Genomic DNA, 56061 nt, shown 5'->3' with positions numbered 1-56061 from the left:
GGCTCTGCCACGCGGTTTCGCCCTGATGTTCTGACGGTTCGGCCCCCTTTGAGGCGGGCGCCGGCGGCGGGTCGGTGCGGGCACCGGCCGCGTGCTGGTGAGCACGGACGATGGTGGAGTCGACCGAGATGTCCCAGTCGATCTCCCCAGCGGCATCGGCGGCGGCCTGGACCTGCTGGAGCAGACGCTCCCACGTCCCGTCGGCCGACCACAGCCGGTGGCGTTCATAGACGGTCTTCCACGGTCCGAACCGCTCGGGCAGATCACGCCACTGAACGCCGGTGCGCACCCGGTGCAGAATCCCGTCGATCACCTGCCGGTGATCCCGCCACCTGCCACAACGCCTGTTGCTCACCGGCAGGAACGGCCGCAGCCGTTCCCACTCCGCGTCAGTCAGGTCCCCGCGAACGGTCATGCTGCAGAAAACGAGTTCTGTTGTCCAATCGGCACGGCCTACGCTCGCTGCGCATGTCCAACATAACGGGAGGCCTTGGTATGGGCGTGAACAGCGGCAGCGGCCTTGGGTCGCTGGGACGATTGCCCAGCTATTTCTTCCGGCCGTATCGCGGCAACGAAGACCACGGCGCGATGGCCGCCGTGCGGCTGGCCTGTGCAGGGCGGGATGGGATCGACGCTCGCTCGGTTGTGGAGGGAGTTCCGACGGCAGCCGAGATCGCCGAAGCCTCCGCCAAGCTGGACGACCCGTCCGAGAACCAGGTCTTGGTGGAGAACAACGGTGACATCGTCGGCTACGTGACGATCAGGTGGTGGCAGGAGCGGGACGGGACTTGGCTGTACCTGCACCGTGGCTACCTGCTGCCTGAGCACCGCGGCGCGGGCATCGGCTCAGACATGCTCAACTGGGCCGAGAACCGTATCCGCCGGCTCGTGCAGCAACATGGAACCGCACGGACGGCCGTGTTCGGCGCGAACGCCATGGCCTCCGAAGGGGATTCAACGGAGCTGCTGCTCGAAACCGGGTACCGGCGTGTCTTCAGCCTGGTAGAGCTGGAACTGGCCGATCTCCGACGGCTACCCGCGCACAACGGTCAGTTGCCGGCCGGCATCAGAGTGGGTGCCGTCGAGCCGACCAGTTACCACGCGGCCTGGAAGACGGTCGTTGATTCGTATGCGAATGCTGCCTTCACCGAGAAGTGGACGTTCGAGAGCTTCCTCGCCACGGCCGACCCGACCTGCTGGCGGGCCGCTTGGGATGGGGATCAGATGGCCGGCGTCGCCCTGTGCTCCATCCGCCGGCATGACCACACCGTGGGCGAAGTCGAAGAATTGAGCGTCCGGGGAGAGTCGAGGCGTCTGGGACTGGGGCGGGCCCTGCTGCTGGACGGATTGCGATCTCTCCGCGAGCACGGCGCGGAGACTGCCCGGTTGTACACCGGCACTGCCAATCCGCACCGCTCCTACGACCTCTACGAGAGCGTAGGGTTCCGGCGCCAGAACGAGTACGTCCGCTACCGCAAGCCGATCCACATCTGATCTGACGGATCCATGCACTTTGGCAATGCGATCCCCAGGGGCCAAACCCATCTTGATCGCCCGGACAGGTCCTAGTGCTCGGACCGGCAACGTCCACCGGTTCGGTGGCAGCGCGGGCCCGGATGGGCAGAGCCGACCCGCGCAAGCGCGTCAGGCCCTCGCGCCGGCGACTCCTGAGCGGCCGTCGGGGACGCCGGCGATCGTCACCACGATCCGCTCGCGGATGTCCCCGCCGAGCATGGCGACCAGCGCGTCGAGTGGGACGTGGGGGGATACGAAAGTCGGGGGTCGGGTTCCTCGTTCAGGGCGACGATCGGCGCGGAGCGCCGGAACAGACTGCTTGGGCGACGTCGAACGACGTCGGCACCCCCCATAACCAAGGAGTTCTGTCATGAGCGTTGTCGGAAAGGTCCTGCTCGGAATCTGGGAGTCGCCGTGCTCGCCGGAGTCGGTATCTGGTCCGGGATCAGGCACGTCGCGGGCGACATCGGCTCGCACATGATCACCGCGGCCCAGTTCAAGGGCGTTCACGACGGCGAGAACCGGGACGCCGTGCGCGACCGACTCGGTGAGCCCGGTGGTCTCCAGCCGCAGGACAAGCCCAAGCCGCCGGCCGGCACCACCTGTGACTACTACCTGCAGAAGGACGTCTCCCTGGAGAAGAAGCAGACTTTTCAGATCTGCTACCGGGACGGGAAGGTCGCCGCGACCAAGGCCCTGCCGTCCGCCGAGGACGAGGCCGCCCAGGACAAAGGCAAGAGCACGGAGAGCGCCAAGCCCTGAGCCGTCCGTTCTCCCCACGGGTGGCCGCCCCGTCCCGGCGGGGCGCGGCCACCGTGCGCCGGTCGGCGGCGCCTCCCGAAACGATCACCCGAAAGGTCCTTTACCGTGGCACGCGTGTCCGTTTCCTCTGCACCGGCCTCGGTGGCGGCCCGCCCTGCCCGGATCCAGTGGCCCTCCGAGCCGATCGCCTGGGTGCTCGCGGCGCTGATCGCCTCCGGAGGACTCCTGCAGGCCGCCGCACCGCGGTCCCTGCTGCCGCTGCCGCTCGCGGTCTCCGCCGTCCTGGAGTGCGCCACCGGGCTCCTGCTGGCCTGGCGGCGCGACCGGCCCACCCTGGTGGCGGCCGTGGTCGCCGGAGCGAGCCTGCTGACCGTTCAGCCCGCCCTTCCGTTCGCGATGTACTCGCTGGCCAGACGGCGGGCGACGAGCCCCCTGCGGTACGGCGTCTACGCCACCGCGGTGCTCGGCCCGTTCACCACGGGCGTCCCGGTGGTGGGCGTCATCGGGGCCGTCCTGCTGGTGGGCGCGCCCGCCTGGCGCGGCACGGTGCTCCGGTACCGGCACACCAGGCTGGAGCAGTTGGCCGAGCGCGCCGAGCAGGCCGAGCGGGAGGCGCTGCTGATCGCCCGCCGGGTCCGTGCGGAGGAGCGGGCCGCGCTGGCGCGTGAGATGCACGACGTGGTGGCTCACGAGGTGAGCCTGATCACGCTGCACGCGGGCGCGCTGAGTGTGGACCCGCAGGAGTCGGAGCGCGCCCGCGAGACCGGCGAACTGGTCAGAGTCACCGGCAGGCGCGCGCTGGCTCAGCTGCGCCAGATCCTCGATGTGCTGCGCGATCCGGAGACCGTCGAGAGTTCCTTCCAGCCCGGCCCGGCACTGCGGGATCTGCCCCGGTTGCTGGCCGACTCGGCGGCGGCGGGCGTCCCCGTGGACTGGGCGCCGTGGTCCGCGACGGTGACGGAAGTCCGGGCCGGAGCACGGCCGTTGCCGCCGGCGGCGGAACACACGGTTTACCGCATCGTCCAGGAGGCGCTGACCAACATCCGCAAACACGCCCACGGCGCCCGCGCCACGCTGGGGCTGCGGGTGGACGGGGAGATGCTGGAGTGCGAGGTGACCAATCCGGTGACCGGTCTGTCCGGCGAGGCGGCCGGCGAGGGAGCGGGGCTGGGCCTGCGCGGTCTGCGGGAGCGGGCCGCGCTCCTCGGCGGAACCCTGGACGTCGAGGACCGGGACGGCGTGTTCCGGGTCCGGGTCAGGCTGCCCGTCGCGTCACCCGCGCCGAACCGGGAGCCGGAGACGAAGAGGGCTGAACCCGCCGGGGAGGCGCAGTGATCCGGGTCCTGCTCGCCGACGACGAGGCCCTGGTCCGCACCGGGTTGCGCCTGCTGCTGCAGACCGCCCCCGACATCACGGTGGTCGCCGAGGCCGACGACGGGCGGGCGGCGGTCGAGGCCTGTGCCCGGCTGACCCCTGACGTGGTGCTGCTGGACGTGCAGATGCCCGGGTTGGACGGGGTGGGCGCCGCCAGGGAACTGTCCGCGTTGCCCGCACCGCCGCGGATCCTGATGCTGACCACGTTCGACGCCGAAACCTATCTGCTGCCGGCGCTCCAGGCCGGGGCCCATGGCTTCCTGCTCAAGGATGCCCAGCCGGACCAGGTCCTCGACGCGGTACGGAACACCGCGGCCGGCCTCCACGCCCTCGCCCCCGAGGCGGTGAACCACCTGGTGGCCCGGGCGGCCGCCGAGCCACCGCCGGCCGTGTCGCCCCGGCTGCCCTCGCTCACACCGCGGGAGCGGGAGGTGCTGGCTGCGATAGCGGACGGGCTGAGCAACGCCCAGATCGGCCGGCGGCTGGGCCTGCGCGTGCCGACCGTGAAGGCCCATGTCTCGCGGATCATGGAGAAACTGCACTGCGAGAGCCGGGTACAGGCCGGGCTCCTCGCCATGCGCGCCGGGCTGAGCGGTGAGGCGAGCCCCACGGACAGGGTGTGACCTCGCAGCCGGGCAGGCCCGTCGGGGCTCTGCCCGGGATGCGCGCGGCCGCCGCCGGACAGTATCCGCTCGCAGCCCTACCAGTTCGCGGCTCCGTTTCTCCCAGGTGCGGTCCGCGTGACCGCCGGCGAGTTCGGCGAGGATCCGGCTGGCCTTGGCGAAACGGACGTGGGCGCCCTCCGGTATGTCCGTGGAGCTCCGGGATGCCTCGCCCGCAACCGGGGCTTGCGCACGCAGCAGGCCAACCACCCAGGCGGCGAGAGGTTCGCGGCCCATGCGCGCGCCTCCTCGGGTCGGTGGCGGACGAGTGGCCCAGGGCCGGTCAGCCGTATTGCCGCAGCAGTCCGTCCACGTATGCCTCCAGCCGTTCTCCCAGCACCTCGGACGTCAGATCGTCCCGCCCCAGGTCACGCCACGGTCCGGCCAGCTTCGCCGCGTCGGGGCAGTAGTGCAGGGCGTCGAGCAGCCGCCAGTACAGGTGGTCAGGGTCGTCGGCGAGGTCACGGCCGCCGTGTGCCTCGTACCGCTCACGGAAGTCCAGCCCGTACTGCGGCCCATGCAGCAGCGCCAGCGCGGTCGAGCAGTGCGCCACGTCCAGGTCGGCAGGTCCCCACGAGGTCTCGACCCAGTCCACGACACCGGTGATCCGCAGCCCCTGCCCGGCTCCCGTGAACAGCACGTTCCCGGGGTGGAAGTCGCGGTGCAGAAAGCACCCTTCGTACGGCGGCGGGTCGCGGCGGATCACGTCCACGGCCCGCTCCCACAGGGGACCGTCCGGGGTGCGGACGCGCTCCGGGGACGTCCACGCCTGGTACGTGCGCGGTCTTTCGTCCGGTACGACGCCGTGGATGCGGACGAGCTGGGCCGCGAGCAGGTCCAGGCGCCGGTCGAGGTCCTCCTCGTCCACGCGGACACGGCCCGGGAGCGCGGACATCAACAGGGTCGGGTGGTCGCAGTGTTCGGCCGTGGCGTCCACAGCGACGAACCCGGGCGCCGGGATGCCCTCCTGCCCGGCGAGCAGCGCCAGGACGGACGCCTCGCGGGCCAGCAGCCCGGGCCCCACGCGACGGAAGAAAGGCTTCACGAAGGTGCGTTGCACCAGGTCCGTGCCGTCGTCGAGCGTGAGCCGGCGCATCTGGGAGCTCCAACCCCCCGACAGCAGGCGCACGTCGGCGACCGACCGACCGATGCCGACCTGCTTGGCCACCCATGCACGCGTGGCCGTCCAGCCACGGTCGTCGAGGCCGGTCAGCACCGCCTCCACGAACTCCCGCCGGTCGTCGCCGTGATCACGAAACCAGATTCCCAGCTGGTGCCGCGCGTCCGGAAGGTCGAACCGCGTGTACTGGGCGCGCGTGGTCAGCGCGTCCTGTACGGCCTCGGTCACGGCGGCCGGGATCACCGCGTCCGTGCCCGGCACGGCGAGCACCGCCCGGCCCGCGTACGCCCGCAGCACCTCAAGCGCGGGCGCCTGCCGCCAGCCGTCCTGCCGCCGAATGATCCTGCTGAACCGGCCGTTCCCGTCCCCGAAAGGCACGTCCCACGCCTCGGCGGTGTACACGGCGGGCGCGCACAACCCCAGCGCCGCCACCCGATCCCCGTAGTGCCGGACGAGATCGGCCACCGTCTGCCCGCTCATGCTGAACCCCACCAGGACCAGCGGCCCGTCCGCCCCCGCGTACGCGTCGATCACCGCGACGGCCTGCTCGAACCGTCGCCGCAGGCTCAACTCGCTCAGTTCGCCGGTGCTTTCGCCGTGCCCGGAGAAGTCGAAGGCGACCCCTCGACAGCCGTGGGCCACGAACTCCCGCACCAGCGGAAGCAGTCGCTCCGTGCTGCTGGTGCCTGCGCCATGCAGCACCACGGCGGTGCCCCCGACAGGATCACCTCCGTACACGCCGCCGAGTCGTTCACCGTCGTGGTCGTGCGTGAAGTCGAAGAGCATGGCCCTTATTCACTCACGCCGTGGCCTCCGTTCTTCGAGAGCGTCACCGCAGGCAGCCGCCCCGGGCGGCTGGGGCGGCGCCACTTGGGCTCTGGCGCAGATTTCGTAGAGCGGTCGCGGAGGGGTACCTCGGTGTTCGCTTGCATGGGGCCGCTCTCTCATGACACCGCTCGCGCCGTACCGCCGCCGGCCGGCCGTCAGGCCGACCGGACGCGTGCCCATCACGCTCTGGTCCACGGCCTGTTGACGGCCCCGTACGGGCCTTCGCGCTCGCCGACCGAACCGGCACCGACCTACCGGACTGGATCGACACCGCCCGCGTCGCACAGCTCCCCGGGACCACCGGCTTCGCCTACGGGCTCGCCACCGGGCAACTCCGACGGGGCGTATCGGATCATGGAGCTGCTGCGGCTTCGCCGCCGATGAGTGCCGTGCCGGTTCCGGGCTGTTCGGCCTGCTGTCAGGCGGCGTCCCAGTCGATGCCGCAGTGCTCGTACAGGCGGTGTTCTTCGTCCTCGGACAGATGGCACCCGGCGTCGACGTCAACGGTGGGGCGCGTCCTTGGCCTTGTCCTTGGCGTAGCGGACGACCTCTACGGCCGGGGCCGGGGCCGGGCTCGGGCGATGAGTATGGCGACGTCGTCGTGGTCGTCCGGATCGCGCAGTGATTCCAGGAGCCGGTCGCAGGTTTCTTCCGAGGATCGGTCGGGTCTGTGGAGCAGTTGGAGGAGGAGGTCCAGGCGCTCGTCGATGGCATGGTGGCGGGTCTCGACCAAGCCGTCGGTGTAGAGGACCAGTTGGTCGCCGGGGGCCAGGCCGAAGGCGGTGACTTCGAAGGCGACACCGCCGACCCCGAGGGGTGCGCCGGTGGGCAGATCGAGCAGTTCGGGGGGCTCGCCTGTGCGCATCAGCACGGGGGGCAGGTGTCCGGCGACAGCGATGTGGCACAGGGCGCGGTGCGGGTCGTAGATGGCGTAGGCGCAGGTGGCGTACTGCTCCAGGCCGGCGGTGATCTTGTCGAGGTGGTGGAGCACTTCGGTGGGTGGGAGGTCGAGGTCGGCCAGGGTGGAGGTGGCGGTGCGCAGGCGTCCCATGGTGGTGGCGGCGCTTATGCCGCTGCCCATCACGTCGCCGACGACCAGCGCGGTCTTGTCTTCCGTGAGGGGGATGACATCGAACCAGTCGCCACCGACTTCGATGGTCGTTCCGGCGGGCCGGTATCGGGAGGCGATCTCCAGGCCCGTCTGTTGCGGTGGGAGGTCGGGCAGCAGGCTGCGCTGGAGGGTGACGGCGGTGTTGCGTGCGCCTTGGTACAGACGGGCGTTGTCGATGCACACCGCGGCTCGGTCGGCCAGTTCACCGGCCAGGGTGAGGTCGTCGCTGTCGAAAGGCAGCGGGTTGCGGGCGCGGGTGAGGCCCAGGGTGCCGAGCACCTCGCCGCGGGCGATCAGGGGCGTCAGGAGATAGCTGTGGACGCCGGCGCGGGCCAGGATGGCGGCGGCCTCGGTGTCACGGGCGATACGCGCCAGGTCCCGCTCGCCGACGTCGGGTATCAGGATGGGGCGGCCGGTCCGCACACATTGAGTGGCCAGGCGCTCCGCGCCGTAACTGGCGAGGTGGCCGGCAGGGTCGGCAGCGCGGACGGCCTCGGTGGGGTACGCGGCTTTCACGGCGAGGGCACGGAAGAGTGCCCGGGCTGCGCCGGGTGCCGTCGGCTGGCGATCGTCCAGGACGGAGTCCAGGACGTCAACGGCCGCGATGTCGGCGAGCTCAGGGACGGCGACGTCGGCCAGCTCGCGGGCGGTCTGCTCCACATCCAAAGTGGTGCCGATACGGGCAGAGCCGTCGGCGATCAGGGCCAATCGCTGCCGGGCACGGTGGCGATCGGTGACATCCACCAACACGATGGCTATCCCCAGCACCCGCCCGCCGGGACCATCGAGCCGGTAGTAGGAGACGGACCAGGCATGATCGCTGTCGGGGTCGGCGGGAGTGCGCCCCACACTGTGCTGGTCGATCACGGGCTCTCCGGACGTGAGGACCTGCCGCAGTGCGGCCTCGATCGCATCGATCTCCAGGAAGGGCAGGACCTCGCGGACTCGTCTCCCGAGGTGGTCTTCGGCAGGGATGCCGTTGATCTGCGCCAGCGCCGGGTTGACGGCCACGTACCGCAGGTCGGTGTCCAGGACGGCCAGCCCGATCGGGGACTGCGAGACCAGCCGCGTGGACAGGGCCACGTCCCGTTCCACCTGGCGCAGGGCCGCCTCGTCGGTGGCGATGCCCAGGGCATAGAAGTCACCCTGGTCGTCCGACAGCCGCATGTTGCGGAACTCCACCAACCGGGTTCTGCCGTCTTTGTGCCGGACGGAGAAGGCGCCGGCCCATCCCTGACCCGTCCTCATGACCTCGGCGAACAGCCTGATCATCAGCTCCACGTGCTGCTCATGGACCAGCAGCCGCGCCGCGTACTGGCCCAGCGCCTCCTGCGCGGTGTAGCCGAACAGCTCCTCGGCCTGGGGGCTCCACAGCACGATCCGTCCCTCGGCATCCAGCAGCACAGCTGCGACACTGAGCAGATCCAGCAGCTCACGCGGCTGTCTCGGCCCGGAATCCGGCTGGTCACCCTCAGCACCGAAGGGATCGGCTGTCCTCATCGAACGCTCCCTCCGCCTGTCGGCGCGCCACGCCGCCCTGCGCCGGCGTCAGGCTGTGGCCTGCGTACCCTGCACCTCGCAGTGCTTCCATGGTCCCCCGGATCTGGGCTGCCGCACGGTTACCCGATACAGCTCGCCGCGCCCCAGGCCCCAGGCGCTGGGCACCGACGAAAAGCTCCGACCTCCCGGGTGCAGGGGTGGGCGGCGCGGGCGGCGGCGAACAGGCCGCCCCCGATCCGGGTCTCGTCCTCCGTTTCGGTCGGAGTGAGGAGGCGTCGCTGCGGGGTAGCTGCCGAGTGGCCGAGGTGATTTCGGTGTTCGGCGTGGTGGAGTCCCTGCGCGGTGGTCGGGTTCCCCAGGATCCTTCGGGTCGTGGCGGGCAGGGGTCTGCTGTTTCTCGCGGTGTTTCATCCGTGAATGGGTGTGGAGGCGGAATCCGTCGGCGCTTCCACCGCCCAGCGTCTCGGGACCGCAGTGACTGCCCTCGGGCGCCCCGGTTGAGCTGGTTCTCGGCGGGGGCTTCGGCGTCCCACCGGCTTACTGCCCGGCGTCGACCAGTTCCTTGTTCCTGACTGCGGCGTCGAACAGTGCCGCGGCTGCCGCGCGGGCGGTCGTCGCCGCGGACGGGTCGCGGTCCATCCGCGCCGACACCCCGGCGCCGTCGTACAGAAGGTGCAGCTGCCGCGCCAGGCCCTCGGCGTCGGCGACGCCGGCCTCCCGCGCCAGATCCGTGAACATGGTCCGCACCCACAGCCGGTACCGGTCCGCGGCGCCCTCGACGGGGCTGCCGTGCCGCGCCTCCGCGCTGGCCGTCATGTGCGCGCAGCCGTTGAAGTCGGGTTCGGTGAACAGCTGGCCTTGCGCGTCGAAAACTCCGAGGAGGCGCTCGCGTGGCGTCCGGAACCGGGTCAGGGCGCGTTCGACCTGGTCGCGGGTGTTGGCGTGGCGGGCGTCGAGGTAGGCCTGGACCAGTTCTTCCTTGCTGCCGAACAGGTTGTAGAGGGATGCCTTGGCCACGCCGGCCTTCTGCACGATGCGGTCGATGCCGACGCTCTGCACGCCCTCGCTGTAGAACAGCTCGTCGGCGGCGGCCAGCAGACGTTCACGCACGGACGGCTTCGAGACATTGGCGTTGGCGGGCATGGTGGCTTCCTTCTTTCAGACTGGCGGTCCAGTTTACCGCTCCGCGCGGGCACTCATTCGGCTCCTACCCGGTCCAACAGAGCCAGACAGACCTGTCTTCCCTCGCTGACGAGCAGAGGCGGTCACCGTGCTGCGGTGACCGCCTCTGCTTCGTGGGGCCTGCTACTTGGCCGTCGTGTCCTAGCGGTCGAGGAAGAGCTTGGTGTGGGTGACGAAACGCTCGGGGTACTGGAAGTGGGCGCCATGGTTGGCGTCCGGGTAGATGATCAGCTCGGCGTCCGGGAGGAACTGCTGGAGGATGTACGAGTTGATCGTGGGGATGATGATGTCGTCGGTGCCGTTGACCACCAGGACCGGGATCCTGATGTTCTTCAGGACCGAGTACGCGGGGTCCTTCGTGGCGCCGTAGGTGTGGATGGCGGTGCCCTGGCCGGCGTAGACCTGCTCGCCGAACGGGGAGGCGTCGCGGTCCTTGCGGGCCACGATCCGATCGACGTATGCGCGGCCCAGCTTCTGGCTGGTCTCGGTCGGCGCGAAGAGGACCGGGAGCCACATGTCTTCCTGCCGGGGCAGCTTGACGGTGAACAGCGCGGCGGTCTCCGCCGGCGTCTCGCCGATACCCACGCCGCCGCGCGGGCCGGTGCCGACCAGCACGAGCTTGCGGGCCAGGTCGGGGCGCTGGATGGCGACCTGCTGGGCGACCAGGCCGCCCATGGAGTGGCCGACCAGGTCCACGCTCGTCAGCCCGAGGGCCTCGACGAAGCTGCCCGCGTCGGTGGCCATCTGCTCGATGGTGTCCGGGACGTCGCCGCTCGTGGAGGCCACTCCGGTGTTGTTGAACAGGATGACCTCGCGGTCGGCGGCGAATCCGTCGCTGATCGCCGGGTCGTGGTCGTCCAGGTTGCCGATGAAGTGCTGGAAGAACACGACCGGTGTCCGGCCGGCGGCCGTGTTGCCGAAGCGCCGATAGGCGAAACGGATGCCGTCGGCCTCGACGAACTGGGTCGGGGCGGTGTCGTGGGTGTGATCGGGCATGCTGGCGCTTCTCCTTGGATCAGCGTCTGGAGGTGGGGTGGTGGGCCGGGCGGCGGTTTCCGGCAGCCGCATGTGGGGGCGTCCGGGCGCACAGGGAAGCTCTGCACCCGGAGCGGATCAGTTGGCGCTGTGGCCGCCGTCGGCGTTGAGGATGTGGCCGGTGATGAACGACGCCTCGTCCGACGCGATGAACACGATGGCGTTGGCGACTTCCTCCGAGAGCCCGAGGCGGGCCAGCGGGACCTCGCTCACCAGGGCTTCCTTGTTCTGGGGTGTGCCGGTGAAGCGGGTCAGCATGCCGGTGTCCGTGGGGCCGGGGGCCACGCCGTTGACGCGGATTCCCGAGGCTGCGACCTCCAGGGCCACCGACTTGGTGATGCCTTCGACGGCGTGCTTGCTGCCGACGTAGACGGAGGCCCCGGCCGCGCCCTCGTGCCCGTAGGTCGAGGAGATGTTCACGATGCTGCCGCTGCCCTGTTCCTGCATGACGCGGACCTGGTGCTTCATGCTCAGGAGCACGCCTAGGACGTTGGTGTCGAACGTCGCGTTGTACGTTTCCGCGCTCTGGTCGGTGATCGGGCTGGGCCGGCCTTCGGTGCCGGCGTTGTTCACCGCGACATCCAGACGGCCGAACCGTGCGACGGTCTCGTCGACCATGGCGCGTACGTCGTCCTCGTTGCGGACGTCGGCGTTGATGAACTCGGCCCACGAGCCGGCCGCACGCAGTTCCTCGACCAGGGCCTTGCCCGCCTCATCGCGGCGTCCGGTGACGACCACGTTCGCGCCCTGCTTGGCGAAGGCGACGGCGGCGGCACGGCCGATGCCGGTGAGGGCACCGGTGATCAGTACGACGGGGTTGTCCATTGCTTTGCTCGGTTTCTGTAGCGGTGGGGGTCAGACGGCGGTGCGTCCGCCGTCGACGGGGATGACAACGCCGGTGATGTAACCGGCGGCCGGCGAGGCCAGGAACGCGATGACGTCTCCGATCTCCTCGGCCTCCGCCGTGCGGGCCAGGAGCGTGGTCTCACCCAGGGCCGTGAGGCGCTCCCTGGACGAACCGCCGGTGTAGACCGGCCCGGGGGCGACGGTGACGACCCGCACACCCCGCGGGCTGTACTCGGCGGCCCAGGAACGGGTCAGCGAGGTGAGCGCGGCCTTGGTGGCGCTGTAGGCGGCGCCGCCCGCCAGGCCGACCTGCCCGGCCATGCTGCCCAGGTTGATCACGACGCCCTCGCCGCGCTCGGCCATCACCGGCGCGATGACAGCCGTGAGGTAGTAGGCGCTGCGCACGTTGGCGTCGAACAGCGCGTCGAACGTGTCGGGCTCCAGGTCGGCGGTGGGGCCGAACCAGGAGAACCCGGCGTTGTTGACCAGGACGTCGACGTCCTTGGCCACCTCTGCCAGTTGCTTGACGGCGGTGACATCGGTGAGGTCGGCGGCGATGAACTCGGCCCGGCCACCGAGGCCCTCGATCCCCTTGACCACTGCGGCTCCGCGGCCGGCGTCGCGTCCGTGCACCAGGACCTTGAACCCGTCCCGGGCGAGCTTCTCCGCAGCCGCCCGGCCGATACCGGACGTCGCGCCTGTCACCAGGGCTGTGCGCACCTCGGACATGGCACGCCTCCTTCCGATTGACCAGACCAGTCTGTCTGGTCTCGCTATCCAGCTAAACACTACGATCCGGTCTCGTCAAACGGTGGCCTGCATAAGGCGTTCTACCTGTTGTTTGACAGCCCTAGGCATGGAATCTACGGTTGAAGGACCGATTAGACAGACTGGTCTGGCCAGTGATTGCGACAGGAGACAGCGCATGAGCATCACCTTCTTCGGCGCCTCGTTCGACGCCACCGACGCCGCACATGCCGCGGCGTTCTGGGCCGCCGTCCTTGGCCGCCGGGTCGCCGACGGGGCCGACGAGCATGACGCCGTGGTGGAGGCCGGGGATCCCGGCAGCGGGCCACGACTGGCCTTCCACCGGGTCCCCGAGGCCAAGACCACCAAGAACCGGTTCCACCCGGACCTGATCACCAGTGACTACGAGGGCGAGAGCGGACGTCTGCTCACGCTCGGGGCGACCAAGCTCCACGAAGTCGTGCGCGACGGCGCCCGGTGGACCACGTTCGCCGACGTCGAGGGCAACGAGTTCGACCTCATCGCCGGCTAGAGCACCCGCCACCAGGAATCAAGGAGAAGACCATGACGACGACAAGGCAGCCCAAGATCCCCGGCCCCGACCACCCGATCACCGTCGAGCCCACCGGCGCCCGCGTCGTGGCCCGTATCGGCGGACAGATCATCGCCGACACCACCCGGGCCCTGACCCTGCGCGAGGCCGGCTACCCGCCCGTCCAGTACATCCCGCTCGACAACGTCGACCAGTCGCTGCTCACTCCCAGCACCACCCAGACGTACTGCCCGTACAAGGGTGACGCGTCCTACTACGGCCTCGCGCTCACCGACGGCGCGCGGACCGACGCCGTGTGGTTCTACCCCGCGCCCTACGACGCCGTCGCGGACATCGCCGGCCACGTCGCCTTCTACACCGACCAGGTCGACGTAGTCGTCGGGGCCTGAGAGCCCAGAGGGTTGCCCGGGCCGGCTCTCGGCGCCTTTGGGGGCCATCGCCCGCCTGAGAATGGAGGGTTTGCCGCTCGATTCGCCTGTGGATTGGTGCTTTCCGTCGCTCCTTCGTGAGCAATGTGCATTTTCCGGCAATCTCGACCCTTTGAGGTCTGCTGGAAGAGCCTGGCGGGTGAGCATCGGAGGGAAGCACCATGGTGGATCAGGGTGACGAGGCAGCACGCGAGGGAACCTCGGGGTCGGGAGAGTTCGACCCACGGGCGGCGCTGGAGGAGTTGCTGGCGCCGACGGGGCTGTCGATCGCTGACGCGGGGGGCCGGGTGTCGTTCGCCGGTGCGGATCCGGTCGTGGCGGACCGGATCCGGCTGGGAGCGGCGGTCGGCATTCCGATGATGGCCGGCGCTGTGGGTGCGGCGGCGCTGCACCGGATTCGGACCGGAGCGGGGCAGGACCTGCACCTGGATCTACGGCAGGCGGTGCACCACATCACTCCGCACGCGTTCTGGCATCCGACGCTCAACGGTGAACTCCCGGAGCATGCGCTGGTCTTCGACAATCCTTTCCTGCTGGACAGCTACCGGACCCGGGACGGCCGGACGATCATGGCTTCCGGGGTGTACCCGCATCTGGCGGCCCAGTGGTGCCGGTTCCTGGACGTCCCTCCGGACAAGGACAAGGTCGCTGCCGCCTTCGCGCGGTGGGACGCGTTCGAACTGGAGGAGGCGGCCAACGCCGTCGGGCTGCCGCTGTGTGTGGCCCGGACGGCCGAGGAGTGGGCGGCGCACCCCCAGGGCCGGGTGCTGGCCGCGCAGCCGGTGATCGGGCTGGAGCGGATCGGCGAGGCGCCGGTCAAGGACTTCGGGTCCGCCTCGCGCCCGCTGCAGGGGGTGAAGGTGTTGTCCTTCACGCATGCGGTCGCCGGTCCGACGGTGGGGCGGACCTTGGCCGAGCAGGGTGCTGATGTGCTGTGCGCGACCCGGGTCAACGACTACGAGCACGCGTTCATCTACGCCCAGGCCAACATCGGATCGCGCAGCACGCTGCTGGATCTGACCACCGACCGGGGGCAGAGACTGCTGGACGAGCTGCTGGCCGACGCGGACGTCGTGGTCAACAACCATCGCGGCGACAAGCTGGAGAAACTGGGGCTGGCTCCGGACCGGCTGGCCGAACGGTGTCCCGGTCTGGTCCAGGTCTCGGTGACCTGCTACGGGTCACAGGGCCCGTGGGCCGACCGCGGCGGCTTCGACATGAACGGTTCCGCGGCCTCTGGTCTGATGGCCGCCGTCGGCTCACCGAAGGAGCCGAAACTGCCCGTCACCGGGATGATCAACGACTTCATCACCGGCTACATGGGGGCCGCCGGCGCGACGGCCGCGCTGGTCAAGCGGGCCACGGTCGGCGGTGACTGGCATGTGACGGTCAACCTGACCCGCAACGCGATGTGGTACCTCACGCTCGGTCTGGTCGACCCGGCACTGGCCGGCAGCGACGAACGGCACAGCCTGCGCGAGCCGAAAGCGTTCGATGCCCAGACACCGCTCGGAGCCCTGCACTTTCCCGCGCCCCAGGTCGAGTTCGGCCTCACACCGCCCGCGTGGCCGGAGCCCGCTCTGGTCCCGCGCGGGTCGAGCCGCCCCGAATGGCGGTGACGGCCGTGACCGTGCGCGCGTTGCCGGGTGCGCTGGAGTCCGGCGGGCGCATGCGCACCTACCTGCGGGTCTGCGCCGACCGGCCGGACCGGTCCAAGGGCTCGGACCGGCCTCTGGTGGTCGTCTTCCACGGCACCGGCCAGACCGGCCGGTCCGTACGCCGATTCAGCGGCCGCTCGTTCGACACCTTCACGGCCGCCGCCGACGCGGTCGTGGTGTATCCGGACGGCTACCGCAGGGACTGGAACGGCGCCCGCGACATCGACACCCCGGCACGGCGCCGGGGCATCGACGACGTCGGGTTCTTCACCGACCTGGTCGAGACGATGGCCACCACATACGGAACCGCGCGGGAGCGCGTGCATGTGATCGGGTTCTCCCTCGGCGGCCAGATGGTGATGCGGCTGCTGCGGGAAGTACCGCGGCGACTGGCCGGTGCGGCGATCATCAGCAGCACCCTGCCCGCCACGTACTGGATCCCGACCCCGCCACCGGCCGACACGGCGGTGCCCGTGCTCCTCTTCCACGGCACCGCCGACCCGCTGGCCCCCTACGGCGGCGGCGTGGTCAGCGTCAGAGGGCTGTTTCCCCGCGGTCCGCACCGCTCGGCCGAGGAAACGGCCGCGTACTACGCGGCTCGCAACGGCCTCACCGGCCCGCCGGTCACCGAACCGCTTCACCATGCCGACGGCACGGAGGTCACCACGGTGACAACCACCACCTACGGCACTGAGGGCCCCGCACCGGTGACACTGTTCACCGTCCACGGGGGCGGCCATCAGATTCCCAACCCGGCGCACACCCCGACGCCCTGGTTCTGGGGCCGTTCCTGCCCCGACCTGGTCTGCGCCGACCTCATCGCCCGGCATCTGCTGCCCGCGACGAGGTGACGGCCGTCCACCACAATGGCCTCGTGACGGCCGCGGAACGACAGGGCATCGACGAGGACGACGTCGCCCTCATCGACGCCCTGCACATCAACCCCCGTGCGAGCTTCGAACAACTCGGCGCCACCCTGGACCTGTCCTCGGCCACCGTCGGACGTCGTTGGCGCAGGCTGACCCGCAGCGGGGCCGCCTGGGTCTCCTCCGCCCCCGGACCGGCCATGCCGCTCGCCGGTGCCGTGGTCGATGTGACGTGCGCACCCGGGCAGGTCACCGAGGTGGCCCGGACACTGGCGGAGAACCCGCGAGTGGCGAGCATCCATCTGACCTCGGGGACATGGGACCTGTTCGCGCTCGTCGTCGCCCAGGACATCGCGAACCTGTCCGCGCTTCTCGTCGACGACCTCGCCCCCACACCAGGCGTCCACAGCACCCGGGCACGGCCGGTCATGGAGCTGTTCAGCGGCGCCCACTGGCGGCTCGGCGCGATCGGCCCGAACGCGGCGCACGAACTGTCCGCGGGCAATCCCGAGCACCACAGCCAGGCGGCCGTCCGGGAACCGGACGCCTTCGACAAAGCCCTCTACCAGGCGCTCCAGGTCGACGGCCGGATGAGCCTGCGTGACCTCGCTCAGCGTCTGGGCCGCTCCGAGTCCACGGTCAAGCGCCGACTCGACCATCTCACCCGCACCGGAATGCTCACCTTCCGCACCGACTTCATCCGGTTCGCAGGCGGCTGGCACCTGTACGTCGCGCTCTCCTTGCGGGTGCCCGACGAACTGCTCTACGAGGCCGGCCGGGACATCGGCCGCTGGCCGGAGACCCGGGTATGTGCCGCCGTGGCCGGGGCGGCCAACCTGTTCGTCACCGCGCAACTGCACGACCTGCGGGCACTGGAGCCGCTGCTGCGCCGCATCCGCGCCGCGAGACCCGGCATCGAGATCGACGACCGGCAGATCGTTCTGCGGTCCGTCAAATCCTGGGGACGACTCCTCGGCCCCGACGGCCGCGCCGTCGACGTGGTCCCCGTCAGCCCGTGGACTTGAGTAGGTGATTTGAACACTGGCCGTTGCTGAGGCTACGTGTCCTGCTTGTCGCTGCCTCCTGACACTCCCGGTCCGCGACGGTGGCGCCGCCGCCTGCGGCCTGCTCACCTACACCCTGCCGGCAGAACACCGCGCCGGTGAGCGCGGCCTGGTTCGCTTCATACGGCCGCCGGCACAATGGCGGCCTGCCCGACTGGGCACCAGCAGCCCGAAGACAGGGCTCCGACGATGTCATCGCCAGAGCCCTCTCACCTTCAAGCCGCGTCCTCAGCCACGGTTGCCGTCCCGCCTGTTCCCAGCCCGCAAGCGGTCAGGCGGCCTGGGTGAGTTCGGCGCGGCCGAACAGGAGCGCGTATCCGGACGGGAGCTGGGTGAGGACGCGGTCCAGGAGGCCGGGTCCCGCCAGGCGGCCGACGACGGCGAGGACAGCTCCGGTGTCCCAGCGCGCGACCGCGGGGGTGGCACCCGTGCGGGTGGCCAGGTCCTTGACGAAGCCCCAGCCGGTGAGCGGTTGAAGGTCGGGGATCTGGCTGGTGAACACGAGGGCGGCCTCGGAGGGGAGGCAAGCGGCGAGGTCGACGCGTTCGTCGCCGGAGAGCTGACGGCCCAGGGCCCCCAGGACGGCGCGCGTGACGTCCTCCGCCCGCTCACGGGTCGGATACGCGCCTTCGTACCGGATCCTTTCCAGCATCTGCTGGAACGTCATGCCGGGTCGGGCGGCAGTCGCCGGTTCACGCAGCGAAAGCATCGGGAGTGGTTGCCTTTCTCGTGCTAGGGGGTTGTCGCCTGTGGGAAGGGCCGGCGGGGGTGAGCGCCGGCCGGCCGTGCTGAACTGATGAGGGGGTCACGCGTTCCTGGACTCAGGCGCGCTCGGGCCGGCCGAAGAGGAGGTCGTAGCCCGGGGGGAGCTGGAGCAGGATGCGGCGGGTGAGTTTTTCGCCCGCCGCATCCGCGGTCACACTCAGTACGGCACTGACGTCCCAGGCCGCGGTCTGTTCGGTGGCTCCCTCGATCCACGCCGCGGTCGCCCGCAGGAACCGCTCCGGTGGGAGCGGCTCGGTGGCCTGCAGCGGGTTGAGAAGAACCAGGGCGAAGGTCTCCGGAAGCCGGGCGGCCAGCTCGGCCCGGACCTCACCCACCAGATGCGCGCCCAGCAGCGCCAGAACGGTACGCGCGGCCCGTTCGGCTTCCTGGGGTGTGGCGTACTCGCCGCGTTCCTGCACGTGGTCGAGGAATGCTTCCCATCGCATGGACACCACTGCCCCTTCACGTCGTTGTGCGATGGACGTAGAGCGGAGGACGGGACCAGAGGGGGGAGATCGAGGCACGTCCTCCGCCGTCGGCGCGGTCGTGGAACTGGCTCCTCAGCCGCTGATCTGCTGGCGCTGGGACTCCCCGCCGATCGCGATCTTGCGGGGCTTGGCGCGCTCGGCGATCGGGATCCGCAGGGTCAGCACCCCCGCTTCGTAGTCGGCCGTGATGCGCTCGGTGTCCAGGGTGTCGGCCAGCACCAGCTGGCGGGAGAAGACACCCAGGGGCCGCTCGGAGAGCTCCATCTGTACGTCGTCGGCCTTCACGACCGGGCGGCGCTCGGCCTTGACGGTGAGCATGTTCCGCTCGACATCGATGTCGATCGCGTCCTTCGCGACACCGGGCAGGTCGAGGGCGATCACGTACTCCTCACCCTCACGGTAGGCATCCATCGGCATCGCCGAGGGCCTGGACCAGGTACCGGTCACCCCCGTCAGCTGCTGGGCGAGCCGGTCGAGTTCGCGGAACGGGTCGGTGCGCATCAACATCGCGAATACACCTCCACAGGTCTGGCAGGAACTGCCAATGCGCTTCGTCTGACACCGTTGTAACATGTCATCCAAACGATGACAAGTGAAGTGTCGTCCAAAGGGTGACAGCCCGAGAGGATCTCCATGAACGCTTCCCCCGAGCCCCGTGACCCCACCTCGTTCTTCGCCGCCGCGGCAGCGCTGAACACGATCGACGAAGCCGTCCGCACCGCCCAGACCCCCCAGGTCGAAGCGCACGCGCAGGACGGACAAGCCAGTGCGGACCAGGTCCTGGCCGCACTCCTTTTGTTGCGTGAACTGCGCGACCAACTCGCGGGATGGGAACCTGGACTGATCGAGGCGGCCCGGGCGGCTGGCTCGAGCTGGGCGGACCTCGCCCACCCCCTGGGCGTCGCCAGCCGTCAGGCCGCCGAACGCCGCTACCTGCGTGTACGCCCCGGAACCCCCGGCACCACCGGCGAACAGCGCGTGCAGGCCACCCGCAACCGCCGCGCGGCCGACCGAACCATCACCGCCTGGGCCCGGACCAACGCCGCCGAACTACGTCAACTCGCCGGCCAGATCGCCGCCCTCGCCGACCTCCCCGCCCAGGCCCGCACACCTCTGGCCCGACTCGCCGAGGCCCTCGCCGACAATGACGCCGCCAACCTCATCGCCCCACTGGGCGACACCCGCGCACACCTCCAGCCCGACCACCCCGACCTCGCAGCCCGCATCGCCACCATCACCCACCACGCCGACCAACTCCGCCAGACCGGCGGCGACCACCAGTGAACGACGGACGGCGATCGCGCGAACTGCCGCCAGAAGTCTGTAGCCCCGGAGGGGCCGGTATCGGCGGCGGTCAAGGCTCGGGTGGTGTCTCTGCTGAGGCGACTCCGGCACGCGATGAATCCACAAAGGGTCCGCCACCCACAGGTGGGAACCCCTTTGGGCCCTGCCGTTCGCTGCGAGCGGCAGGGCCTGCGGTTCCTCCCCGCGGGAGGCTTCGCGGCTGTGCCGCGCCCCGTGTTTGCTGCACCCTGGGAGGCGCGACTGCTCACTCCTGGCGAGGAAGAGCGGCCGCGTGTCGTCAGCCGACCTTCTGCTTCTGCTGTTCGCGGATTTCGTGGACGGTGGCGTTGAGGGTGCCGTCCTGCTGTTCGTAGTGGGAGAGGGCGAGGCCGAGGCCGAAGAAGGTGGGCGCCCATTCGCCGACGAAGAGCCCCCACCGGTCGGCGCGGTCGAGGCCGACGCCGGGTTCGACTTTGAGCGAGGTTGCCCAGGCGGCGACGCTGAGGCCGATGGATGCCATGCCTGCGAGGTAGGCGTGTTCGCTGCGGATGCCCATGTCGTGCATTGATTTGATGATCACGGCGCGCTCCGTTCGTTGGATGGCTTTCCCTGGACGGAGTTCCCAGACCCGTGTGCCCTATTCGAGCTATTTGAGAGATATGTGACCACTTTCGTGTCAGCTCGTAGGGTGGCTGTGGGGTCTCGCGTTTCGCACCATCCGCCGATGCTGTGACCTGCGGCTTCTTGCGGCGCCTCACGCTGCTTCGTCTGCGGTTGTCTCAGCTCCTGGTGTATCCCCGCCAGGCTCACTGCGGTTCAGGCCATGCCGGACCAGGATGCGGTGCACCGTGGAGGCGGGCAGGCCCAGGATCGGTCCGATACGTGCCGGGCCGAACTTGCGCTCCTGCCGCAGCCGGCGGACATGCGCCTCAGTGGCGGCTGCGGTCCGGTGTGGTGTCCTGCACGGACGGCTGGAACGGTCGATGAGTCCGCTCCCGCCCTCGCACTGCCGGCGCCGGATCCACTTGTGGGCTGTCGGGCGGGAGATGCCCATCTCTGCGGCGACCTGGGCGACGGGACGGCCGGAGCGGACACGCTCGACCAGCAGTCGCCTGCCATGAACGGTCAGCCGGGCATTGCGGTGGGACACGAAGTCCTCCGCTCGGTGAAGACTCGACACCTCCACCACACCGGAGGTCTTCGCCATGATCAAGCCCGGCCGGCGTCAACGCCGCTCGTGATCAATACGGCTAGGGCCTGTCCGACGGGTCGCGTGACTGCCAAGTTGAAGGGTAGTGCCCGCTTCCGTAAGACCACGGTCTGCGAAGCGCGGCCCCCCGGACGCCTCACAACTCACATGATGCGGAGGTCACTTCACAGGCATCGGCCGCCAACGTCTCGTGGGCGTAGCAGAGACTCAGGGTGGTTCGGCCGGCAAGGCGAGAATTCCTCGCGGGCGTCCTGGCCCGGGGCGGTGGCGCCCGTGCTTCAGGGCCGGAAGATCCGGTCCAGGTGGTAGTGGAGGACGGCCGTGGCGGACTCGGCGTCGCGCTGGCCCACCAGGACGCTGGTGCCGAGCCCCGCGGACATGGCCAGCAAGCCGACTGCTTCGGCACGGGTGTCCGTGCCGGCCCGGAGCAGTCCGGCGTCCGCCGCCTGCTGCAGCAGCCCGGCGAGGGTGATCTCGGCGGTGTCGGGATCCTTGATGAAGGGCTGGGCCGCGAGGGCCTCGTCGGTGACCGCCAGCACGGCGTACGAGGTGTAGAGGTGATGGAACAGGCGACTCTCCTCGTCGACCGGTAGGGCCGCCGTCAGCAGTGCCTCGATCACTGCCCGGGGCCCGGGGTTGTCACCGGCGGCATGGACCTGGGCGGTCACTCGTTCCCCGAACCTCTCGGCCAGATGCCGCAGTCCGAAGAGGAGCAGTTTCTCCTTGGACTCGAAGTAGTACTGCACCAGTCGCAGTGAGACGCCCGCCTCGGCCGCCACGTCCCGCATACCCACAGCGTGCAGCCCTTGTCGTCCGGCGGCCCGGACGAGGCCCTGCGCGATCTCGGTGCGCCGCTCTGCGTGATCCACGCGCTTGGGCATGGTTCGACTCTCCGCTCCTCGGATCGTGTCTCCGCTTTTTGATGATACAGCCGTACCACGTTTGTGGTACGTTCGTATCATAAAGATTGACTGCCCAGGAGGTGGCCGTGCCCGAGCCCACAACAGCCCGTTCCCAGCCCGATGTCGGCCGCTTCGTCAGCGACGCCTGGCGTGCGCGCTACTTCGCGGCCTGCGACGCGGTCTACGCGCTGGGCGCGCCCGCGTCCTGGGAGGAGGACGTGGAGACCTCCTTCGGGACCACGCACGTCTACCGCTACGACCCCGAGGACCCGGCCGCCCGCGAGCGCACCCCCCTCGTCCTCGTCCACGGAGCCGGCTCCTGCTCCGCCATGTGGTACCCGAACACTCACGCCCTCAGCGCCGAACGGCCCGTCTACGCCATCGACACCCCGGGCGACCCCGGCCGCAGCGTGCACCGCGCGCCCATCCACGAGCCCGAGCGCGCCGCGCAGTGGCTGGACGAGACACTCGCCGGCCTCGGGCTCGACCGTGTGCACCTCCTCGGCTCGTCGTACGGCGGCTGGCTCGCCCTCAACCAGGCGTACCGCGCGCCGGAACGCCTCGCCTCGGTCACGCTGCTCGACCCCGGGGGCCTGGAGAAGGTGGGACTGCGCTTCTTCGTGTGGATCTTCGCCAGTCTGTTCGCCACCTTCGCCCCCAAGGCGCTGCGGCCACGGCTCGCGTCCTGGCTGGAACAACCCGTCCTCGTCGTCCCGGAACTGCGCACCATGATCCGCACCGGCGTCCGCGCCTACCGCATCCGCCGGCCCGTGCCGCAACCCCTCACAGACGCCGAACTGGGGGCCGTACGCACGCCGTTGTACCTGGTGCTCGGCAGGCGCAGCCTCCTGGTGCACCCCGACCGGCAGGTCGAACGCGTGCCCCGGCTGATCGCTGGCGCACGGGCCGAGATCATCTCCCGGACCGGCCACGGCCCGCAGATCGACCACGCGGAGCTGACCAACCGGAAGATGCTCGACTTCATGAACGCCGCCGACCTCGGCCTGCCGGCATCGCCCTGAGGGCCGTCCCGCGGGTCACGAGCGAAGCCGAAGTCGGACCGCGGCCACGGTCACAGTGCCGTGAAAGACGTAGGCCCGCTTGTCAAAGCGGGTTGCGACGGACCGGAAGCCCCAGTTCGTGTTCGTGTGCGCGCAGGCATGGATGCAAGGTGAGGGGGTAGCCGCGCCTCGGCGTCGGCCGCACGGGCCGACGGCAACGGCCGGCTTCGGTAGTGGGAGGGACACGTCATGGCGCTTATGAGTGCGACAGCTACGGACACACAGACGCTCGAGCTTCCGGAGGTTGCCGATCCGTCCCAAGTGGCGCCGAAGGATGCCCGCCAGCTGTCCAAGGTCTTCTTCGACCAGCTGGCGGTGCTGGAGGAGGGCACGCCCGCCTACAGCTATGCGCGGAACACGCTGATCGAGATGAACATGACTTTGGTCCGCTTCGCGGCCGGCCGCTTCCGCAGCCGGGGGCCGGAGGAGATGGAGGACATCGTCCAGGTCGGCATGATCGGCCTGATCAAGGCCATCGACCGGTTCGACCTGTCGCGCGAGGCGGAGTTCACCTCCTTCGCCATCCCCTACATCGTGGGTGAGATCAAGCGCTTCTTCCGCGACACCACCTGGGCCGTGCACGTCCCGCGCCGCCTGCAGGAGGCCCGCGTCCAGCTCGCGCGGGCAACGGAGGAGCTGCGCAGCCGTCTGGGCCGTACCCCGACGGTCAAGGAGCTGTCGGAGCTGATGAGTCTGCCCGAGGACGAGGTCCGCGAGGCCCGTCTGGCCGCCAACGGCTACAACTCCTCCTCCCTGGACGCCACGCTCAACGGAAGCGAAGACGGTGAAGCCGCGCTGCAGGATTTCATCGGCACCGAGGACACCGCCTTGCAGTTGGTGGAGGACTTCCACGCGCTGGCCCCGCTGATCGCCGAACTCGACGAGCGCGACCGGCAGATCATCCACATGCGGTTCGTGGAGGAACTCACGCAGGCCCAGATCGGTGAACACCTCGGAGTCTCCCAGATGCACGTCTCCCGACTGCTCTCGCGCTGCCTGTCCCGGCTGCGGGAAGGCATGCTCGCCGGTCACTGAACGGGAGCGCTGAGCGCGGGTACGCGGTTGGCCGCCGGTGGGCTCGGCCTCTCACGGGTGCGGGCCGTGTCCGCCGACGCGGCCGGCGTCGTTTGCCCGCAGTTCGGAAAAGTGAGGGGAATTGTCCCTCACGCTGATGCGCAGCAGGGCGGCGTCAGGAGTCAGTTCGAGCAGCAGTGCGCCGGGGCCGGGGGCGTGTCGCACTGCGTTGGTGACCAGTTCACCGACGATGAGCTGAGCGTCTTCGCTTGACCGGTGGTGAGGGTCGCGGCCCGGTGCCGGCGATCGTGAACCGGTCGAGCGTGCCGTTGACGGTGAGAGGGCGCGGTGACGGCCGGCTGCAAGGGGCCGAGAAGAAGGAGGTCCCGGCCAGCGGCCGCATGACGGTGCGTGGCAACGAGGAGGGCGTTGAGGAGCGTGCTGTCGGCGAAGACGACCCACCGACGGGTCCGCAGCCGTGGTGGGCAGCCGGCCGGGTCGGTCACGTCCCGTGCCGCCGCGGACTCCTCGGCGTCTACGTAGTCCACCTCGCCACTGACTGTGATCATCAAGACCTGCTCGTGCCGGGGGGACGTGCACTGTCCTTTCGAAGATCGCGTGCATGGCGGCAACGTCGCGCCTGTGCACGCAAGGAGACCAGCCACCCCAAGACCGCAGGCCGCAGATCCGTGACCTCGTGTCGGCCGGCGGCCCACGCTGTCGGCGACAGGCTCGACATCCGCCAAGCGACTGCCCTCCGCGCACCGTATGCCGTCCGCCTGGCACGCAGACGGGGCGCGCCCTGGAGATCGGTCGTCGTATGAGCTGCGTCACCGATCATGCTGGGGCGACCGTTCTGAAATACGGGGGTCCGAGGGGAGTTGGCCGGTGATGTCTGTGGAGGCGGTGTGTGGGCCGGGGGAGTGAGTCCGCTGCCGTGACCTGCCAATGAGCGGGGCCTGCGAGACTGGCCGGATGGATATCGGCCGCAGGAACAATGTCAGCGTCGTGGGCAATCCGCAGGGGCGGACGGTGGTGCTGGCGCACGGCTTCGGCTGCGATCAGAACATGTGGCGGCTGACGGTGCCTGCTCTGGCCGAGGACTACAGGGTGGTGCTGTTCGACTACGTGGGTGCCGGACGCGCGGATCCGGCCGCCTTCTCGGAGGACCGGTACGCCTCGCTGCACGGGTATGCCCAGGACGTGGTGGAGGTGTGCGAAGCGTACGACCTGCACGATGCGGTGTTCGTGGGGCACTCGGTCAGCGCGATGATCGGGGTACTGGCCGCGGACATGGCGCCGGAACGGATCGGGGCCATGGTGATGGTCGCTCCGTCGCCGCGGTACACCGATGACGACGGCTACCGGGGCGGGTTCAGCGCCGAAGACATCGACGAGCTGCTGGCCTCGCTCGAGTCGAATTATCTGGGTTGGTCGGCGGCGATGGCACCCGTGATCATGGGCAATGCGGAGCGGCCCGAGCTGGGGGAGGAGCTGACGAACAGCTTCTGCGCCACCGACCCGGACATGGCGCGCGTCTTTGCCCGCACCACCTTCTTGTCGGATACCCGGGACGACCTGAAGAGCGTGCGGGTGCCGACGCTGGTACTGGAATGCACCCAGGACGTCATCGCCCCCCGGGAAGTCGGCGCCTTCGTCCACCACGCGATTGCCGACTCGACCCTGGTGACTCTCGATGCGACCGGGCACTGCCCGCATCTGTCCGCACCCGAGGCGACCAACGGAGCCATCCGCACCTTTCTGGCCGGGTTGCGATGATGTGCAGCACCGGGCATCAGCCCGATCCGCCCGACGCCGGTGACGACGTAGCGGAGAAGGCAGCCTTCGCGGCGCTGCTGGAGGACAGCGTCGAAGACCTGTACGAGTCCGCGCCCTGCGGATACCTGTCCACGCTGATGGACGGCACCATCGCGAAGATCAACACCACCCTGCTGGACTGGCTCGGCCTTCAGCGTGAGGCAGTGGTGGGCCGGACGCGGTTCACCGACCTGCTGACCGTGGGCGGCAAGCTGTACCACGAGACCCACTTCGCGCCGCTGCTGCGCATGCAGGGCGAGATCAGCGGCATAGCCCTCGAGATCAAACAAGCCGACGGCGGCCGCATGCCGGTGCTGGTCTCCTCCGTGATCAAGCACGGCAGTAGCGGCGAGCCGCTGCTCGTCCGCACCACATTGTTCGACGCCCGGGACCGCCGCGCCTACGAGGAGGAACTCCTGCGCGGCCGGAAGGCGGCCGAGGAAGCACGCAAGCAGGCGGAGGCCGACCGCGCCCGGCTGCAGGACGCCCTGGCCGCGCTCCAGCAGTCACTGCTGCCCGACACACTTCCGCCGGTCACCGGGATGGAGACGGCCGCCTACTACCACACCGCCCATCCCGACCGGCTCGGCGGCGACTTCTACGACGTCTTCCCCCTCGACGGCAAACGCTTCGCCTTCTTCCTCGGCGACGTCTGCGGCAAAGGCCCCCAGGCCGCAGCGCTCACCTCATTGACCCGTTACACCCTGCGCGCCGCCGCCCTGCACGACCCCGATCCCGTCGCCGCCCTGACGACCCTCAACACAGCACTTCACGAGCGTTACGCAGGCAGTGGCGACCCGCGCTACTGCACCGCCGTTTTCGGAACCCTCGAACCCGACCCTGCAACGGGGAACGTCACGGTACGACTTGCCTCGGGCGGGCACCCGCCGGTCCTCGTGATTCGGGCGGACGGCACGGCCGACTTCCTGCCCACTCCGGGCGGGCTGCTGGTCGGGATCCTGCCCTCCGCGCGCTTCGCCACGGCCACCGCCGTGCTCGCCCCCGGCGACACGCTGCTGCTCTATACCGACGGTATTACCGAGGCCCGTACCGGCGAGGACCGCACCACCCTGTTCGGGGACGAGGCCCTGCTTGCCTTCGCCGCCGATCACGCCGGCCTACCGCCACACGCCCTGATTCAGGCCCTGACCGGCCTGCTGCACTGCTTCGGGGACGGCCTCGACGACGACACCGCCCTGCTCGCCCTCGGTGCCGGCGCCCCTCATTCCCAGACGACGAAACCACGATGAGCCCGATTAGGATCACCACCCGAGACGCCGACACCGGTCCCGTACTGCAGATCTCCGGCGAACTCGACCACACCACCGCGCCTGAACTGCGCGACCTGCTCACCACCATCCTGCTCCAGCCGGGCCAGCGCCTCGTCGTGGACCTCGCCGGCTTGGACTTCTGCGACTCCAGCGGCCTCACCGCCTTGATCGTCGCCCACAACCACGCCCACGCCGCCCAGGCCGAGATCGCACTCGCCGCAGTCCCCGCCCCTACCCTGCGCGTCCTGCGCATCGTCGGACTGGACCAGATCTTCCCGCTCCATCCCGACAGCCACTCCGCCACCCAGCCCTGACTCCGGGCCCGTTCCGCGATAAAGCGAGGGCCTTCCCGGATGTTTTCCGGGAAGACCCTCGACGAGTTCGGGGCGTCAGTGCTTGAAGGCGTCCTTGGCTTTCTCCTTCGCCTCACGGGCGTCGCCGACGCTCTTCTGCGCCTGGCCCTCGGCGGCCATGCGGTCATTACCGAGAGCGCTGCCCAGGGTCGCCTTGGCCTTGCCTTCGGCCTGCTCGGTCTTCGCCTTGGCCTTCTCGCCGGCAGTCATGGAATGCGCCTCCTCGTAGCTCTGGTGCCGCTGTCGCGGTAAAGCCGCTCGTGCCCCGGCTTTCCCTACACAAACAAGGTGACTCCTGGGATTGGAGGCGCATGTGCAGGGCACAGGGAGCCGCAGGAGGTTGATAACCATGGTTCCCCTGCTTCTTGTTCTTCTTCTCGCGGTCATCCTTTTCGGTGCGGGTTTCGCCGTCAAGATCCTGTGGTGGGTGGCCCTGGCCGTGCTGGTGCTGTGGCTGCTGGGCTTTGTAATGCGTTCCACCTCCGCCGGCGGCGGCCGCGGCCGCTGGTATCGATGGTGACCTCAGTCGACGCGTCTCATGCGTAGGGCCCGGCCATGATGGCCGGGCCCTACGCATACGTCCGGCAGCCATGTGTACGAACCACACCGCCCCCGGACGAAGGAGGAACCCGCGCATCGGCCCGGCCGGATGGCAGGCATGGGCCGAGCCCGCGGTCGGCGCGCCGTGTCTGCGGGCGGTGTCCTTCGGCGCCCGCGCGCCTCACCACCTCGTGGCCGCCTTCGGTGTCTCCCTCAGCTTGCCGGCACCGGTCCTGCGTCGGGTGTGTCTGAGGCGACCCTGGAGCGACTCCTGCGCGCCTCCGGCCGGCTGAGGGGGGGGCGAGGCCGTCCGCGCCTTTCGCCCGCCATACGCCAAGGTCGGCCATTCCGATGCGCGAGATGCCTGAGCTTCTTGCCCTCCGAGCTTCAGTTCACCGACAGCGGGTGAGTTGCCTTTCCACGCGAGGCGCGGAGGCTCGAAGACCAGCCTGGATCGTTCTGGGGCGGCACACCGACATCGCACCGGCACGTCGTGTCGAGGGAGACCTCGCGGTGACTGAGTCGACCACCGCTCCCGATCTGCGAACGGGCCGCTGCCAGCGGTCACATCGTGCGCGGGGTGACAGGCGGGCCGGATGATCCGCACCTGTGCTTCCCTGATGATTCAGTGGGTTCAAGGACTGTTCCATCGGCCCTCTCACTCACGGGATTGAGTGCTTGGGCCAGCCTCACCAACCCCGCCTGCCAGCAGATGGCATCAATTGCCTCAGTCAGCTGGTCACACAGCACCCGGCAGCCGTCGTATCCCGCCACCGGAGTCCAGACCGTTCTGTCCCCACCGCTCATACTCACCCCTATCAGGTGACCGACCGCGCCGCCCTGACCACTTTTTTCCGCCTGTTCCAGCCGTCGCATCCCGCCGGCGCCGAGACGACCATCGAGCACAACGTGCGATCACGGCCCATGACAACGGAGCTGGCCACGGCATCACACCATCGGCCGAGCCTGCGCGGCGACACGGCAGCGACGAGCGCGTCGCCGCGTGCGCGTGGGGACTGCGGCCACTGCCGCCCGGCTCTGTCCTGCCTGCGAGATCAGCTCCAAGCGGTGTCAGCGCGTGGAAGGTCTCGCGGGGCCTGTTCCAGCGCTTCCTGGATGGGCACAGGCATCGGCTTGTGGCTCTGTGCCCAGGTGATGACGTCCGCCTGGTCGGTGGTGGCGTCCGAGGAGACGGCCTGGCGAGGCTGGGCGACTTCCTCTTCCAGCCGCGCCACCTGCTCCTCATGACTCACCATTGCCGGGTGCCGCTCGCCGTTGTGCCTACTGGGCCGAGATGGACGGCTGGGTAGAGAGGCCCTCTGGGTCGTCCTCATGCGGCGGAGGGTAGTTCTGCGGTCACCTCTTGCCTGCCTGGAGCGGGCTGGTCCATCCCGGGAAAGGATCGCACCTCCGCCGTACCAGATCAGTCGTCGGCCCTGCGACTCCGGCGCAGGGCCGAGCGGCTGGCTCAGACCGTGAGGGCTTCGCGGAGGCTGGTGCAGCAGGGGATGACGGCGTCGACGCCGACGATCTGCAGGGTGCGCAGCACGGAGTCCGGTACGCCGGCCAGACGCAGCCAGCCGTCCGCGGCGGTGAGGTCTCGGTGGGCGGTGAGCAGGACGTTTATGCCGCTGGAGTCCATGAACGTCACCTGCCGCATGTCGACGACCACGCGGGGCCGGTCGCCGGTTTTGCCAAGGTCCAGAGCCTGGACGAGAGGGCCGGCACTGGTGTGGTCGATCTCGCCGGTCACGGTCACCACGGTGATGCCTTCGGTGGCGGTGGACACGACCTTCACCAGTTCGGGCCCGTGCGCGTTCTCGGTCTCCACCACAGCTTCCTCAGCATCCTCGACAACAGGTACGGCCTGGCAATTTGTCGTAACAGTGCCCGGCATCGTAGAGGCGATGCCCGTGTGTGGCCTACCTGACAGACCCTAGGGTGGCCCATGAGGTGGGTCCCTGCATCGTTGAAGCCCGCCACATGGCCGCCGGCTTCCTTGACCGCATGCACCGAGCACGGCAACCCCGTCTCCCAACGGCTGGTCCCGGCCCTCATCTTGCAGTGGCGGCGGGCTGCCGGGAGGGGCGGCGCATGGTCAGACGTTCCTCGGTCGTGGTGCATACCGTGGTCCAGGCGGACATTCGGCCGAGGCATGACGCCGTCGGCCACCGCGTGCTGGATGGAGAGCCGGCCTGGCCGGTCTTCCTCGTGGATGTCGCTCACGTCTCCTCGGCTGCGCCTAGGCTTGCCCACTCAGGGCATGTCCGGACGATCCTGCGCCACCGCCGCGGCGGCATGCGCCCAGGCAGCCCTGCCGGACAACACCTCCGGTGACATGTATGACGCTGCAGCGGGTACTTGCCCCTGTCAGCGGGGGAGTGAGGGCGAGATACGTGGGATCCCATGCCGACGGTGTCGGCTCCACCGGAGATCAGTACCTGATGCGAGCCGGCTACGCCTTGGACGGAGGCGACGGCTGCATAGCCGACGCCCGCCACCACGCTGTCGCCTTCCTCGACCAGGCCCACGCCGATCACCGCCTGCCCGTGCCCACTCGCGCGAGAGACCTCACGCAGCTGGTGGTCAGTGAGCTGGTCACCAACGCCCTCAAATACGCCCCCGGCCCCGTCCTGATGGAACTGCGCATCACCGCCCATACTGTGGACGTCGTCGTGTGGGACAGCGACCCCACCGTGCCCGCTGCCCGGGCCGCCGATCCCGACAGGATCGGACAGCACGGCCTGGAGATCGTCAAAGCCGTCACCCAGGACCTCATCACCGAACAGGAGCCGGTCGGCAAACGCATCACGGCCCGCCTCGCCCTGACCGAGACGCGCAGCAGCGACACCGTCCGCCGCTGAGCGGAAGAGTCCTGCCGACCACTGGATCGTTGGGCAAGACCGACCGCTTCGACCCAAGCGCCTGAGCGTTTGTCCGAGGACGCACGTGATCTGGTGGGGCGCGAGTGTGCTCCGGTGCGGTCTCAGCTGGTCGGCGACTGTTGGCCGACCCGTGCCGCAACGCCCTAATCCCTGTCGTACTTCCGTGGGGTAGATGCACGCCGGACGCGCGCCGCGAACTGACGGTCGAGATCACGCTGGAATATCACCCGTACCAGCATGATTTCCGGTGTCCCTGTCTATTTGACGGTGGCCCCTGTCCGACCCGCGGGACAAAGCAATGATACGAACTGCTGCCTGATCGTTCGCCCGTAGTAGTGCTGTTCCCGGTTCTGATCTATGCAGCGGTGTTCTCCGGCGTGATCGTGGAGATCTCAGCTGGTCGAGACCGGGGGCGTCGGCTCCCCGGTCTGGCTACTCGGAGGTGGGGCAGGTCTCCTATGGTCGGCGAGATCTCCGGACGGTGGCGGCAGTGCCGGCTGCGTGCGACAACGCTGGTCAGCGTGGCCTGTTCCCATTCGGTGGCGGCGCACGCAAGTGCATCGGTGACGTCTTCAGCCTCACCGAAGAGATGATCGCCCTCGTGGCCATCAGTACCCGATGGCGCTTGACTCCTGGGCCTGGGCCCGACCCTCGGCCGGTCGCCAAGGCCGTGCTGACGCCCGACCGCGTCGTAGTCGTCGCCCACCCGCGCCCGTCCCCGGGCCACGACGACCACGGCCCGGGGCCCCACCGGCCGTAACAGGCCCGCGCGCATACCTGTCCCGCATCCGCTCATCCGACAGCGGCGGTCGCGGCGCCCAACAGCGCAGCGAACCACGTCCGGACCCACCCTGCCGCGCCCCGCACCGGGCCGCCCCGCACGCGCGCCGTCACAGCCCACCACAGCCGCACAGACGAGGAGCCAGCATGGCATCGCAACCGATAGCAGTGCCCCGGGCCGGATCCGCAGGCCAGATCCTGACCGGTGCCGCGCGCGCGGTCGACCCAGCCCTGCGCCAGGCCGCCCGGCACCTGGCGCCACCGATACGTCGCCTGACGGACTATCATCTCGGCTGGACCGACGCCGAGGGGCGCCCGGCCGCCGTGCCGGGCAAGGCCCTGCGCCCTGCGCTGGTCCTCCTGGCGTGCCGGGCCGTCGGCGGGCCACCGGCCCAGGCGCTGCCCGCTGCGGTTGCGGCCGAACTGGTCCACAACGCCTCCCTGCTGCACGACGACGTCATCGATGATGACCAGCTGCGGCGTCACCGACCCACCATCCAGGCCCTGTTCGGCACGCCGGCGGCCATTCTGGCCGGCGATGCGTTGTTCTTCCTCGCCGTGCAGACCATGGCACAGGCGCCCCCGCCACTGTGCGGCACCGGCCTGCAATGGCTGACAGCAGCCGTGCAGGATCTGATTGACGGCGAGTACGCCGACACAACCCTCGAACAGCGCCCCGATCCGGTCAGCCCGAGCGAGGCCGCCGTGATGTCCGCGGCGAAGACCGGCTCACTGATCGCCGTCTCCTGCGCCCTGGGGGCCCTGGCGGGCGGCGCCGACGCGCAGCGCACCGCCCATCTGCGTGATTTCGGCACGCACCTGGGCCAGTGCTTCCAGCTCGCGGACGACATCCTCGGCATCTGGGGCGATCCGGCGGTGACGGGCAAGCCACGCCTGGCCGACCTGCAAGCCCGCAAGAAGAGCCTGCCGGTTACGGCCGCGCTGTCCGCAGACAACGAACCCGCCCGCGAACTCGGCGCCCTGTACGCCACTTTCCGCCCGCTGGGCTCCGACGAACTCGAACGGGCCGCCCACCTCGTCGAGGCCGCCGGCGGACGCGACTGGGCTGTCGGCCAGAGCCGCGACCACCTCGGTCAGGCTCTGGAACACCTGCGCGCGGCCGACCCCGATGCGGCGGCCGAAGCCGACCTCACCTGCCTGGCACGCCTCGCCGCCGACCGGACCCACTGAAACCCGCACCCCAGGAGCGCGCCCATGACTGCCCCCGCCCCCGCTGCCGTATTCGAGCTGCCTACCTTCTGGGCCCCGATCGCCCCCCTCGCCAACGCCGACACCCAGGCAATGGCCGGGGAGATCGGCCGCTGGCTTCAGCAGACCGGGGTGTGCCCCGACGCCCAGCAAGCAGCCCTGATGGGTACCGTCGGCGCCTACGGCACCGCCGCCACCATCCCCTCCGCCACCGGCCTCAGCGCCCGTGCCATGGCCCGCTACATGGCCTGGGGCTTCGCCCTGGACGACGAAGGCGACCGCGCCGGTGCCTCCGAGGACAGCCTTCACCAGCTCATCCGCCGCGCCGCCCGCCTCGTCCAGGTCATGGAGACACCCGACGCTGTCACACCCGGCGACGACGTCTGGGTCCGCGCCTGGGCCGACATCGCCCAGGACCTGCACACCATCGCCCAGCCCTCAGCCCTGCGACGGGCCGTCGACGGATTCCGCGGCTACGCACTGGGCATGGTCCACGAAGCCTCCCTCCAACGGACCGCGACCCTGCCGTCCCTCGACGACTACCTCGCCTTCCGCTACGCCCACGGCGCCGGCGACGCCGTGGCCGCCATGGTCGAAATTTCCACGGGCGTCGACATCCCCGCCCACGAGATCGGCTCGCCCGCCGTATGCGCCGCCGCCAGGACCGCCCTGACCATCGCCCTGCTCGACAACGAACTCCTCTCCCGCCACAAGGAGACGGAACGCGGCGAATACGACTGCAGCCTCATCCGTGTCCTGCAGAACGAGGACCCCCACCTCACCCTCCAGGAAGCCGTCGACACGGCCAACGCCCTGCGCAACCGCACCCTGGACACCTTCCTCAAGCTTCGCGACACCCTCCACGCCAACGCCAGCCCCCAACTGCGCACCTACCTCGAAGCCCTCGGCCACCTCATCGCCGGCGTCACCATGTGGAGCGCCAGCTCCCCCCGCTACACCAGCGACACCTCTCCGACCGACGAACCCCGGCTGTCCGACACCGACACCGACCAGCACCGCCCGCTGACCCTTCCGATGGACATCGCACGCTGGAACCGCTTCACCGGATGAAGCGGAACGGGACGGGGCAGCCCGCCCGGTCGACTGGCTTGGAGGTGCCCGGCGATCCTTGCGGTCAAGCGGGCACTTGTACACCGAGGAGCACTCGGCCGAGTACCAGGCTCAGGCGATCATCGACCTGGCCCGGCGGCTGCGCGAGAAGACCGGCCCGCTGGAGACGGTGCGCCCGGTGGTGCTGCACACCAGCGCCTCACCCACCACGTCATCGGTTCCGGTGCGAACGATCCCCAGAAGTACGATCCCGCCGCCAGCCGGGAGACCCTCGACCACTCGGTGCCGTACGTCTTCGCCGTCGCGCTGTGGCGGAAGGTCACCACGGTCGAGGACCTGGAGTGGACGCACCGCTACCACGACCCGGACCCGGACCGGCGGGCCTTCGGCGGCCGGGCGGTGATCACCCTGGACGACGGGACCGTGAGATCGAGGACGAACTCGGCGTCGCCGACGCCCACCCGGCCGGCGCGGTCGGCGGCGCCCCGCTCGGCGAGGTGCTCGGCCGCCGTCGGGAAGCGGTCCTGGCGCCTGTTCCGGGTTCGCCTGTTCTGGCAGAGGCGGTGCCGGCGGGAAGAGGTGGTCTTCCAGAGCGGGCAGCCCGAACAGCATGAGAAGCGGCACCGCCGGGCCGAGCAGGGCTATCACGATCACGACGCCTCCCTGCGAAGCCGGCCATCACGGCTGAGACTTGACGGCAAGCTGGCCATGTTCACCGTGCGGCCGAACGGGGGAGGCCGGGACGTACGGAGGCACGGCCTGGCGGCGGACCGCAGCGGCTTGTGCACTGCTCGGGTGCGGGCGGCCACGAGCCGGCACCTCACGCCTCCGCCCCGTTCGGCGCCCTTCTCAGCCGAAGGGGGCGCCGCCACAGGGGCGGCCCGGCCGGAGCGCGGGCGTATGCCAGCGCGTTCTGTACCCGGTGTGCTGCTCCTTCACTACCAGCCGCCACAGTGTCCGAGGGTAATCGGAGGGTAACTCTGTGTTGTCCGCGTGATTATGCGATCCTCACCAGAGGGGCACATGAGCGAGCAAGAAGTCACCTTCTACACCCAGCCCAACTACACGGGCGACGCCCACACCTACGCAGTCGGAACCGACGAGAACCTGTACCCGGGCGGACTCAACGACAAGTTCAAGTCCGTCAAGGTCGGCCGGAAAGCCAAGGTCCTGGCCTGGCAGCACAGTAACCAGAGCGGCAAGTACCGGGAATGGGATCTCGACCAGCCGGACATCTCCGACATCGGCGGGCTGACCCGGTTCAAGGTCGTCGAGAGCACCACGCTGCCCATCGCGGTCCGGCTCCAGGACCTCACCGGCGCCCAGGCCGGACGGTACAGCCTCAAGGCCGCTTCCTACGACGTCGGCGACACCATCGTCCGCTCCGGCGACCCGGAGTACGGGCTCGTCGGCGTCATGCCCGAGGACGGCCCGCCGGTCACCACCGCCATCTACGTCCGCGACGAGCACTCCGGCGTCTACGTTGCTGTGGGCGCCATCTACTTCGTCTGGAACTCAGACACCAAGTCGATCGACGTCGCCGACGCCTCGAATGTCCCCGAGAACCTGGACTACTCGCGAGACGGCCGCAACCAGTTCACCTTCAAGCTCACCGGGGACTAGCAGCCGACGGCGTCGCGCAGACGACGAAGGGGCCGGAGCGTCTCGCGCTCCGACCTCTTCCCGCAGTTGGCAATGAGCGTGAGCAGGGGCTCTGGTCCACTTCGTGTGGTCGCGTACACAGGGTGACTTTGATCTTCGCCGATGGCGGTTTTGGTGGTCGTGGGCGGTCAGTGCGCGCATGACTGGCCGGCCGCGCATGAACCTGGCTCCACTCATCAGGCCCCTTGGAGTCGATCACCTAGGCTGGCGCGGTGACTGATGAGCAGGAGCGGGTGCAGCCGTCGGGAGTGTGGGCCACGGCGGTGGGGGTGGCCAGGGTGCGGGCGCTGGAGACCGCGCGGGAGAACGCGCTGTTCCGCGACCCACTGGCACAGGCCTTCGCCACCGCCGGCGGCTTGTGGCCCTCCTCGCCGCCGCTGCCCGATGACGAGGCCGCGCGACGCCGCTGGCTGGGCGTGGCGTTCTCCATCGTCATCAGGACGAAGTTCCTCGACGACCTGCTGAAGCAAGCCTCCGCGTCCGGGGTCCGGCAGGTTGTGCTGCTCGGCGCCGGCATGGACAGCCGGGCCTTCCGGATGGACTGGCCCGAGGGCACCCGGCTGTTCGAGGTCGACACCGCCGCGCCACTGGACTTCAAGGCTTCGGTGCTGCGCCAGGAGCGGGCCGTCGCACGCTGCGAGCGGATCACCGTCGCGGTGGATCTGCGTGAGGACTGGCCAGGCGCGCTGGCCGCCGCAGGGCACGACCCGGCCGTGCCGACCGTGTGGATCGCCGAAGGACTGCTGATCTATCTGCCCGAGGACGCGGTGGAACTCCTTCTGGCCCGGATCAGCGCGCAGTCGGCGGCAGGCAGTCGGATGGGGCTGACGTTGGGCTCTCGCGGCGTGATCGAGCGCTTCGGCGCGGACGCCGCGCCGGGATCGGCGGCGTCCATGTGGATCTCGGAGATGCCCGACGACCCGGTGGGCTGGCTGGCCGGGCACGGCTGGGAGGCCGACAGCCACACCCTGCGCGAGCGCGCTGCCGCCTACGGCCGCCCGATCAGCACCCCGCCGCGGCGCGAGGAGCAGCCCGGCGGACTGAACTCGGCGGTCCGCCGGTAGAGGGCCTACCGGTTCCCTAGATGATCGATTCCAAGGGGCCTGATGAGTGGAGCTGGGTTCATGCGCGGCCAGCCGGTCATGCGCGCGCTTACCGCCTACGACCACTAAAGTTCGCCCGGAAATCGCCTGGCTGGACGGTGGTGTGGTCGACAGTCCTTCGCCGTGAACGAAGTGCTGCCGCAGTTGAACGAGCTGCTGTTTTCCTCGGTCGAGGGCGTGTTGGTGGAATCGGTCGAGGTGATCGACACGGTCGTCCGGGTCGAGGCCCGTACGACCGCAGGGCGGGCGGCCTGTCCGGGGTGCGGGTGCTGGTCGGGGCGAATACACGGCTCCTACCTGCGATTTCCTCGTGATCTGCCGACGGCGGGCAAGTTCGTCGTGGTGTCGTTGCAGGTGCGGAGGTTCGTCTGCGAGGAGGAATCCTGCGAGCGCATGACCTTCGCCGAGCAAGTACCCGGTCTCACCCGCAGGTTCGGGCGGCGGACCGAGCGGCTACGGTCGATGCTGGTATCGGTCGGTCTTGCGCTCGCGGGCCGGGCCGGCGCCCGGATGACGGACGCCTTCAAGGTTCCGGTCAGCCGGAACACCCTGCGCCCGCGCCTTCGCCGAGGCCGACGCCGCCGTCGTCCTGGCCGACCTGACGAGAAGGCCGTTCAGCGCGCCGCCGAGGAACTCAACGCGGCCGGACACCGGGCGATCGGCGTCGTCTGTGACGTCACGGACGAGGACCAGGCGGCCGCGATGGTCGACCACGCGGTCGCGGAGTACGGCCGCCTCGACATGGCGTTCAACAACGCCGGGATTCAGGTGCCGCCCAGCGATGCGGCAGACGAGACGGCCGAGAACTTCGACCGCGTCAACGCCGTGAATCTGCGCGGAGTATGGGCGGCCCAGACCGGGATCCCCGCAGTGTGGCGCGGAAGACGCCGTGCCGGCTCGGGTCGTACAGCAGCAGGTGGGAGATCTGGGTGACCGCGATGACGTAGACGAGGCCGTAAAACGGTCGGCGGACGAGACCGACACCGCGCCCGCGTAGGGGTTGGTCGCCTCAGGAGGACTTCGAGCACCCGCCGGGTCGTCCCTGTACGGGCGGGGGTGTTCGCAGTCTCACCGGCTTGCTGTGTCGGAGCACCGGTCCGTCCGACGGGATATCCGCAGCAAGGCACGTTCCGTTCGCGGCTTGTCGAAGTTATGGACAGGGCACTCCCCGATGTCCGTAGCTTCGACCGCACGGGCCGTGTAACGTCCAGGTCAGCAGTCGTGGTTCCGAAGTACCGCCCGTGGACGTGAGTTCACGGGCAGCTTGCTGTTCAGCGTCTCTGAGGACCAGGACGACCACCTCCGGCTCCGCAAGGTGCGAGAGCCGACTTCGAGTCCCCTTGGAGGACACATGGCCAGCGGAACCGTCAAGTGGTTCAACGCGGAAAAGGGCTTCGGCTTCATCGAGCAGGACGGCGGAGGCCCGGACGTCTTCGCCCACTACTCGAACATCAACGCCTCCGGCTTCCGTGAGCTCCAGGAAGGCCAGAAGGTGAACTTCGACATCACCCAGGGCCAGAAGGGCCCGCAGGCGGAGAACATCACTCCCGCCTGAGCTGTCCAACTCCGCGACGCCCGCCTCGGTAAACCGAGGCGGGCGTCGCGCGTCAGTGCGGGGCATGAGGATGTCCTCGGTGGGGGCCGACCTGTCGTGCTCACCTACCACGAGCCGCCGGCGGATCGTTCGGAGCACGAGACAGGTGAGCAGCGAGCGACCGCGTGGCGGGCACCCCGGCGTACTCGCCGCCCGGCACAGGTAGTTGTTCAAATCCGGGACGTGACTGAGCGTGTGATCATGCTGTGAGGTCGTACTCCGGCTGGTCGGGGCCAGGGTGGCTTGTGGAATACATGAGCTGCGGCCCGGATATGTTCGACGACCCGTTGTGCGTGCAGGCCGTGAGGTACGCGGACCACTTGCGGGCGTTCGTTGCCATCAGTGAACGCCAGTTGTCGCGTAGGTTCGGGCATCGGTCGAGTTTGTACACAGGGGGCGCGGGTGTGGCGAGGGGCGGCAGGATGAGTGCGTGCTGTCCCGGGTCTGGGCCTGACTCAGGGTTTGTTTGACCGAGGCGTCTTGGAGTCACAGTGTCGACTGCCGGCCGGGGACGGTGCGTTGTCGGTGCCGGGCTGACGGGGCGTGTCCCGAAGGGGCCTGCCGATCATTGTGGCGTCCTCACGATTCTGACCGCCCGACGCGGCCCGGTACCGGCAACGCGACGCGCCGTCGGACCGGAAGGGGAACCGGCATGCCCCGATCGGCCATGTGCGCATCGATCATGCCGAGTACGCCTCCTGCTCGGCAGGCCCGTCGTCGCCCTGTAGGGGAGGTGGTGCTGGAGGGGCAGGCGCCGGGATACCCCTGTCGCTGCGGTGTTGTCCATGACGGGGCCCGTGCTTGCCGCCGGCGCGTTCCCCGCCACGGCGGCGGGATTCCGCGATGTGCGTAGTGAGCCAGGAAGTCTTGCGCCGTCAGGTGACCCGGGATGCCTTTCGCCCCGGATCGTGGCAGACCTCAGCGGCGTGACCTCCATGGACTCCATCGGGATCCACGTCTTCGTGGCCGCCCACCGGCGCGTGAGCGACGCTCAGGGATGGCTGCGCATCGCGGGAGCTCAGGGATCCGTCATGCGTCTGCTGCAACTGGTCGGCATCGACAAGCTCATCCCCTGCCACCTCACCGTCGAGCAGGCCCTGAACATTTGAGGCCCTGCTCGGCCTGGCTCAGGGCGTCTACCCGATACCGGTGCCGCTGCACCGCCGAGTCCAGCTCCTGGCCCACTGGTCCCGGTAGCGGCTGCCCCAATGCCCAGCCGAGCGGGGCTTCCGCGCTCGTGTGCAGCTTGACGTTGGTGCGCTGGGAGAACTTCCATACGGGGCGAGGTCTCCGGTACACCTGCCCACGACCGCAGCAGCAAGACGCGCTCGCTGTGGCGTGAAGATCACACAGGTCGGATGGCTCTTCGCCGGCTGTGGGACAGTGAAGAGCCCGAGTGGCTGTTTCCCCAATCCCTGCCGCCGAGTCGCCCTCCCGTCCAAGCTCACACTCGCTTCGTACGGCCAACGGCCGCGTTCAAGACGCTCTCCGGGGTACGTCACCTGGCGCCGCTCTCAGTAGGGACTCAGGAGCAGGCCGTTGCGGCTCATCGCTGCGGGTCGGGTCTGGTCTCGGCTGGCCGGCTGCGATTGCCGTGCCAGTCCAGTATCAGGACCGTAGCGTCGTCCTTGAGGCTGCCGTGGCAGGCGTCAAGCACCGCGGCGGTCAGGGTCCGGACGGCTTCTCGCGGGTGCAGCGCGCGGGTGTCGTGAACGACCGAGGCCAGGTCGACGGCCGCGGCACCGCGCTCCTGCATTCCGTCGGTGAGCAGGACCAGGCGGTCCCCGGGACGCAAGTGCAGTTCCTGTAGGAAGTAGGTGGTGGGTGCCGCCACACCGAAGGGCAGGTTGACGGCGAGTTTCACCTCTTCGACGGCGTTGTCACGCAGCAGCAGCGGCTGGGGGTGGCCGGCGTTGACCAGTTCGCACAAACCCGTTTCGAGGTCGACGCACAGCAGCTGCCCGGTGGCCAGGCCGCGGCTGTGACTTAGCAGGGTCTCGTGGGCGTGGCGGGCCTGCTCGAGGGCATCACAGCCGCTGCGACGTGCCCGCCGCAGCGCGCCGACCAGCAAGGTGGCCAGCAGAGCGGAGTTGGTGTCGTGGCCCATGGCATCGGTGATGGACAGGTGCAGGGTGTCGCGGTCGAGGGTGTAGTCGTAGGTGTCGCCGCCGATGTCGTCGGCCGGGACCAGCCCGGCGGCGAGGGTGAACTGGGCCGCCTCGCAGCAGGGGGCCGAGGGAAGCAGCTGGTGCTGGATCTCCGCGGCCAGGCTGGTCCTGGTGGTGCGCCGGCCCAGGTGGTACAGATCGGTGAAGCGGCGGTCCGTGACGATGACGTAGGCCAGTGCGTGGGCCGCGTCGCGGACCTGTCGGAGCACGGTGTCGTCGGCGGACTGCAGGGTCACCTCCAGGACGCCGATGCAGTCGCCGCGGTTGGTGACCGGCGTGATGACGCGCCGCCCGCCCTGTCCGTCCGGTTCCACATGCTGGCGCTGGCTCTGCAGAACGCTGTCGTAGACGCTGCCCTGCAAGGCGATCGGCTCGCCAGGGTCGGTGGCCTCATCGCCGGCCGCGGCGAGGCGTACCAGCCGCTGGCCGATGAGGTCGACGAACAGGAAGGACGCGTGCTCGGCACCGAAACGCTTTTGCAGGTCGTGTGCCACGACGTCGACGGACTCACCAGGCGGGGCCGCTTCCGCAGCGGCCAGCAATTCGCCCAGTTCCAGATCTCCACCCTTCACAGCAACCTCCTGTCGGTTGCCCCACCTTCTTCCCCGAGTCTGCGCAGCATCACCTGATCTGCCCATTTCTCCTGGTCAGGACAGCGGGCCGGATCGGTACGAGCAGGTCCCGGGTCCGTCAGGCGGCGCCCGTGGACGGTCGTGCGGCTAGTGCGTCGGCGGCCCTGGATACAGAGGAAACAGCATGTCGACTGCATGCGAGCGACCCAGGAACGGGCCGATGCCCCTCCGGTGCACGGTGGTTGCCGGACCGCCGCTGCCCACCACTGACAACAGGAGCAGACGACGATGACCTGGCAGTGGATCGCCTTGGCGATCTTCTCCCTCACCCTGCAGCCTGCTGCCGGACTGGTCAGGGCCAGCGGCTGGGCGCCACGCCGCCTACGAAGCCGGTTCACCCCCTACGGGCCCTCTGGTTGAATCCCTCTCCCGGATGTCGCCAACTCGATCCGCCCTGACGTGTCGCGAGTACTTCGCCCAGTCAAAATCGTGAACATGATCCCTGGCGCGCCACCGTCACAGCCAGTTTGTCGTCTGATGCGTGGTCAGAGCCGTCCAGGACAGACGGGCGGGGTTGCAACCAATGCGACGGCTGTGACCTGCCCGGCCACCCGCTCGCTTACGGCAGAGTTGCTCTTGCGGCGGGTTCGGGTGGCAGCACTGCTTGTGCTCCCTTGGGCTTTCAGTGGCCGCGCATCCGTCGCAGGGCGCCGATGCGGGCTGCCTCCGGCTCGAACGGTGACTGCGAGAACTGACGCAGGCAAATGCCGCGCTCCACCACATCGTGTTCACCCGTCTGCGGGTGGACTCGCGCACCCAGGACTACCACGAGCGCCGGATCAAGGAGGGCAAGACCCGGCGCGAAATCGTCCGTTGCCTCAAACGCTATGCGGCCCGGGAGGTCTTCCACCTGGTCAAACAGCTACAGCCAGACCCCCGCTCAGAGGGGCTGTCGTGACAGATGAGAGGGTCAGGCGGGTGAGCGAGACACCACCGAACACCCTGCAATACCGCTTTGACGGGCCAGAAGACGCTCCTGTCCTGATCCTGGGTCCCTCACTGGGTACCACATGGCACATGTGGGACCGGCAGGTCCCGGAGTTGACCCAGCAGTGGCGGGTCTTCCGTTACGACCTCCCCGGGCACGGCGGCTCCCCGGCGCACCCGGCCGGTTCCGTCACCGAGCTGACCGCCCGGCTGCTGGCCACGCTCGACTCCTTCGGCGTCCAGCGCTTCGGCTACGCCGGCTGCGCGCTCGGCGGTGCCGTCGGCATCGAGCTGGCCCTGCGGCACCCGGAGCGGATCGCCTCGCTCGCGCTGGTCGCCGCCTCGCCCCGGTTCGGGACGGCGGACGAGTTCCGGCAGCGCGGTGTGATCGTACGGACGAACGGCCTCGACCCGATCGCCAGGACCTCGCCGGAGCGCTGGTTCACCGGCGGGTTCGCCGCCGCGCAGCCCGCTATCACCGAGTGGGCCGTCCAGATGGTGCGCACCACCGACCCCGGCTGCTACATCGCCGCCTGCGAGGCCCTCGCGGGCTTCGACGTACGGCACGAACTCGCCCGGATCGGCGTGCCCACGCTCGTCCTGGTCGGCTCGGACGACCAGGTCACGGGGCCCGCCGAGGCCCGCACCCTGGTCGCCGGGATCCCGGACGCCCGGCTCGCCGTGGTACCCGGCGCCTCCCATCTGGTCCCGGTCGAGCAGCCCGCCGCCGTCACCGACCTGCTGGTCCGGCACTTCTCCACCGCCTGGCAGCCCGCCTACGACTCGACCACCGGACAGATGGCCATCCCGGCCGCCCCGCTGAAACCGGTCCTGCCGGCCGCACCGCAGGCCGTGCCCCAGGTCGCTCCGCAGGTCACGCCCATCGCCGAGATCGCCCCGGCCGCCGCGGTGCCCCAGCCGCTCGGGCGGCCCGATCCCTACGACGCGGGACTCAAGGTCCGCCGGGAGGTGCTCGGGGACGCGCATGTGGACCGGGCGCTGGCGCAGGCCGACGAGTTCTCCGGGGACTTCCAGGAGTTCATCACCCGCTACGCGTGGGGCGAGATCTGGGACCGGCCCGGACTCGACCGGCGCTCGCGCAGCTGTGTCACGCTCACCGCGCTGGTCGCGGGCGGCCACCTGGAGGAGCTGGGCTTCCACGTCCGCGCGGCCCTGCGCAACGGCCTCACTCCGCACGAGATCAAGGAGGTCCTGCTCCAGACGGCGGTGTACTGCGGGGTACCGGCGGCGAACAGCGCGTTCCGGGTCGCCCAGCAGATCATCCGCGAGGAGACCACTCCCGAGGACTGAGGGACGGTCCGGGGGCAGGATGGTGACCATGAAGCTCACGAAGAAGTCCCACGCGTGCGTGCGCCTGGAGAAGGACGGGCGCACGCTCGTCCTCGACCCCGGAGGTTTCAGCGAGGAGGACGCGGCCGTCGGCGCGGACGCGATCCTGGTCACGCACGAGCACCCCGACCACTTCGACGAGGGCCGGCTGCGGGCCGCGCTGGACGCCGACCCGGCCGCCGAGATCTGGACCCTGAAGTCCGTCGCCGACCAGCTCGCGGCGGCCTTCCCGGGCCGGGTGCACACCGTCGGCCACGGCGACACCTTCACCGCCGCCGGCTTCGACGTCCAGGTGCACGGCGAACTGCACGCGGTGATCCACCCCGACATCCCGCGCATCACCAACGTCGGCTACCTGATCGACGGCGGCAAGGTCTTCCACCCCGGCGACGCCCTCACCGTCCCCGACCACCCCGTCGAGACGCTGATGCTCCCGGTGATGGCCCCCTGGAACAAGATCTCCGAGGTCATCGACTACGTCCGCGAGGTGAGGCCGCGGCGCGCCTACGACATCCACGACGCCCTGCTCACCGACCTGGCCCGGCCGATCTACGACCGCCAGATCGGCGCCCTGGGCGGCGCGGACCACCAGCGGCTGGCCCCGGGGGCCTCGGCGGACGTCTGAGGCGCGTTGTCAGAGGGGCCCGGTAGGTTGTCAGGCATGCGCATCGCGACCTGGAACGTGAACTCGATCACCGCCCGCCTGCCGAGGCTCCTCGCCTGGCTGGAGAGCAGCGGCACCGACGTGCTCTGCCTCCAGGAGGCCAAGGTCGCCGAGGCGCAGTTCCCGACCGAGCAACTGCGCGAGCTGGGCTATGAGGCGGCGGTCCACGCCACCGGCCGGTGGAACGGCGTGGCGGTGCTCTCCAAGGTCGGTCTGGCGGACGTCGTCAAGGGCCTGCCCGGCGACCCCGGGTACGACGGGAGCGTGGAGCCGCGCGCGATCTCGGCGACCTGCGGCCCGGTCCGGGTCTGGTCGGTGTACGTGCCCAACGGCCGCGAGGTGGACCACCCGCACTACGCCTACAAGCTCCAGTGGTTCGAGGCCCTCAAGGCGGCCGTGTCCGGGGACGCGGGCGGCAGTCGCCCCTTCGCGGTCCTCGGGGACTACAACGTGGCGCCGACGGACGACGACGTCTTCGACACGGCCGCCTTCGAGGGCCTCACCCATGTCACCCCGGCCGAGCGCGCCGCCCTGACCTCGCTGCGCGAGACCGGTCTGTCCGACGTGGTCCCGCGCCCCCTGAAGTACGACCACCCCTACACCTACTGGGACTACCGCCAGCTGGCCTTCCCCAAGAACCGCGGCATGCGCATCGACCTGGTGTACGGCAACGAACCCTTTGCCAAGGCTGTGCAGGACGCCTACGTCGACCGCGAGGAGCGCAAGGGAAAGGGCGCCTCCGATCACGCCCCGGTGGTGGTGGACCTGGAGGTGTAAGTGTCAACCTGGGTCCATGAACATCCCCTTTCTGGGCAACAGGCACGCCAAGACCGGTGACGTGCCCCTGACCGCCGACCCCGATCTGCTCGCCGAGTGCGAGCTGCTGCGTGCCCAGGCGGCCGAGGAGGGTGTCACGCTCGACGACACCCCGGCCTCGCTCGAGGCCCTCGACCAGCTGGTCCCGCGCTGGCGGGACGACGAGGAGACCCTGACCTGGCTGGGCACCGACGCCGGCCTGTATCTGGGCACCGTCCTGACCAGGACCGTGCCCGGCGCGGAATGGGAGATCCGCGCGGACGGGGAGCCGGTCGTACGACTGGAGTCCGGGCGGGAGTTCAAGGTGGTCGAGTCCGGCCACGACTGGGCCGAGAGCGGGGTCCCCGAGCTCTCCCAGCTCTACGCGGAGGTCGCCGAGACCTGACCGGCGGCCGTGCGAACGGCGATCACGGTCAGCGATCACTGCAGCGATCGGTACGGCGATCGTTACAGCGATAAAGACGGCGTAAATACGGCTAATGCCCGAAAAGTGCGTGTCGTGCCTTAAGTCTGCTCGCGGCTGGATAGTTTGCGGCAACCACGACACAGCTGAGAGTGGGTAGGGCTGCGGATGGCCGTCGATCCTCTGATCGAGCTGCGGGACGTCAACAAGTACTTCGGCGAGCTCCATGTCCTGCGGGACGTCGATCTCACCGTCGGCAAGGGGGAGGTGGTCGTCGTCATCGGCCCCTCGGGGTCGGGCAAGTCGACGTTGTGCCGCACGATCAACCGCCTGGAGACCATCCAGTCCGGGAGGATCATGCTCGACGGGCAGCCGCTCCCCGAGGAGGGCAGGGCCCTCGCGAGGCTCCGTGCCGAGGTCGGCATGGTCTTCCAGTCCTTCAACCTGTTCGCCCACAAGACGGTCCTGCAGAACGTCTCCCTCGCCCAGATCAAGGTCCGCGGACGCAGGAAGGAGCAGGCCGACCGGCGCTCGCACGAACTCCTCGACCGCGTGGGCCTGTCGGCGCAGGCCGGCAAACTCCCCGCACAGCTCTCCGGCGGCCAGCAGCAGAGGGTGGCCATCGCCCGCGCCCTCGCCATGGAACCCAAGGCACTCCTCTTCGACGAGCCCACCTCGGCCCTCGACCCCGAGATGATCAACGAGGTCCTCGAAGTCATGCGGCAGCTCGCCCGGGACGGCATGACCATGGTCGTCGTCACCCACGAGATGGGCTTCGCGCGCTCCGCCGCCAACCGCGTGGTGTTCATGGCCGACGGCCGTGTCGTCGAGGACCGCGCCCCGGAGGAGTTCTTCACCGCCCCGCGCAGCGAGCGCGCCAAGGACTTCCTGTCCAAGATCCTCAAGCACTGAGCGGGGGGCACCACCCATGGCCAGTACCGTCCGTGTGCCCACCGCCGTGGCCGTGCTCACCGTCCTGCTCGCCACCGCCGGTGGCTGCGGCAAGGAGGGCAGCCCGCCGAAGAAGGGGCCGGCGGCCGAGGGACTGCCCGACTACCAGGTGGCGCAGGGCTTCCGGCTGCCCGGTTCCCCGACCTGGACGCGGGCGAAGAAGCGCGGCCACTTCACCGTCGGCGCCAAGGAGGACCAGCCCTACCTCGGCGAGCGGGACCCGGCCGCCGGCGGCTACTCGGGCTTCGACATCGAGATCGCCAGGATGATGTCCGCCTCCCTCGGGCTCGCCCCGGAGACCATCCGCTTCCGGACCATCGCCTCCGCCAACCGCGAGACCGCCCTGCAGAACGGCCAGATCGACTACTACGTCGGCACCTACACCATCAACGCCAACCGCAGGAAGCTGGTCGGCTTCGCCGGGCCCTACTACCTGGCCGGCCAGTCCCTCCTCGTCCGCCACGACGAGAACGACATCCACGGCCCGCAGGACCTGGCCGGCAAGCTTGTCTGCTCGGCCGCCGGTTCGACGCCGTACCAGCGGATCAGGGCCGAGTTCCCGAAGGCGGTCCTGGTCGCCTACGACACCTACTCCGTGTGCGTCGACAACCTGCTCACCTACCAGGTCGACGCCGTCACCACCGACGACGCCATCCTCATCGGCTACGCGGCGAAGGCCCCTGGCGAACTCAAGGTCGTCGGCAAGCCCTTCTCCGAGGAGCCGTACGGCATCGGCGTCCCACGCGGCGACACCGCCCTGCGCTTCGCGATGGACGACGCATTGGAGGCCCGTGAGAAGAACGGCGACTGGAAGCAGGCGTACGACGCGACGCTCGGCCTGTCCGGCGTCCCCGCCCCGAAACCGCCCCCGATCGACCGCTATCCCGCGAGCTGAGCGAGGACGGCATGAACGTACTGACAGACAACTTCCCCACGTATGCCCAAGGTTTCCTCGGCACCCTCGAACTGACCGTCTACGCCTCGGTCCTTGCCCTGGTCCTGGGCTTCCTCATGGCGTCCTTCCGGGTCGCCCCCGTCGGCTCGCTGCGGATCCTCGGCACGGCCTGGGTCACCGTGCTCCGCAACACCCCGCTCACCCTGCTGTTCTTCGCGGTGCTGCTGGGCCTGCCCCGGTTCGGACTGGTCCTTCCCTTCCAGGTGTTCGCCGTCCTCGCGCTCGGCTGCTACACCTCGGCGTTCATCTGCGAGGCACTGCGCGCCGGCATCAACACCGTGCCCAAGGGGCAGGGCGAGGCGGCCCGCAGCCTCGGGATGACCTTCGGGCAGACCCTCGGCCTGGTGATCCTGCCCCAGGCGTTCCGGTCGGTCATCCCGCCGATCGGCTCCACCCTCATCGCGCTCGCCAAGAACTCCGCGATCGCGGGCGCGTTCAGCGTCACCGAACTCCTCGGCACCTACAAGACCTTGAGCGAACTCGGCTACGACATCGTCTGGACGTTCGTCTGGATCGCCGTCGGCTACCTCGTCATCACCCTCGCCATCAGCGCCCTGTTCAACCTGCTGGAGCGGACATGGGGAGTCGCCCGATGAACGAGGCCACCGCGCTCTACGACGTTCCGGGTCCCGTCACCAGACGACGGCACACGGTGTACGGCATCCTGTCGACCCTCGTCATCCTCGGCCTGGTCGCCTGGATCCTCTACCTCCTCTTCGACACCGGACAGTTCACACATACGAAGTGGATGCCCTTCGCCTACAAGGGCATCCAGGAACTCCTGCTGCGGGGCCTCGGCAACACGCTCGTGGCCTTCGCGACGGCCGCCGTCCTCTCCCTCGCGCTGGGCGGCCTGCTGGCCACCGGACGGCTCTCGGACCACCGTCCGGTGCGCTGGGCGGCCACCGTCGTCGTGGAGTTCTTCCGCGCCATGCCCGTACTGGTGATGATCTTCTTCATCTTCGTGGCGCTGAAGGTCCAGCCGCTGCCCGCCCTGGTCGCCGGACTCACCCTCTACAACGGCTCGGTGCTCGCCGAGGTGTTCCGCTCCGGGGTGAACAGCGTCGAACGCGGCCAGCGGGAGGCCGCGTTCGCGCTCGGCATGCGCAAGACCCAGGTCATGTCGTACGTCCTGGTGCCACAGGCCGTACGGGCCATGCTGCCCGCCATCATCAGCCAGCTCGTGGTGGCCCTCAAGGACACCTCGCTGGGCTATCTCATCACCTACGAGGAGTTCCTCCATGCCGGGAAACTGATCGCATCCAACCTCGACTACGATTTGCCCTTCATCCCTGTGGTGATGGTGATCTCGCCGATCTACATCGGGATGTGCATGTTGCTCTCGTGGTTCGCCGGCCGGGTGGCCAGACGGGAGCAGCGCAGTCCCAGGACCGAGGCCGTCGAGGTGGCCCCGGCCGCACCAGGGACGCTGCTGCCGTAGGGGCGGCAGCCAGGGCCAGGCCCGGCCGGCGGCAGCCGGAGATCACTGCTCGCGCAGCGGAACGGACACGTACGACGGGTCGTCCACCGGCGAGGAGAAGGTCAGCTGCGCGCCGGACGGGTTGTGCTCGATGTAGAGCGGGTCCACGGTGTCGACCACCAGCGCGAGCCGGTGCCCGGCCGGCACGTCGTAGGCCGTGGAGAACAGGTCCAGGTCCACGTCGAACGCCTTGCCGGGGGTGCGGTCGTACCAGGTGTACGGGGCGTTGGTGACCAGCTTGCCGAGGCCGAGCGGGCCCACGTCGTACAGGTAGGCGACGAGGGTGCCGCTCTCCTTGGTCGGGGTGAGGGTGGTGTGCAGGCGGGCCGTGCCGCGCACCCGCTGGGCGCTGCCGTACCGCTCGGACTGCCAGACGGCGGCCCAGCGGCGGGGGAGCAGCGGGATCGAGGCGACCGGCGGCAGCCGGGCGATCTGGTCGAGGAGGCCGGAGAGGAGGACGACCCCGCCGTCCGCGCCCGAGTCGACGTTCGCGTGGATCGTGGTCGAGCCGGCGAGGGCGATCTGCTTGCGGGTGGCGCCCACCGACTTCCAGTCCGGGTAGCCCTCGTAGCCGCCGTCGGTACGGGACTTGAGCTGGACCGGCTGCTCACGGTCGATGCCGTTGTCCGTGCCCTTGAGGTAGTGGTCGAACCAGCGCTCGGTGTCGGTCCACACGTCGTTGGGCAGCCCCAGCAGGCCGGACAGCTCGGCCGTGGCGTGGTCGCCGGGGCGCAGTTCCAGACGCTTCGGGCCGGTCAGCTTGCCGTAGAAGTCGGCGTACTGGTTGGCCGGGAAGACGGAGTCGCTCCAGGCGTTGGCCATGAGGACGGCCGCGCCGTTCTTGTTGAGCTGGTCGACATAGGTCGCGACGGAACGTTTCGCCCCCCAGGCGATCATGTCCTGTTCCCGGTCCAGGTTCGAGGCGTAGAAGTCGTTGAAGATCTGCCGGACTTCGGGGCTCTCGCGCCCGGTGAGGGTCGCCGAGCCGTCCAGGAGGGCGGCCGCCTCGACGTGCTGGGTGCGGCCCGAGTAGATCGAGTCGATCAGATCCGCCCAGCCGCTGAGCGCGCCGACCGCCTTGATCCGCTTGTCGTGCGCGGCGGCCAGCAGACTGATCCCGGCGCCGTACGACACCCCCGCGATGCCGATGTGGCCGGGATCGGCGGTGGTGTTGGCGAGGGCCCAGTCGATGACCTTGGACGCGTCCGCCACGTCCGGCGGACCGGCCACTTCTATCTGCCCGCCGGACTGCCAGAACCCGCGCACGTTGTAACTGAGCACGATGTAGCCGGCGTCGGCGAGCTTCTGGGCCTGGGCCAGATACTCGACCTGGGGCAGCGACCAGCTCGTGGGCAGCACGATGAGGGGGTAGCGGTGCGTGGCGTCGGCGCCCGCGGGCGTGACGAGGTTCGCCTTCAGGACGGTGCCGCCGTCGCCGGTGATGTCGACGAAGCGGACGGAGGCGGCGGCCTGCGCGGCCGGCGCCACGCCGACGACGCCGGCGGCGATCAGCGCCGCCGAGACGGCTCCCGCGGCGGTCGTGCGCAGAGCGGCGGTGCGGTGGTCGGTGCGGCTGCCGGTGACGGTGCGGCGGCTCGTTGTGGTGCGACCTCGTCCCATGGGGTCACTCCTCACTCGTGTCAGTGCAAAGTGACCAGACGGTAACCGCGACCTCTTACCGTAAGTAACCCGTCGGTAAGTTACGTGCGGGTAACGATTGTTGAATGGTGCAGCTACTCAGGAGGCGCGGTGCGTGGAGCGCGGGGTCTCGGTGGTGGCGGGCGGCAGCGGCGCCTGGGCGGCGCGGGTGACGTCCGAGACGAGTTCGACCACGTCCGGGCCGTACGCCTGCGAGTTGACCACCTTGAGGAGCAGTACGAAGGTGGTGTTGCCGTGCTTGCGTGCGAGCCGCTGGTGGTTGCGGGCGAGGTAGCGGGTGGCCGCCTGGTTGGTGATCGCGCGCTGTCCGCAGAACAGGAACACCGGGCGCGCGTCGGGGCGTTGGCCGGCGGTGAGGCGGGCGAGCAGGACGTACTCCGTGATGCCCGGGTCCAGGCGGTAGCGCTCGGTGCCGATCTGGAAGGCGCCGCGGTCCGGGCCCGGTTCCGGGTCGATGTTGACCCGCACGCCCGGCAGCATCGCGGACATGTGCGCCAGCATGCGCCGGTTCGACCCGGGCCCGCCCACGCAGAACTCGGTGCGCTCGCCGAAACCCTGCTGGACGTTGTCCTGGGTCACCATCTGGAGGTTGGCGCCGCAGTCCTTGATCAGCGCGGCCAGCTCCAGGAGCGCGAACACGTCCAGGCGGTGCACCGCGGGTTCGGAGGTGGCCGGATCGCGGTTGACGACCAGCAGTGACTCCGAGTTCTCCGGAAGACCGAAAAAGGCCTGCTTGCGGCGCAGGCCGCGGCGCCACAACGAGGTGCGGGCCAGCCAGCCGAGCGCCGCGCTGATGCCGGCGGCCACGACGCCAAGGATAATGTTGCGCAGGTCGTCATTCATGGGCGCGCATGGTAGCGGTCACAGGTGGCTGGAACGTACCCGTGTTCGAAGTGTGGCGGTCATATGACAGTGCCCTGAATGTGGCTGTCGGGGCCGGGGCTCCGCCGATACGCTGCGCGGACGTTTCGGAACTGGAGGTGCGGATGCGTCGCCCTGTCACGCGGAAACTGACCGTCCTGGCGGTCTCGGCCGCCGTGGTGTCGGTAGGGGCGGCAGCGCCTCCCGCCCCCGGCGGTGCGACCGTCGCGAAATCGCCGGTGGCCGTCGGCTACGGCGGTGCGGTCTCCAGCGTCGACGCGGACGCCACCGCCGCCGGTATCGAGGTGCTCCGCAAGGGCGGCAACGCGGTCGACGCGGCCGTAGCGACCGCCGCCGCGCTCGGGGTCACCGAGCCCTACTCCTCCGGCGTCGGCGGAGGCGGCTACTTCGTCTACTACAACGCCAAGTCCCGTACGGTGCACACGATCGACGGCCGCGAGACCGCACCGCTGACCGCCGACTCCCATCTCTTCGTGGAGAACGGCAAGCCGCTCGCCTTCGCGGACGCCGTCAGCAGCGGGCTGAGCGTCGGGACGCCCGGGACGCCGGCCACCTGGCAGACGGCGCTGGACCGGTGGGGGAGCGAACGGCTGGGCACGGTACTGAAACCGGCCGAGCGGATCGCCCGCAACGGGTTCGTCGTCGACGACACCTTCCGGTCGCAGACCGCGTCCAACGAGACCCGGTTCCGGTACTTCCCGGACACCGCGAAGCTGTTCCTGCCGGGCGGGCAGCTCCCGGTGGTGGGGTCGACCTTCAAGAACCCCGAACTGGCCCGGACCTACAAGGAGCTGGGGCGGAAGGGGATCGGGACGATCTACCGGGGGGACCTCGGCAAGGACATCGTGTCGACGGTCGACAACCCGCCGGTGGACCCCGGTTCGGGGTGGAAGGCCCGCGCGGGCAAGCTGTCGGCGAAGGACCTGGCGGCCTACCGGGCCAAGGTGCAGGCGCCGACCGAGACGGCGTACCGCGGGCTGAAGGTGTACTCGATCGCGCCGTCCTCGTCCGGTGGGACCACCGTCGGGGAAGCCCTCAACATCCTTGAGAACACCGACCTCTCGAAGGCCAGTGAGGTGCAGTATCTGCACCACTTCATCGAGGCGAGCCGGATCTCCTTCGCGGACCGGGGGAGGTGGGTCGGCGACCCCGCGTTCGAGGACGTGCCGACGAAGGGGCTGCTGTCGCAGCGGTACGCCGACGAGCGGGCGAAGCTGATCAGCGACGACGCGGTGCTGACCAGCCCGGTCGCGCCGGGTGACCCCAGCAAACCCGGGTCGACCGGTACGGCGGCGCCGACCACGTACGAGGGCGAGAACACGACGCACCTCACGGTCGCCGACAAGTGGGGGAACGTCGTCTCGTACACGCTGACCATCGAGCAGACCGGTGGCAGCGCGATCACCGTTCCCGGGCGGGGGTTCCTGCTCAACAACGAGCTGACCGACTTCTCGTTCACGCCGGCGAACCCCGCGGTGCACGACCCGAACCTGCCGGGGCCGGGGAAGCGGCCGCGGTCCTCCATCTCGCCGACGATCGTGCTCGACAAGTCCGGCAAGCCCGTGGTGGCGGTCGGTTCGCCCGGTGGGGCGACCATCATCACCACCGTGCTTCAGGTGTTGACCGAGTTCCTCGACCGGCATCTGCCGTTGGTGGACGCGATCGCCGCGCCTCGGGCGTCGCAGCGGAACGCCGCGAAGACCGAGTTGGAACCGGCGCTGTACAACGACCCCGTTGTGAGGGGGAAGTTGGAGGCCATCGGGCAGTCGTTCTCGTTGAATCCGGAGATCGGGGCGGCTACGGGGGTGCAGCGGTTGCCGGGTGGGAAGTGGCTGGCGGCTGCGGAGACGGTGCGACGGGGTGGAGGGTCGGCTCAGGTGGTGAATCCTGCGCCCTAGATGCCGACTGCGGGTGCGCGGGGGCTGGTCGCGCCCACGCGGCGTAGCCGCAGATTGACACAGCCCCGCGCCCCTAAAGGGGCGCCTTCTCAGGCCGGAACTCCAAGTGACCGTCCATGACATCCACCGTCACCCTGCTCCCCTCCGCGACCGTGCCGTCCAGAAGCAGCCGTGAGAGCTGGTTGTCGACCTCCCGCTGGATGGTGCGGCGCAGCGGTCGTGCGCCGTACTCCGGCCGGTAGCCGTGTTCTGCCAGCCAGTCGACCGCCGCGTCCGTGAAGTGGGCCGTGATGCCCTGGGCGCGCAGCATGCGGCGGGTGTGTTCCAGGAGCAGCTCGGTGATCTGGTGCAGCTGGTCACCGGTGAGCTGGCGGAAGACCACGATCTCGTCGATGCGGTTCAGGAACTCCGGACGGAAGTGGTCCCGGAGCGGGCGGAGGACCTGTTCACGGCGGGCCTCCTCCGTCGCCTCCTCCCCGCCGGGGCCGAAGCCGATGCCGGCGCCCCGCCTGGTGATCACGTCCGAGCCCAGGTTGCTCGTCATCACGATGACCGTGTTGGTGAAGTCCACCGTGCGGCCCTGGGAGTCGGTCAGGCGGCCGTCGTCCAGGACCTGGAGCAGGATGTTGAAGACGTCCGGGTGGGCCTTCTCCACCTCGTCGAGGAGCAGGAGCGAGTAGGGGTGGCGGCGGACCACCTCGGTGAGCTGCCCCGCCTCCTCGTGACCGACATAGCCGGGCGGGGCGCCGACCAGGCGGGAGACGGTGTGGCGCTCCTGGTACTCGCTCATGTCCAGGCGCACCATCCGGTCCTCGCTGCCGAACAGGACCTCGGCGAGCGCGCGGGCCAGTTCGGTCTTGCCGACGCCGGTCGGGCCGAGGAAGAGGAAGCTGCCGATCGGGCGGTCCGGGCTGGCGAGCCCGGCGCGGGAGCGGAGCACCGCCTCGGAGACGGCCGCGACCGCCTCGTCCTGGCCGATCACCCGCTGGTGCAGATGTGCCTCCAGGCCGAGCAGCCGCTCCTTCTCCTCCTGGGTGAGGCTGCTGACCGGGATACCGGTCTGGCGGGACACCACCTCGGCGATCGCCTCGACCGTCACCTCCAGGTTCAGCCCCTCGTCCACCTGGTCCTCGCCGGAGAGTTCGGTGGTGCGCGTCTTCAACTCGCTGATGCGGTCGCGGAGCTGGGTGGCACGTTCGTACTGTTCGTCGGCGACCGCCTGGTCCTTGTCGCACGTGAGCTGCTCGATCTCGCGCTCCATCGCGCGTACGTCGGTTCCCTTGGTGCGGGCGCCGAGGCGGACGCGGGCGCCGGCCTGGTCGATCAGGTCGATCGCCTTGTCCGGGAGCCTGCGGTCGGTGAGGTAGCGGTCGGAGAGCTCCACGGCGGCGACCAGCGCCTCGTCGGTGTAGCGGACCTGGTGGTGGGCCTCGTAACGGTCGCGCAGGCCGCGCAGGATCTCGATGGCGTCCGGGACCGTCGGCTCGGGCACCAGGATCGGCTGGAAGCGGCGGGCCAGCGCCGCGTCCTTCTCGATCTTGCGGAACTCCTCCAGGGTGGTCGCGCCCACGATGTGCAGCTCGCCCCGGGCCAGCGCGGGCTTGAGGATGTTGCCCGCGTCCATCGAGCCGCCCTCGCCGCCGCCTCCGGCGCCGACCACGGTGTGCAGTTCGTCGATGAAGACGACCAGTTGGTCGGAGTGGGCGCGGATCTCGTTCACGATGTTGGTCAGGCGCTCCTCGAAGTCACCCCGGAAACGGGTGCCCGCGACCACGCCGGGCAGGTCCAGGGCGATCACCCGGCGCCCGGAGAGGATGTCCGGCACGTCCCCGTCGGCGATCCGCTGGGCCAGGCCCTCGACGATGGCGGTCTTGCCGACACCGGCGTCGCCGATCAGCACGGGGTTGTTCTTGCCGCGCCGGGAGAGCACCTCGATGGTCTGCTCGATCTCGTCGTCACGGCCGATGACCGGGTCGATCCGGCCCTCCCCGGCCAGCCCGGTCAGGTCGCGGCCGTACTTGTCCAGCGTCGGCGTGCTGCTGCGCCGCCGGCTGTCCGTGCCGGTGTGGGGGCGTTCGGTCTCCGGGACATCCGGCGGCAGGCCGGCGGCGAACCGGGCCGCGTTCAGGATGTGCCCGGCGGCCGAGTCCGGGTTGGCGGCGAGCGCGCCCAGCACGTGCTCGGGGCCGATGTATCCGGCGCCGCCGGCCCGGGCCAGGTCGTGCGCGTCCAGCAGAGCCCGCTTGACGGCCGGGGTCAGGGACAGCGAGGTCGGCGGGGGCGCCTCGCCCGGCGGGTGCTGGACCGGGCCGGCGCGGCCGTCGATCTCCGTCGCCAGCGAGTCGGGATTCGCGCCGAACCTGCTGAGCAGGGAGCGGGTGGGCTCCGCCGCCAGGGCCGCGCGCAGCAGATGCTCGGTGTCGAGGTCCCGGCTGCCGTGTTCGGCGGCGTACTGGGCGGCGCCCTTGACCAGCTCCCGGGCGGGCTGGCTGAGCAGCCTGCCGATGTCGATCTGACGGGGGCCCTGGCGTTCCCCGCCTCCGCCGCCGAAGAAGCGGGCGAGGAACTCTCCGAAAGGATCCTGTCCGAAGTCGCTCGGTCCGGGGTAACCGCTGCTCATGAGCGTTCGTTCCGTTCCGGCGTCCCGGCGCCTGGCGGGACGCGCTCGCTGGTCGACGTGCCGGTCCACGCGGGTGCCCGCTGCGGGGCCCGGTCACACCACCTTCGCACGCCCGCCCGAGGGGGGCATGTCCAGCTCTTCGGGCCCGGGTGGCCGTACGCGCGGGGCGGCACCCCGCAGCGGCACCCGGTCGCGTTCCGTCCGGCCCGGTCCCCAGGGAAACCGGAATTGCCGCGGTATTAAGTCCGACGGTTGTCGTCCGACCTGTCACGGCGGTGAGGGAGTGAATTCTTTCGAAATGCCGGGCGCGGGGGGGGGGGGGGGGGGGGGGGGGGGTGGGGGGGGGGGGGGGGGGGGGGGGGGTTTGGGTCCCTTGTACGCCGGGGGGAAAAAAG

Annotated in this window: 52 protein-coding genes and 6 pseudogenes (1 of these 58 only partly in view); 38 read left to right on the top strand and 20 right to left on the bottom strand. The window is 69.7% G+C overall.

Going from position 1 to position 56061, the window contains the following annotated elements; translation table 11 throughout:
• Positions 1-415, bottom strand: a protein-coding gene (locus ACZ5K7_RS00290; RefSeq protein WP_468908741.1) for an IS5 family transposase; it reaches 520 nt to the left of the window's first position. Within the gene, positions 1-415 belong to an annotated coding region that runs on past the window's edge; the region does not span the whole gene.
• Positions 416-495: 80 nt separating this feature from the next.
• Between ACZ5K7_RS00290 and ACZ5K7_RS00285 the strand changes: the two genes are divergently transcribed.
• The 4 genes from ACZ5K7_RS00285 to ACZ5K7_RS00270 all read left to right on the top strand — a co-directional run bounded on the left by ACZ5K7_RS00285 (position 496) and on the right by ACZ5K7_RS00270 (position 4274).
• A complete protein-coding gene (locus ACZ5K7_RS00285) occupies positions 496-1494 on the top strand; it encodes a GNAT family N-acetyltransferase (RefSeq protein WP_099938610.1) in 999 nt (332 codons plus the stop codon).
• A gap of 435 nt (positions 1495-1929) precedes the next feature.
• A complete protein-coding gene (locus ACZ5K7_RS00280; RefSeq protein WP_468908738.1) occupies positions 1930-2277 on the top strand; it encodes a hypothetical protein in 348 nt (115 codons plus the stop codon).
• Between the two features lie 114 nt (positions 2278-2391).
• Positions 2392-3612: a sensor histidine kinase gene (locus ACZ5K7_RS00275; protein WP_468908736.1), complete on the top strand. Its 1221-nt coding sequence runs from the start codon at positions 2392-2394 to the stop codon at positions 3610-3612.
• On the top strand, positions 3609-4274 hold the full coding sequence (locus ACZ5K7_RS00270; protein ID WP_351698052.1) for a response regulator transcription factor: 666 nt from the start codon (positions 3609-3611) through the stop codon (positions 4272-4274). The genes ACZ5K7_RS00275 and ACZ5K7_RS00270 overlap by 4 nt, the downstream gene beginning before the upstream one ends.
• Positions 4275-4596: 322 nt before the next feature.
• Here the strand turns inward: ACZ5K7_RS00270 and ACZ5K7_RS00265 are convergent, their stop codons facing one another.
• The 6 genes from ACZ5K7_RS00265 to ACZ5K7_RS00240 form a co-directional block, all read right to left on the bottom strand.
• Positions 4597-6219 (bottom strand): alpha/beta fold hydrolase, encoded by a 1623-nt coding sequence (locus ACZ5K7_RS00265; protein WP_468908732.1) that lies wholly within the window; start codon positions 6217-6219, stop codon positions 4597-4599.
• 592 nt (positions 6220-6811) lie between these two features.
• Positions 6812-8872, bottom strand: coding sequence for a SpoIIE family protein phosphatase (locus ACZ5K7_RS00260; protein WP_468908729.1), 2061 nt, complete (start codon positions 8870-8872; stop codon positions 6812-6814).
• Between the two features lie 537 nt (positions 8873-9409).
• Positions 9410-10015, bottom strand: a complete 606-nt coding sequence (locus ACZ5K7_RS00255) for a TetR/AcrR family transcriptional regulator (protein WP_351698058.1) — start codon at positions 10013-10015, stop codon at positions 9410-9412.
• Between the two features lie 180 nt (positions 10016-10195).
• On the bottom strand, positions 10196-11050 hold the full coding sequence (locus tag ACZ5K7_RS00250) for an alpha/beta fold hydrolase (RefSeq protein WP_468908726.1): 855 nt from the start codon (positions 11048-11050) through the stop codon (positions 10196-10198).
• A gap of 117 nt (positions 11051-11167) precedes the next feature.
• Positions 11168-11914, bottom strand: a complete 747-nt coding sequence (locus ACZ5K7_RS00245) for an SDR family NAD(P)-dependent oxidoreductase (protein ID WP_468908724.1) — start codon at positions 11912-11914, stop codon at positions 11168-11170.
• 30 nt (positions 11915-11944) lie between these two features.
• On the bottom strand, positions 11945-12664 hold the full coding sequence (locus ACZ5K7_RS00240; protein ID WP_468908721.1) for an SDR family NAD(P)-dependent oxidoreductase: 720 nt from the start codon (positions 12662-12664) through the stop codon (positions 11945-11947).
• Positions 12665-12860: 196 nt separating this feature from the next.
• Between ACZ5K7_RS00240 and ACZ5K7_RS00235 the strand changes: the two genes are divergently transcribed.
• The 5 genes from ACZ5K7_RS00235 to ACZ5K7_RS00215 all read left to right on the top strand — a co-directional run bounded on the left by ACZ5K7_RS00235 (position 12861) and on the right by ACZ5K7_RS00215 (position 17212).
• Positions 12861-13214: a VOC family protein gene (locus ACZ5K7_RS00235; RefSeq protein WP_468908718.1), complete on the top strand. Its 354-nt coding sequence runs from the start codon at positions 12861-12863 to the stop codon at positions 13212-13214.
• 32 nt (positions 13215-13246) lie between these two features.
• Complete coding sequence (locus tag ACZ5K7_RS00230; protein ID WP_351698068.1) at positions 13247-13624, top strand: DUF427 domain-containing protein; 378 nt, start codon at positions 13247-13249, stop codon at positions 13622-13624.
• A 200-nt stretch (positions 13625-13824) separates the two neighbouring features.
• Positions 13825-15282 carry a CoA transferase gene (locus tag ACZ5K7_RS00225; RefSeq protein WP_468908716.1) on the top strand — a complete coding sequence of 486 codons (1458 nt, stop codon included), beginning with the start codon at positions 13825-13827 and terminating at the stop codon, positions 15280-15282.
• Positions 15283-15287: 5 nt separating this feature from the next.
• Positions 15288-16172, top strand: a complete 885-nt coding sequence (locus tag ACZ5K7_RS00220; protein WP_468908713.1) for a CE1 family esterase — start codon at positions 15288-15290, stop codon at positions 16170-16172.
• A gap of 23 nt (positions 16173-16195) precedes the next feature.
• Positions 16196-17212, top strand: a complete 1017-nt coding sequence (locus tag ACZ5K7_RS00215) for an Lrp/AsnC family transcriptional regulator (protein ID WP_468908710.1) — start codon at positions 16196-16198, stop codon at positions 17210-17212.
• 310 nt (positions 17213-17522) lie between these two features.
• On the opposite strand, the gene ACZ5K7_RS00210 is transcribed toward ACZ5K7_RS00215, so the two are convergent.
• The 3 genes from ACZ5K7_RS00210 to ACZ5K7_RS00200 form a co-directional block, all read right to left on the bottom strand.
• Complete coding sequence (locus ACZ5K7_RS00210) at positions 17523-17960, bottom strand: DUF2267 domain-containing protein (RefSeq protein ID WP_450972085.1); 438 nt, start codon at positions 17958-17960, stop codon at positions 17523-17525.
• 112 nt (positions 17961-18072) lie between these two features.
• Positions 18073-18462 carry a DUF2267 domain-containing protein gene (locus ACZ5K7_RS00205; protein WP_351698076.1) on the bottom strand — a complete coding sequence of 130 codons (390 nt, stop codon included), beginning with the start codon at positions 18460-18462 and terminating at the stop codon, positions 18073-18075.
• Between the two features lie 114 nt (positions 18463-18576).
• The gene (locus ACZ5K7_RS00200; protein WP_351698078.1) at positions 18577-19011 is read right to left on the bottom strand and encodes an Hsp20/alpha crystallin family protein; all 435 of its coding nucleotides are present in this window, start codon (positions 19009-19011) and stop codon (positions 18577-18579) included.
• 126 nt (positions 19012-19137) lie between these two features.
• Here ACZ5K7_RS00200 and ACZ5K7_RS00195 point away from each other — a divergent pair, with 126 nt between their 5' ends.
• The gene (locus ACZ5K7_RS00195; RefSeq protein WP_468908706.1) at positions 19138-19788 is read left to right on the top strand and encodes a type III effector protein; all 651 of its coding nucleotides are present in this window, start codon (positions 19138-19140) and stop codon (positions 19786-19788) included.
• A 298-nt stretch (positions 19789-20086) separates the two neighbouring features.
• On the opposite strand, the gene ACZ5K7_RS00190 is transcribed toward ACZ5K7_RS00195, so the two are convergent.
• The 3 genes and pseudogenes from ACZ5K7_RS00190 to ACZ5K7_RS00180 form a co-directional block, all read right to left on the bottom strand.
• Positions 20087-20368 (bottom strand): hypothetical protein, encoded by a 282-nt coding sequence (locus ACZ5K7_RS00190; RefSeq protein ID WP_351698082.1) that lies wholly within the window; start codon positions 20366-20368, stop codon positions 20087-20089.
• Positions 20369-20599: 231 nt separating this feature from the next.
• Positions 20600-20938 (bottom strand): annotated as a pseudogene (locus ACZ5K7_RS00185) (leucine zipper domain-containing protein); the annotation flags it as partial.
• 338 nt (positions 20939-21276) lie between these two features.
• A complete protein-coding gene (locus ACZ5K7_RS00180; RefSeq protein WP_351698084.1) occupies positions 21277-21879 on the bottom strand; it encodes a TetR/AcrR family transcriptional regulator in 603 nt (200 codons plus the stop codon).
• A 107-nt stretch (positions 21880-21986) separates the two neighbouring features.
• Here ACZ5K7_RS00180 and ACZ5K7_RS00175 point away from each other — a divergent pair, with 107 nt between their 5' ends.
• From ACZ5K7_RS00175 to ACZ5K7_RS00155, 5 genes are all read left to right on the top strand, one after another.
• Positions 21987-22922: an alpha/beta fold hydrolase gene (locus ACZ5K7_RS00175; RefSeq protein WP_468908702.1), complete on the top strand. Its 936-nt coding sequence runs from the start codon at positions 21987-21989 to the stop codon at positions 22920-22922.
• 228 nt (positions 22923-23150) lie between these two features.
• Positions 23151-23996 (top strand): RNA polymerase sigma factor SigF, encoded by an 846-nt coding sequence (locus ACZ5K7_RS00170; RefSeq protein WP_351698088.1) that lies wholly within the window; start codon positions 23151-23153, stop codon positions 23994-23996.
• A gap of 954 nt (positions 23997-24950) precedes the next feature.
• A complete protein-coding gene (locus ACZ5K7_RS00165; protein WP_351698094.1) occupies positions 24951-25754 on the top strand; it encodes an alpha/beta fold hydrolase in 804 nt (267 codons plus the stop codon).
• On the top strand, positions 25754-27043 hold the full coding sequence (locus ACZ5K7_RS00160) for a PP2C family protein-serine/threonine phosphatase (RefSeq protein WP_351698176.1): 1290 nt from the start codon (positions 25754-25756) through the stop codon (positions 27041-27043). The genes ACZ5K7_RS00165 and ACZ5K7_RS00160 overlap by 1 nt, the downstream gene beginning before the upstream one ends.
• The gene (locus ACZ5K7_RS00155) at positions 27040-27378 is read left to right on the top strand and encodes an STAS domain-containing protein (protein ID WP_468908698.1); all 339 of its coding nucleotides are present in this window, start codon (positions 27040-27042) and stop codon (positions 27376-27378) included. Before ACZ5K7_RS00160 ends, ACZ5K7_RS00155 begins: the two co-directional genes overlap by 4 nt.
• A gap of 75 nt (positions 27379-27453) precedes the next feature.
• On the opposite strand, the gene ACZ5K7_RS00150 is transcribed toward ACZ5K7_RS00155, so the two are convergent.
• Positions 27454-27627, bottom strand: a complete 174-nt coding sequence (locus ACZ5K7_RS00150; RefSeq protein ID WP_468908695.1) for a CsbD family protein — start codon at positions 27625-27627, stop codon at positions 27454-27456.
• Positions 27628-27766: 139 nt separating this feature from the next.
• Between ACZ5K7_RS00150 and ACZ5K7_RS00145 the strand changes: the two genes are divergently transcribed.
• On the top strand, positions 27767-27937 hold the full coding sequence (locus ACZ5K7_RS00145) for a hydrophobic protein (RefSeq protein ID WP_345046227.1): 171 nt from the start codon (positions 27767-27769) through the stop codon (positions 27935-27937).
• Positions 27938-28055: 118 nt separating this feature from the next.
• A pseudogene (locus ACZ5K7_RS00140) lies at positions 28056-28237 on the top strand (SPDY domain-containing protein); the annotation flags it as partial.
• A gap of 775 nt (positions 28238-29012) precedes the next feature.
• Here ACZ5K7_RS00140 and ACZ5K7_RS00135 read toward each other — a convergent pair.
• Positions 29013-29192, bottom strand: a complete 180-nt coding sequence (locus ACZ5K7_RS00135; RefSeq protein ID WP_468908691.1) for a hypothetical protein — start codon at positions 29190-29192, stop codon at positions 29013-29015.
• Between the two features lie 233 nt (positions 29193-29425).
• Complete coding sequence (locus tag ACZ5K7_RS00130; protein ID WP_351698100.1) at positions 29426-29788, bottom strand: STAS domain-containing protein; 363 nt, start codon at positions 29786-29788, stop codon at positions 29426-29428.
• A 565-nt stretch (positions 29789-30353) separates the two neighbouring features.
• Between ACZ5K7_RS00130 and ACZ5K7_RS00125 the strand changes: the two genes are divergently transcribed.
• From ACZ5K7_RS00125 to ACZ5K7_RS00075, 11 genes and pseudogenes are all read left to right on the top strand, one after another.
• A complete protein-coding gene (locus ACZ5K7_RS00125; protein WP_468908688.1) occupies positions 30354-30821 on the top strand; it encodes an ATP-binding protein in 468 nt (155 codons plus the stop codon).
• 463 nt (positions 30822-31284) lie between these two features.
• Positions 31285-31602, top strand: a complete 318-nt coding sequence (locus tag ACZ5K7_RS00120) for a cytochrome P450 (RefSeq protein WP_468908685.1) — start codon at positions 31285-31287, stop codon at positions 31600-31602.
• A 167-nt stretch (positions 31603-31769) separates the two neighbouring features.
• The gene (locus ACZ5K7_RS00115) at positions 31770-32813 is read left to right on the top strand and encodes a polyprenyl synthetase family protein (RefSeq protein ID WP_468908682.1); all 1044 of its coding nucleotides are present in this window, start codon (positions 31770-31772) and stop codon (positions 32811-32813) included.
• 24 nt (positions 32814-32837) lie between these two features.
• Entirely contained in the window at positions 32838-33902 is a 1065-nt protein-coding gene (locus ACZ5K7_RS00110; RefSeq protein WP_468908680.1) for a terpene synthase family protein, read from the top strand.
• 79 nt (positions 33903-33981) lie between these two features.
• Positions 33982-34375: pseudogene (locus ACZ5K7_RS00105) on the top strand (MmgE/PrpD family protein); the annotation flags it as partial.
• Positions 34376-34925: 550 nt separating this feature from the next.
• Positions 34926-35525, top strand: a complete 600-nt coding sequence (locus tag ACZ5K7_RS00100; protein ID WP_351698108.1) for a beta/gamma crystallin domain-containing protein — start codon at positions 34926-34928, stop codon at positions 35523-35525.
• A gap of 287 nt (positions 35526-35812) precedes the next feature.
• On the top strand, positions 35813-36628 hold the full coding sequence (locus tag ACZ5K7_RS00095; protein WP_468909828.1) for a class I SAM-dependent methyltransferase: 816 nt from the start codon (positions 35813-35815) through the stop codon (positions 36626-36628).
• Positions 36629-36790: 162 nt separating this feature from the next.
• Positions 36791-37033, top strand: a pseudogene (locus ACZ5K7_RS00090) (transposase family protein); the annotation flags it as partial.
• Positions 37034-37256: 223 nt separating this feature from the next.
• Positions 37257-37519: pseudogene (locus ACZ5K7_RS00085) on the top strand (SDR family oxidoreductase); the annotation flags it as partial.
• A gap of 499 nt (positions 37520-38018) precedes the next feature.
• Positions 38019-38222 (top strand): cold-shock protein, encoded by a 204-nt coding sequence (locus tag ACZ5K7_RS00080; protein ID WP_098750155.1) that lies wholly within the window; start codon positions 38019-38021, stop codon positions 38220-38222.
• A gap of 947 nt (positions 38223-39169) precedes the next feature.
• Positions 39170-39370, top strand: coding sequence for an STAS domain-containing protein (locus ACZ5K7_RS00075; protein ID WP_468908676.1), 201 nt, complete (start codon positions 39170-39172; stop codon positions 39368-39370).
• Positions 39371-39807: 437 nt separating this feature from the next.
• Here ACZ5K7_RS00075 and ACZ5K7_RS00070 read toward each other — a convergent pair whose 3' ends face one another.
• Complete coding sequence (locus tag ACZ5K7_RS00070) at positions 39808-41001, bottom strand: PP2C family protein-serine/threonine phosphatase (RefSeq protein WP_351698113.1); 1194 nt, start codon at positions 40999-41001, stop codon at positions 39808-39810.
• Between the two features lie 757 nt (positions 41002-41758).
• On the opposite strand from ACZ5K7_RS00070, the pseudogene ACZ5K7_RS00065 reads away from it, so the two are divergent.
• From ACZ5K7_RS00065 to ACZ5K7_RS00025, 9 genes and pseudogenes are all read left to right on the top strand, one after another.
• A pseudogene (locus ACZ5K7_RS00065) lies at positions 41759-41959 on the top strand (IS110 family transposase); the annotation flags it as partial.
• Between the two features lie 20 nt (positions 41960-41979).
• Complete coding sequence (gene pcaDC / locus ACZ5K7_RS00060; protein WP_468908672.1) at positions 41980-43299, top strand: bifunctional 3-oxoadipate enol-lactonase/4-carboxymuconolactone decarboxylase PcaDC; 1320 nt, start codon at positions 41980-41982, stop codon at positions 43297-43299.
• A 28-nt stretch (positions 43300-43327) separates the two neighbouring features.
• Positions 43328-43963 carry an MBL fold metallo-hydrolase gene (locus ACZ5K7_RS00055; protein ID WP_468908669.1) on the top strand — a complete coding sequence of 212 codons (636 nt, stop codon included), beginning with the start codon at positions 43328-43330 and terminating at the stop codon, positions 43961-43963.
• Between the two features lie 36 nt (positions 43964-43999).
• On the top strand, positions 44000-44779 hold the full coding sequence (locus ACZ5K7_RS00050) for an exodeoxyribonuclease III (RefSeq protein ID WP_351698835.1): 780 nt from the start codon (positions 44000-44002) through the stop codon (positions 44777-44779).
• A 16-nt stretch (positions 44780-44795) separates the two neighbouring features.
• The gene (locus ACZ5K7_RS00045) at positions 44796-45203 is read left to right on the top strand and encodes a DUF6278 family protein (protein WP_351698837.1); all 408 of its coding nucleotides are present in this window, start codon (positions 44796-44798) and stop codon (positions 45201-45203) included.
• A 186-nt stretch (positions 45204-45389) separates the two neighbouring features.
• Positions 45390-46133, top strand: coding sequence for an amino acid ABC transporter ATP-binding protein (locus tag ACZ5K7_RS00040; RefSeq protein ID WP_468908664.1), 744 nt, complete (start codon positions 45390-45392; stop codon positions 46131-46133).
• A 16-nt stretch (positions 46134-46149) separates the two neighbouring features.
• A complete protein-coding gene (locus tag ACZ5K7_RS00035) occupies positions 46150-47067 on the top strand; it encodes a glutamate ABC transporter substrate-binding protein (protein ID WP_468908661.1) in 918 nt (305 codons plus the stop codon).
• A gap of 11 nt (positions 47068-47078) precedes the next feature.
• Entirely contained in the window at positions 47079-47723 is a 645-nt protein-coding gene (locus ACZ5K7_RS00030) for an amino acid ABC transporter permease (protein WP_468908658.1), read from the top strand.
• Complete coding sequence (locus tag ACZ5K7_RS00025; protein ID WP_468908655.1) at positions 47720-48568, top strand: amino acid ABC transporter permease; 849 nt, start codon at positions 47720-47722, stop codon at positions 48566-48568. Before ACZ5K7_RS00030 ends, ACZ5K7_RS00025 begins: the two co-directional genes overlap by 4 nt.
• A 42-nt stretch (positions 48569-48610) precedes the next feature.
• On the opposite strand, the gene ACZ5K7_RS00020 is transcribed toward ACZ5K7_RS00025, so the two are convergent.
• Positions 48611-50227 carry a CocE/NonD family hydrolase gene (locus tag ACZ5K7_RS00020; protein ID WP_468908652.1) on the bottom strand — a complete coding sequence of 539 codons (1617 nt, stop codon included), beginning with the start codon at positions 50225-50227 and terminating at the stop codon, positions 48611-48613.
• 117 nt (positions 50228-50344) lie between these two features.
• Positions 50345-51109, bottom strand: a complete 765-nt coding sequence (locus ACZ5K7_RS00015; protein WP_351698849.1) for a hypothetical protein — start codon at positions 51107-51109, stop codon at positions 50345-50347.
• Between the two features lie 143 nt (positions 51110-51252).
• Here ACZ5K7_RS00015 and ggt point away from each other — a divergent pair, with 143 nt between their 5' ends.
• A complete protein-coding gene (gene ggt / locus ACZ5K7_RS00010; protein ID WP_468908649.1) occupies positions 51253-53046 on the top strand; it encodes a gamma-glutamyltransferase in 1794 nt (597 codons plus the stop codon).
• 73 nt (positions 53047-53119) lie between these two features.
• Here ggt and ACZ5K7_RS00005 read toward each other — a convergent pair whose 3' ends face one another.
• Positions 53120-55666 (bottom strand): ATP-dependent Clp protease ATP-binding subunit, encoded by a 2547-nt coding sequence (locus ACZ5K7_RS00005; protein ID WP_351698853.1) that lies wholly within the window; start codon positions 55664-55666, stop codon positions 53120-53122.
• Positions 55667-56061 lie beyond the last annotated feature (395 nt).

This window comes from Streptomyces sp. NPDC031497, from assembly GCF_055580905.1.
The sequence above is the reverse complement of the archived record's forward strand: the minus strand, read 5'-3'. Positions and strand labels throughout refer to the sequence as shown.

Bases quoted from the DNA above. Each gene is read 5' to 3' on its own strand.
- ACZ5K7_RS00285 (WP_099938610.1), top strand. From the start codon at position 496: ATGGGCGTGAACAGCGGCAGCGGCCTTGGGTCGCTGGGACGATTGCCC.
- ACZ5K7_RS00265 (WP_468908732.1), bottom strand. From the start codon at position 6,219: ATGCTCTTCGACTTCACGCACGACCACGACGGTGAACGACTCGGCGGC.
- ACZ5K7_RS00260 (WP_468908729.1), bottom strand. From the start codon at position 8,872: ATGAGGACAGCCGATCCCTTCGGTGCTGAGGGTGACCAGCCGGATTCC.
- ACZ5K7_RS00255 (WP_351698058.1), bottom strand. From the start codon at position 10,015: ATGCCCGCCAACGCCAATGTCTCGAAGCCGTCCGTGCGTGAACGTCTG.
- ACZ5K7_RS00250 (WP_468908726.1), bottom strand. From the start codon at position 11,050: ATGCCCGATCACACCCACGACACCGCCCCGACCCAGTTCGTCGAGGCC.
- ACZ5K7_RS00245 (WP_468908724.1), bottom strand. From the start codon at position 11,914: ATGGACAACCCCGTCGTACTGATCACCGGTGCCCTCACCGGCATCGGC.
- ACZ5K7_RS00240 (WP_468908721.1), bottom strand. From the start codon at position 12,664: ATGTCCGAGGTGCGCACAGCCCTGGTGACAGGCGCGACGTCCGGTATC.
- ACZ5K7_RS00235 (WP_468908718.1), top strand. From the start codon at position 12,861: ATGAGCATCACCTTCTTCGGCGCCTCGTTCGACGCCACCGACGCCGCA.
- ACZ5K7_RS00230 (WP_351698068.1), top strand. From the start codon at position 13,247: ATGACGACGACAAGGCAGCCCAAGATCCCCGGCCCCGACCACCCGATC.
- ACZ5K7_RS00225 (WP_468908716.1), top strand. From the start codon at position 13,825: ATGGTGGATCAGGGTGACGAGGCAGCACGCGAGGGAACCTCGGGGTCG.
- ACZ5K7_RS00210 (WP_450972085.1), bottom strand. From the start codon at position 17,960: ATGCTTTCGCTGCGTGAACCGGCGACTGCCGCCCGACCCGGCATGACG.
- ACZ5K7_RS00205 (WP_351698076.1), bottom strand. From the start codon at position 18,462: ATGCGATGGGAAGCATTCCTCGACCACGTGCAGGAACGCGGCGAGTAC.
- ACZ5K7_RS00200 (WP_351698078.1), bottom strand. From the start codon at position 19,011: ATGTTGATGCGCACCGACCCGTTCCGCGAACTCGACCGGCTCGCCCAG.
- ACZ5K7_RS00195 (WP_468908706.1), top strand. From the start codon at position 19,138: ATGAACGCTTCCCCCGAGCCCCGTGACCCCACCTCGTTCTTCGCCGCC.
- ACZ5K7_RS00180 (WP_351698084.1), bottom strand. From the start codon at position 21,879: ATGCCCAAGCGCGTGGATCACGCAGAGCGGCGCACCGAGATCGCGCAG.
- ACZ5K7_RS00170 (WP_351698088.1), top strand. From the start codon at position 23,151: ATGGCGCTTATGAGTGCGACAGCTACGGACACACAGACGCTCGAGCTT.
- ACZ5K7_RS00165 (WP_351698094.1), top strand. From the start codon at position 24,951: ATGGATATCGGCCGCAGGAACAATGTCAGCGTCGTGGGCAATCCGCAG.
- ACZ5K7_RS00160 (WP_351698176.1), top strand. From the start codon at position 25,754: ATGTGCAGCACCGGGCATCAGCCCGATCCGCCCGACGCCGGTGACGAC.
- ACZ5K7_RS00155 (WP_468908698.1), top strand. From the start codon at position 27,040: ATGAGCCCGATTAGGATCACCACCCGAGACGCCGACACCGGTCCCGTA.
- ACZ5K7_RS00150 (WP_468908695.1), bottom strand. From the start codon at position 27,627: ATGACTGCCGGCGAGAAGGCCAAGGCGAAGACCGAGCAGGCCGAAGGC.
- ACZ5K7_RS00145 (WP_345046227.1), top strand. From the start codon at position 27,767: ATGGTTCCCCTGCTTCTTGTTCTTCTTCTCGCGGTCATCCTTTTCGGT.
- ACZ5K7_RS00115 (WP_468908682.1), top strand. From the start codon at position 31,770: ATGGCATCGCAACCGATAGCAGTGCCCCGGGCCGGATCCGCAGGCCAG.
- ACZ5K7_RS00110 (WP_468908680.1), top strand. From the start codon at position 32,838: ATGACTGCCCCCGCCCCCGCTGCCGTATTCGAGCTGCCTACCTTCTGG.
- ACZ5K7_RS00100 (WP_351698108.1), top strand. From the start codon at position 34,926: ATGAGCGAGCAAGAAGTCACCTTCTACACCCAGCCCAACTACACGGGC.
- ACZ5K7_RS00080 (WP_098750155.1), top strand. From the start codon at position 38,019: ATGGCCAGCGGAACCGTCAAGTGGTTCAACGCGGAAAAGGGCTTCGGC.
- ACZ5K7_RS00055 (WP_468908669.1), top strand. From the start codon at position 43,328: ATGAAGCTCACGAAGAAGTCCCACGCGTGCGTGCGCCTGGAGAAGGAC.
- ACZ5K7_RS00050 (WP_351698835.1), top strand. From the start codon at position 44,000: ATGCGCATCGCGACCTGGAACGTGAACTCGATCACCGCCCGCCTGCCG.
- ACZ5K7_RS00045 (WP_351698837.1), top strand. From the start codon at position 44,796: ATGAACATCCCCTTTCTGGGCAACAGGCACGCCAAGACCGGTGACGTG.
- ACZ5K7_RS00040 (WP_468908664.1), top strand. From the start codon at position 45,390: ATGGCCGTCGATCCTCTGATCGAGCTGCGGGACGTCAACAAGTACTTC.
- ACZ5K7_RS00035 (WP_468908661.1), top strand. From the start codon at position 46,150: ATGGCCAGTACCGTCCGTGTGCCCACCGCCGTGGCCGTGCTCACCGTC.
- ACZ5K7_RS00030 (WP_468908658.1), top strand. From the start codon at position 47,079: ATGAACGTACTGACAGACAACTTCCCCACGTATGCCCAAGGTTTCCTC.
- ACZ5K7_RS00025 (WP_468908655.1), top strand. From the start codon at position 47,720: ATGAACGAGGCCACCGCGCTCTACGACGTTCCGGGTCCCGTCACCAGA.
- ACZ5K7_RS00020 (WP_468908652.1), bottom strand. From the start codon at position 50,227: ATGGGACGAGGTCGCACCACAACGAGCCGCCGCACCGTCACCGGCAGC.
- ACZ5K7_RS00015 (WP_351698849.1), bottom strand. From the start codon at position 51,109: ATGAATGACGACCTGCGCAACATTATCCTTGGCGTCGTGGCCGCCGGC.
- ggt (WP_468908649.1), top strand. From the start codon at position 51,253: ATGCGTCGCCCTGTCACGCGGAAACTGACCGTCCTGGCGGTCTCGGCC.
- ACZ5K7_RS00005 (WP_351698853.1), bottom strand. From the start codon at position 55,666: ATGAGCAGCGGTTACCCCGGACCGAGCGACTTCGGACAGGATCCTTTC.